The organism is Shinella sp. HZN7 (assembly GCF_001652565.1).
GTDB lineage: Bacteria > Pseudomonadota > Alphaproteobacteria > Rhizobiales > Rhizobiaceae > Shinella > Shinella granuli.
The window spans coordinates 1-57,671 of sequence record NZ_CP015748.1; the positions used below are offsets into that span (position 1 = coordinate 1).

Below are 57,671 nucleotides of genomic sequence, written 5' to 3' on the forward strand. Positions count from 1 at the left end.
CCCAACCTGTTTTCAGAACCGGTAACTCGTTGACATCTATTTGCAAAACGCGGAAAAAAACGGCTGACAAGTGCCTCATTTTCTCCCCCAGACACCGTGGATGAGCTCAACGATTTCCGCGTTAGCGGCATTCAAGCTCTCCATTGCCCTGTCGTAGGTTGCCCGAACAAACTCACCGCGCTCGACCTCATACAATGTCTGCTTCTTTATCGAAGCATCGGAAATCGCAGTGGACTTCAGAACGTGGTTTCTCAGCATTTGCTGTGCGAACATCGACTGCATGAACCCGACCATCTGTGCCTGCGGAATATCCGTGGGCTCAAAGCGGGTGATAAGATACCGGAACCACTGAACACGCATTTCGGCCCCGGCCTCCGCTACCGGCCCCATGATCCCCCCGAGCATCATGAGAAACTGGCTCATCGACATGATGTCCAGCATCTGAGGATGAATGGTGATAAGGATCCCGGTAGAAGCCATGAGGGCGGTAATCGTCAAATAGCCCAACTGAGGAGGGCAATCGATGACGACTACATCGTACTTGTCATCCACCTGCTTCAGAGCGCTGGCGATCCGCATATAGAAAAGTCGGCCATCCTCCCCCTTCTTAGAGGAAATCGCCAGTGGCACGTCATATTCGTATTCCTGCAGAACCAGGTTAGCGGGCACGACATCCAGTCCAGGAATGTTGGTCGGCTGGATGACGTCAGCGATTGACTTCCGCTCGTCGTCAAATCGAAGAGCCTCATAAAGAGAGGCAGTATCATCAAGCTCCGGCTGGATCCCGAAAAGCGAAGTCAGTGATGCCTGCGGGTCAAGGTCGATCGCCAGCACACGATGGCCGGTGAGGGCGAGATATTGCGCAAGGTGCGCGGCAGTGGTCGTCTTGCCGCTTCCGCCCTTGAAGTTGACGACCGATACAACCTGCATCGGCTCTCCTTCCTTCCGCCTAGGCACGTAGTATCTCTTGTCGGACTTCTTGTTGGCCTCGAGATAATCCCGAAGCTCGAGCATCTGGTCAGCCGTATAATATCGGCGTCCACCGATGGACTCGATTTCCGGTCCTTTCCCGTCAGAATGGAGTTGCCTCAGGTGCGTCTGGGTGACACCCATGAAGTCCGCAACTTCAGCAAGCTGAAACTTGCGCAGTCCCTTGCGAGCATCAGGCGGGTACTGCTGGCTGCGCAACATATGCAACGCGCTTGAGATCTTCGCCCCTTGCTCGGCAATCTCAATATCAAATCTGTTGGGCAGCATATTGCTCATTTTGCGAACTATTTCCCGGAGGTCGTCAGTTTCGAAAAAATGGCTCGAACGCCATCATTTGCGAAACTATCCTGCGATTCCGGCATCGTCGCAAGAGATTTAAAGTTAACAAGTAGTTAACGGAACTGCAGGAGTGGCTGACAGAATATCGATTCATCCAAAGACTTCCGCATGTTAGCCCAGCTTTGTCCGCCGGCGCCACTGACAGCGAAATGCAGATCTGCACCTCTTATCAACATCCTAGAACCCGGTTCCCAACCGGCGTTTGAGACGTATAGCGCCGATTCGGTAGAATCACCGGATGCAAATCTGCACATAGTCACACGCAGCACGAGATGATTTTCCTTCGCCTGACCAGTTCATGCGGAGATCACAATGCAGATTCTGAGCGTCTCGGCCGACCACTACGCAAGCAACCACAACTACCTGAACCAGATGCACCGTCTTCGGGCCGCCGTGTTTGGCGACCGCCTGGAATGGGATGTCACGATTACGGACCAGGGAGAGCGGGATCAGTACGATGATCTCCACCCAACCTACATTCTGGCGATCTCAACCGACCAGAAAGTCGTCGGCTGCGCGCGCCTGCTGCCTGCATCTGGCCCGACGATGCTGGAGCAGACATTCGCGCAACTGCTGGAGCGCGGTTCGCTCGACCCCCATGCCGCAATGGTCGAGAGCTCACGCTTCTGCGTCGACACGTCGCTTCAAGCGGGGAGGAGAGGTAGCCTCCATCACGTCACGCTCACCATGTTCGCCGGCATCATCGAATGGTCGATGGCGAACGGTTACAGCGAGATCGTCACCGCGACCGATCTTCGTTTTGAACGGATCCTGAAGCGTGCGGGCTGGCCAATGCACCGCCTCGGCAATCCGGTTGCGATCGGGAACACCGTCGCCGTCGCGGGCAGTCTGCCGGCTGATCGCGCCAGCTTCGAACAGGTCTGCCCGCCAGGATACCGCTCGGCAATCGTGCGCAACGGTTCCGGCCTCTTCAGGAGCGCCGCGTGACCCAACTCCGCTCCCATCCCCGCCTCGTGCGCAAACTCCAGGACGCCCTCGGCGACCAGCTCTGCATCGCACTCGACGACGCGACGGTCGTCGAGATCATGCTCAATCCCGACGGAAAGCTATTCATCGAACGGTTGGGGCACGGCGTCGCCCCGGCCGGCGCCATGAGCGCTGCCACGGCCGAAATCGTCATCGGCAGCGTCGCCCATGCGCTGCAATCGGAAGCAGACGATGAACGGCCGATCATTTCAGGCGAACTACCGATCGGTGGTCACAGGTTCGAGGGGTTGCTGCCGCCCGTGGTATCGGCGCCAGCGTTTACCATCCGGCGGCGAGCATCGCGGCTCATTCCGCTGGACGACTACGTGACATCGAAGGTGATGACCGAAGCGCAGGCCTCGGTTTTGCGAAGCGCGATCGCCTCGCGCATGAACATCGTCATCTCAGGCGGAACCGGGTCGGGAAAGACGACGCTTGCCAATGCCGTTATCGCCGAGATTGTCGCAACAGCCCCCGACGATCGCATGGTCATCCTGGAAGACACCGCCGAGATCCGGTGCTCGGCAGAAAATGCCGTGTCGCTTCACACCACCGACACGGTCGATATGGCCCGGCTGCTGAAAAGCACAATGCGTCTCAGACCCGACCGCATCATCGTCGGCGAGGTCCGGGACGGCGCGGCACTGACGCTGCTCAAGGCCTGGAACACCGGCCATCCCGGAGGCGTCACCACGATCCATTCCAATACGGCGATGTCAGCACTCCGCCGGCTGGAGCAGCTGACGGCGGAAGCGAGCCAGCAGCCGATGCAGGAGGTGATCGGCGAGGCCGTCGATCTGGTCGTTTCCATCGAGCGCACGGGCAAGGGCAGACGGGTACGGGACGTGATCCATGTCGAGGGGTTCAGCAATGCCCGCTACCGGACCGAACACTACGCCCAGATTGATGAGGACAGCCATGCCGCATGAGACAAGGATAAATCTCGCCACCCTAGGCCTCGCCACCATCGCTTTAACCCTCGCAGAACCGGCACTGGCCTCCTCGGGCGGCGGCGGCCTGCCATGGGAGTCGCCGCTGCAGCAGATCCAGCAATCGATCACCGGACCCGTCGCCGGCTTTATTGCCCTGGCAGCCGTTGCCATCGCCGGCGGCATGCTGATCTTCGGTGGCGAACTGAATGATTTCGCGCGGCGGCTTTGCTTCATCGCCCTTGTCGGCGGGGTCCTGCTTGGCTCAACACAGATCGTCGCCTTGTTCGGCGCGACCGGTGCGTCGATCGGGGCGGCCGACACACCGTCAGCGACCGACATCGCTACGCGGCCGCGCGAACCTTCAAGAGAAGGGGAGGGAGCGCATGGCTGAGCCCGGCTCCAACCTTTCCCGCTCGCCTGTACACAGGGCGCTATCGCGTCCGAACCTGCTGATGGGCGCCGACCGCGAGCTGGTGCTGCTGACGGCACTTGCCGCCATCATCCTGATCTTCGTTGTGCTGACCTGGTACGCAGCGCTCTTCGGCCTCGCGATCTGGCTGATCGCTCTCGCGGCACTGCGCATGATGGCAAAGGCCGATCCTTTGATGCGGCGGGTCTATGTCCGCCATATCTCCTACAAGGCGTTCTATCGAGCAACGTCCTCGCCCTGGCGCAAGTTCTGAGGGTTCTCGATGGTTGCCGTCAAGTCATTCCGTCATTCTGGTCCGTCCTTTGCCGATCTGGTGCCCTATGCCGGCCTGGTCGACAATGGCGTGATCCTGCTCAAGGACGGCTCGCTGATGGCCGGCTGGTATTTCGCGGGGCCGGACAGCGAGAGTTCGACCGACGCCGAGCGAAACGAAGTCTCGCGGCAGATCAACGCGATCCTGTCACGGCTCGGCTCCGGCTGGATGATCCAGGTTGAGGCCATCAGGGTTCCGACCGGAGACTATCCGGCCGAGGACGATTGCCACTTCCCCGATCCGGTCACGCGGGCGATCGACGCCGAACGGCGAGCCCATTTCCAGAAGGAGAGGGGGCATTTCGAGAGCCGGCACGCAATGATCCTGACCTGGCGGCCGCCGGAGCCGCGGCGCTCGGGGCTGACGCGCTATGTCTATTCCGATGCGACCAGCCGTTCCGCGACCTATGCCGATAAGGCGCTCGATAGCTTCCTGGCCTCAATCCGCGAGGTCGAACAATATCTCGCCAATGTCGTGTCGGTCCGCCGGATGATGACGCGCGAGACCGAAGAACGCGGCGGCTTCCGGGTCGCTCGCTATGACGAGCTCTTCCAGTTCATCCGCTTTTGCATTACCGGCGAGAACCACCCGGTCCGTCTTCCGGACATCCCGATGTATCTCGACTGGCTGGTGACGGCCGAGTTGCAGCACGGGCTGACACCGCTCGTCGAGAACCGTTTTCTCGGCGTCGTGGCGATCGATGGCCTGCCGGCCGAGAGCTGGCCGGGGATCCTCAACAGCCTCGACCTGATGCCGCTCACCTATCGCTGGTCGTCGCGTTTCGTCTTCCTCGATGCCGAGGAGGCGAGGGCGAAGCTGGAACGCACCCGCAAGAAATGGCAGCAGAAAGTCAGGCCCTTCTTCGATCAGCTCTTCCAGACCCAATCCCGCTCCGTCGATCAGGACGCCATGCAGATGGTGGCGGAGACCGAGGACGCGATCGCCGAAGCGTCATCACAACTCGTTGCCTATGGCTACTACACCCCGGTCATCGTCCTCTTCGACGAGGACCAGTCTCGTTGCCAAGAGAAGTGCGAGGCGATCCGCCGGCTGATCCAGGCGGAAGGTTTCGGCGCACGGATCGAAACGCTGAATGCAACCGACGCCTTTCTCGGCAGCCTGCCGGGTGTTTCCTATGCCAACATCCGCGAGCCGCTGATTAATACCCGCAATCTCGCCGATCTCATCCCTCTCAATAGCGTCTGGTCGGGAAGCCCAACGGCGCCTTGCCCCTTCTATCCGGCTCGCTCGCCGCCGCTGATGCAGGTGGCCAGTGGCTCGACGCCGTTCCGGCTGAACCTGCATGTCGATGATGTCGGGCACACGCTGATCTTCGGGCCGACCGGTTCAGGCAAATCCACCTTGCTGGCACTGATCGCCGCGCAGTTTCGGCGCTACGCCGGCGCGCAGGTCTTTGCCTTCGACAAGGGCAGCTCGATGCTTCCGCTGACGCTGGGGCTCGATGGCGATCACTACCAGATCGGCGGCGATATCGGTCCTTCGGCAGAAGGCGAAGTGAGGGCGCTTGCCTTCTGCCCGCTCGCCGAACTTTCGACTGATGGCGACCGCGCCTGGGCGTCGGAATGGATCGAGACCCTGGTGGCGCTGCAGGGTGTGACCATCACACCAGACTATCGCAACGCCATCTCCCGGCAGATCGGGCTGATGGCGGAATCGCGCGGCCGGTCGCTCTCCGATTTTGTATCCGGCGTCCAGATGCGCGAGATCAAGGACGCGCTGCATCACTGCACCGTCGACGGCCCCATGGGTCAGCTTCTCGATGCCGAAGAGGATGGTCTGGCGCTCGGCGCGTTCCAGTGCTTCGAGATCGAGGAACTGATGAACATGGGCGAGCGCAATCTCGTGCCGGTGCTGACCTACCTGTTCCGTCGCATCGAGAAACGCCTGACCGGCGCACCCAGCCTGATCATCCTCGATGAGGCCTGGCTCATGCTCGGCCATCCCGTCTTCCGCGACAAGATCCGCGAATGGCTGAAGGTTCTGCGCAAGGCCAATTGCGCCGTGGTTCTGGCCACCCAGTCGATCTCGGATGCGGAGCGCTCCGGCCTCATCGATGTGCTGAAGGAGAGTTGCCCGACCAAGATTTGCCTGCCGAATGGAGCTGCCCGCGAGCCCGGCACGCGCGAGTTCTATGAGCGCATCGGCTTCAACGAACGGCAGATCGAGATCGTCGCGAAGGCGCTTCCAAAGCGCGAATACTACGTCGTCTCGCCCGAGGGCCGCAGGCTCTTCGACATGGCGCTCGGTCCCGTCGCGCTCTCGTTTGTCGGCGCGTCCGGCAAAGAAGATCTGAAGCGCATTCGCGCCCTGCATTCCGAATACGGGGCCGGTTGGCCTCTCCACTGGCTCCAGCAAAGGGGGATCGCCCATGCCGAAACACTCTTCCCGACCTCTTGAGACAGCCCGCACCGTGTTCGTCGCGGCGATCGCCCTCTCTGCCACATTGCCACTCCCCGTTCAGGCCGGTGGCGTGACAGGCCAAGCGACCGAATGGACGCAGCTCGCCAACAATGCCGAGCTCGTCTCGCTGGTCGGCAAGTCCGCGGAGCAGGTGAACAATCAGATCACCCAGATCTCCCAGCTTGCAGAGCAGATCCAGAACCAGCTCAACATCTACAACAATCTCCTGCAGAACACCGCCCAGCTCCCGCACCACATCTGGGGGCAGGTCGAAAGCGACCTGAAGAGCCTGCAGAACGTCGTCGCGCAAGGACAGGGCGTCGCCTTCTCGATGGGCAATATCGATGACGTGCTGAAGCAGCGCTTCCAGAGTTTTGCCGGGATGAAGAGCAATCTGCCAGATGGCGCGAGCTTTTCCACGACCTACCAGACCTGGTCCGACACGAACCGCGACACGATCGCCGGAACGCTGAAGGCAGCGAACCTGACCGCCGACCAGTTCTCGAGCGAGGAGAGCACGATGTCGTCGCTGCGCTCGATGTCGGAGTCGTCAGACGGCCAGATGAAGGCGCTGCAGGTCGGACACCAGATCGCCGCCCAACAGGTTGCGCAGATGCAGAAGTTGCGGGGCCTCGTCTCACAGCAGATGACCATGATGGGAACGTGGTTTCAGTCCGAGCAGGCACAGAAGGACTTGGCCCAGGCGCGTCGCGAGCAGTTCTTCAACGGGACCGAGCGTGACATACGCGGGGGCCAGACCATGGAGCCACGCTGGTGAGCCCGCGTCTGATTATCATCCTCGTCTTGGCGGGGCTGGCCGCACTCGGCGCCGGCACCGTCACCTGGAACATGGTCCAACTCCGCCCGGCCCCCGTGTCCGGATCCGGCGCAGCCGCTACGCGAACCACCTCCGATGTGGAACGCCGTGAACATCGGGAAAAATTCTTCAGCAGTGATCCGGATCGCAACGTCCGTGGCGGGCAGGAGATGAAACCGCGATGGTAATCGTTCGTCCTTCCCGGAAGCTGGAGCTTTCGTTCATTTCGATCTGCATCATCCTGCTGGCGACGACACCGGCCCTTGCCCAACAGGGTTCGGTTCTGACCACACTGGAAAATTCCGTCGTCACGGCCGCGAAAGGCTGGGAGACGACTGTGATGAACGCGGCGCGTTCGCTGTTCTGGATCCTCGCCGGCATCGAGATCGGGATTGCCGCGGTATGGCTGGCGATCAACGCCGCCTCGCTCGACAGCTGGTTTACCGAGCTCGTGCGGCGGATCATGTTCATCGGACTCTTCGCCTTCATTCTCGACCAGGGACCGTCCTTCGCGAAGGCCGTTGTCGACAGCCTCTACCAGATCGGCGCCGGAGGTGGCTCGGCATCGCCCGCAAACATCTTCGACGCGGGCCTCCGGGTCGCGACCAAGATGTCCGAACAGGCGAAGTTCGGTTTGTGGGAAGATAATGCGCTGGCGATCGCCGCAGTCTTCGCGATGGTCGTGGTCGTCGTCTCCTTTTCGCTCGTCGCGGCGATCTTCGTCGCCGTGATGGTCGAGATGTATGTCGGCCTGCTCGCAGGCATGATCATGCTCGGTCTTGGCGGCTCGTCCTTCACCAAGGATTTCGCGGTCAAGTATCTGGTCTACGCCTTCTCCGTCGGCATGAAGCTGATGGCTCTGGTGATGATCGCCAAGATCGGATCCGACATCCTGCTCGGACTCGCCGAAGCGCCGACCGCAACATCCGAACAATTCATCACCACACTTGCCATCGCCGGCATCTCGGTCGTGGTCTTCGTGATCGCCATGTATGTCCCGCCGATCCTGCAGGGCGTGGTCCAAGGCGCCTCCATCGCCGGCGGCATGGAAGCAATCCGCCACGGCGGCCAGGCCGCGACCTTTGCAGCCGGCGGGGCGTTCCTCGGCGCAAGTGCTGCAACGAAAGGGGCGCAGACGGCAAGCTCGGCGCGGGCAGGGGCTCTTCGATGGCGGGAGCGGCACTTCGCGGCATGGCGTCCGGTATTGGAAGTGCTGGATGGGCTGCCGGATCGGCAGCAAAGGAGAAGGCGATCGCCTCACCCGGCGCCTATGCCGGATCGCTGCTCGGGCTTGCCAACGCCAAGCTCGACCAGACGCGGCAATCAGGCCGACCAACGCCGCCGCCACCACCCATCAACGAGAACAAGTAGCTGGAGGATGATCACCCATGGCCGGACGCAATCCGCCAGAGAATTCCCCTATCGCCAATCCCTATCTCGCGGCGCGCAACGAGTGGAACGAGCGCTATGGCTCCTATGTGAAGGCGGTCGCGGCCTGGCGCATCGTCGGCGTCACCGGCATAGTGATGGCAGTGATCGGTTTCACTTACGCGCTCTACCAAAGCACGCAGGTGAAACTCGTTCCCTATATCGTCGAGGTCGACAAGCTCGGAACGGCCTCCAATGCCGGCTTCCCGCAGCAGATCGAATATGCCGATCCGCGCGTGGTGCGCGCCACGCTCGGCAGCTTCGTCTCGAATTTCCGGAGCGTGACGCCGGATGCGGTCGTGCAAAAGCAATATATCGACCGGACCTACGGCCTGCTCCGGACCTCGGATCCGGCGACAGAGAAGGTCAATGCCTGGTTCCGTTCCAATTCGCCCTTCGAGAAAGCGAAGACTGCGACGGTGGCGGTCGAGGTCAACAACATCGTCGCTCTGTCGAACCAGTCCTATCAGCTCGACTGGACCGAGTTCGAGCGCGACCGCCGCGGCAAGGAGACGGCCACACGCCGCTTCCGCGGCATCGCAACTGTGACCCTCACACCGCCGCAGGACGAAGGCGTCATCCGTCTCAACCCCATCGGTCTCTATGTCAGAGACTTCGACTGGACTGCACAGCTTTGAAAGGCATGGCCCGAACATGAACATCCGTCTTGAGAACTATTCGGCCATGCTGACTGCCGGCGCCATCATATCAGCGGCGCTGGCGTTCTCCGCCCTTGCACCTCTCGATGCCCTTGCGGCCGATGGCGTCACAGCCAATGAGGCGAAGGGCGTGAGCATCTCCGGCCAGTGGCGCGGATCGCGTGGTCTCGTGACCAAGGGCGCCGACGGCAAGGTGATCTTTCTTTACGGCGAGGTTCAGCCGTCGGTCGTCTGCTCACCTCTGCAAGTCTGCGACATCGAGCTTCAGGGAGGCGAGGTCGTTCGCGACGTACTCGTTGGCGACACTGTGCGCTGGAAGGTCGAACCTGCGACATCAGGTGCGGCGGGTGGCCAGGCGATCCACCTGATCGTCAAACCGTCTGAGCCCGGTCTCGTCACCTCGATGGTGGTGACGACGTCGCGGCGGACCTATCATATCCAGCTCAAGTCGCATTCGAGCCAATATATGGCCCGCGTCGGCTTCGAATATCCGGAAGACGTCTCGGCGAAACTCGATGACATCAATGCCCGTCTCGAGGCGAGTACGATCCCAGGAGCCGGCGTGCCGGCCGAGCAGTTGAACTTCTCCTATTCGGTGTCAGGCAGGGCCGGCTGGCGGCCGACACGGGTCTATTCGGACGGGCAAAAGACCTACATCCAGTTCCCGCGCTCGATCTCCGGCCAGGATGCGCCGGTGCTGTTCGTGACGTCCGGCGGACAGAACCGAATCGTCAACTACCGAATGAAGAACGACATGATGGTGGTCGATTATCACATCGATCGCGCGGTGCTGGTCTCGGGCGTCGGATGGAAACAGGAAAAGGTGACGATCAGAAGGGGAGGGCGATGATGCGACCCTTTGCCGACAATCTCCTCTTGCGCCCCATCCGCGCTATTGCCACAGCCTTCGCCCTCACCATCCTCCTTTCCGGATGCCAGTCGTTGGGGACTGACGGTCTCGTCGCCAGCAACGCGCCGGCGGAAATCTCCGGCCCGGCGGCAAGCGCCATTGCCGGCGATATGGTCAGCCGTCTTGCCGAGCAGATCGGACCCGGCAAGGCAACAGTTGCGCTGAAGGCGGACGCCTCACCCTTCGGGCAGGCGCTCGAAGCAGCACTCAAGGGATGGGGTTACGCCGTCGTCACCGACCAGAAGACGGACGACGGAATGAAGATCATCCCACTCGCCTATGTGATCGTACCCTTCGACGGACAAGTGCTGGCGCGTCTTTCGACTGACAGCGTCGAGCTCGGCCGGGCCTACACCGTAACATCAAGCGGTGCTGCGCCGGCAAGTGCACTCTCGCTGATGCGACGTGGCTGAAGGGAAGCATCATGGTCCAATCCTTGCAACTTGGCGGCGCAGCAAATGCCGAAGCGGAATCTCGCATCAAGCGGATCAACCGCCTGCCGATCATCGTGGTGATCGTTCTGGTCATCGCTTTCCTTGGCGTGATTTTCTATGGGCTCACTTCCCGCGGACTCTACTTTGGCAATGACACCGGCCCAGAGACGAGTTCTGGCAATCCGGCATCGACCTTCGCCGACCAGATCAAGCGTGGTGTGACGGATGGCATCATCGGTGAGCCACAGCAGCAAACCACGTTTCAGCCGACATCTGTCGAGACGAAGCAGGCCGAGGAAAAGTCAAGCAATCCCTTCACGCCGCAACCGGGACAAAACGAGGAACAGCAGCGCGGGCAGGATTTGGAAAACGAGGAGGTCTGGCGTGCACGGCTTGAACGCGAGCAGAGGGAGCAATATCTGCGTGAGCGGCATCGACAACGCATGGCCCGGCTGCAGGCGAATGATGCGGCCTACGACGCACCGCTCGCGATAGATCGCAGCACGCTGGCGGCGCGGACGGACGAGACCACCAGAACAACGACAAACACTTCGCCGTCGACAACCGCCGGCGCCAACTCAGATCTTTACGCCGCCGCGTTGCGGGCTGGTCTCGGCGGGCAGAATGTCGATCCGAACGGGCAGAACTCCAAAGAGGACTTTTTCAACGCCGATCTCAAAGAACTCGGATATCTCCCCAATCGGGTCGTGCCTCAGCAATCACCGTATGAACTCAAGCGCGGTTCGGTCATTCCGGCGACGCTCATATCAGGCATCAATTCGGACCTTCCCGGTCGCATCACAGCCCAGGTAAGTCAGAATGTCTACGATAGCGCTACAGGGCATCGCCTGCTGATCCCGCAAGGAGCGAAGCTCTTCGGGCGCTACGACAGCAAGGTGTCGTTCGGGCAAAGTCGCGTTCTCGTCGTCTGGACCGATATCATCTTCCCTGATGGATCCACGCTACAGATTGGCGGGATGGCGGGCACGGACACGCAAGGGTACGGTGGCTTCCACGACAAGGTGAACAACCATTATTGGAGGACGTTCGGCTCAGCGGCGCTGATCGCGCTGATTGGAACCGGGATCGATGCGTCAATACCCGAAAGTTCGACGCTTGCCACGCAGGATACGGCATCAGATGCGGCAAGGCGGAATTTCGCGGAGAGCTTCGGTCGCCTCGCGGAGCAAACAATCAGTCGCAATTTCAATGTCCAGCCAACACTGAAGATTCGGCCCGGCTACAGGTTCAACGTTCTTGTAGATCAGGACATCATATTCCCAGGGACATACCGAACCTAGACTTCGACGGTCGGCAAGCCGTGCGTGGTCCATGGCCGGAAGTGGAAGGACCGTTCCCTTATGCGAGTTCAGACATTCACGGCGACTATCAAAATGCGCCGCGCCTCGGCAAGCGGCTGGACGCTTTAGCCGACCCGCTCCACGGCCAGCGTCGCCGCTGAAAACGACCTGATTAGCGTCTTCACAAAACCGTTGGGTCGAGCAAAACGTCCCAAACGCTGCGCTCAAGGATCACCTATCGACAATCAGTAAATCAAGAGCCGAAGCGTTCGCTGATTTTAGGGGCGGGCGAACGGGTCGGTGGTTCGAATCCTGTCAAGGCGATCGATGATTTTAGAGTTCCTTACTCATCGACCAAGAGGTGCGCTCGGCGATGAATTCCGCGAACGGTTTGACGTTCATATGGACGCTCGCCTGTTCGAGGCCGGCCAAATAAGTTGACCGATCCTCAACCCTAACCACTGCCCATGGAAAACCACCCGAGGCGAACATGGCATTCATCAGGAAGCGCGCCATCCGTCCGTTGCCGTCAGGATAGGGATGAACATAGCCTATCAACCAATGGCCAAGGACTGCCCTAACCGCCGGCTCGCTTTCCTTCTCCAGTAGATCGAACAGGGTCTCCATTCCATCCGGAACTGCTTCGGAACGCGGTGGTACATGCCATGATCCGCGGAGATATACAGGGTGGTTTCGATAGCCCGCGAGGGCGCTGGGTTTCAGGATACCTGCGGCTACGGAGGGACCGAACAGTTCGCGGTACCAATCCCTATGTTGCTTACGGATAACGGCTCCAGCCGGTGCACCGCGGAGAATCTCCGCAACAGATTCTTTCACGCTCTGAAATGCCTGCCAATAACCGCGTGCTGCCAGGGCGTCCCGGTTTTGCCTATCCTGCTGATCCACATCCGGATCCCACGTACCAGCGCGCACGCGATCAATGAGTTCCGGAGTAACGCTGTACCCTTCGATCGAAAGTGAATGGTATGCGTCGTTCTTGTATATGTCCTCGACCGATTTCATGAAAGCGACGGTGTCCGAGGGAAGTCCGGGTGCAGCAGGAAAAACATCGAGGACCGCCTGACGCTGGCTTTCCCATATAGCATTGAGACGCGCCACAATGGGAGATCCACCGACAGCTAAGGTGGATACTCGCTGGTTTTGATCGAACGGGTCGGTCTCTCTAACGTCGTACATCGCGCCTTTCATCGTTTTCAAGATATCGTCGGCGAACTCGCCTTTTCCTATGCGCCGAAACGCCCCGGCCAGACGGCCTGCCACGGCCGAATGCCCTCCGTCGAGTAATCGACCGAGGACACCCGACACATCGCGCATGGAGTTCAGCACGATCTGGGCTTCGATAGGTGATCTTTTGAAAAACGCTTCAGCAACTTTTACCAGGGCGGCGTCCGCAGTATAGAACCTCAATCCGTTTTTCTCGACAAGATCCTCGCGCGGTGGCATTTGCTTGGTCTTGAGATCGTAGATGGATGTGCCAAAAAGCAGTGATAAATTGTTGCCCATTGCCTTTGGGCTGTTGACAATCACCTGGGGCGGAATCGCAGTTGCTTCTGCGTGGAGTAGCATCGATTGTTCCGGTGACAGATGCCATTCCCGTCCAAAGCGGTCGTTGCAGTAGAGGGAGCAGAACTCCCAGAATGAAGCGTACCAAAGGGTTGTGTCGCCGTCTTGGGACTGGGGTCCCGTTGACATTTGCCATCCGCGGATGACTTCTTGGAGAAATCCGCTCCGTGTAAGGCGCTCTCGGTGTAGTCGGCTGAACTCGTCGGACTTGAATATTCGACGCCCGCCATCCTGCAATGTTTTGAGGGCTTGCAGGGCGTCAGCCAACTTTTCATTTGGTGTAGCCATTTTGGTTCTCACGACCTCGGTGTTCTTGCGCGAACTCACAATGCCGCGTCTCATAAGGCAATGCCTGCATCATTGCACGTTTTTGATGTCGTTTATATGCGCGTTTTGAACGTCGATTCAATACACGTTCAAGGTGATGATTTAATAAACGTTTTTGATGATGAGTCATAACACGTCTTTGGTGTCGTGACTCATCACAGCATTTCGTGTCGAGCTAAGCAGCCTGCATCAAGATGCAAAGGTGAGTTGGTGGTGATTGGATTCTTACGGCAGGATCGAACATCGGCGAGCTATCCGCCGCCGTTGGCGGGCAGATGCTAGGCGGCTTGCCGCAACGGACCCGGTTGGTGCCTATTACGAGGCGCAGCGAAGAGCCGCCCGCAGCCGAGCGCAAGGTAATGTCGGTGAATACTGGCATTGGGCCAAGGTTGCCAGCGAAGTCGCCCGCATCGAACCGCATGCCGAGATGGACTTCGAGGTCGTCAAGGCGATTGCCGATCAGGAAAGCGCCGGTCGCCGCTAAACACCTGCACTGTGCGTGGCGGAAATAATGTCGAGTTGACGCTGTACCTGTGGTGCAGGTGAACGACCCGTGCCGGAAAACCGCCTGGCCCTCCGAAGCAAACCAATCCCGCTCTTCATCGATGGCGTCCTGGACCAGGTCCGGATCTCCGTCGATCAACCCGTTGAGGGTCCGCTAGCAAGCTGCGGCCGCTTGGCTTCGCCTTCGCGGTGATCGCGACCGTCCCCGGTCCTTCGAGGAGCCATCGAGCGGGATCGGCCCGCTCCGGACGGAGGTTTCTCACATGGCACGGGATCTTGCACTCGCTCAACGCCACGCATTCGCACTTGCCCGCACCCTCATGGTGCCGGTCACGCTCTTCAGGTCCGGAAACGAGTTCGGCGTTCTTCCGAGCGACGAACTCGATGACGGCGAGGTCGAGACCATCGCCGAATTCGATCCCTTCGAATACGGGCCGGCTCATTGAGCCGGCCTTCCCCTTTTCAGGTGCCGCTTGCGAGCGGCAGGCGGCAAGGGAAGCTTCGCCGCAGCTGGCACGGCCGCAGGTGCCGAGGTGTAGATCTGCTGGTTGCCAGCCGCGCCCTTGCCTCCTTTGCTCTTCGCGGACCGCCGGAAACGATCCCGCAAACTGCGGGAAATGAAGAATCCGGAAAGAAAGGCGGACGCGAGGGCGCCGGCAGGATAATGGAGAAAAACGAACTTGAAGAAATGCGGGACCGTGTTCCTTGCACAGTCGTGCTTGAGCAGGCCGGCTTTGCGGTCGACGTGAAAGAAAGCACGCGCAAAGCGGTCAAGTATCGACGCGGGGCCGAGATCGTCATCGTCATCCACGAGGGGCGGGGATGGTTCGATCCCCTGTCCGACGCGAAGGGCGACGTCTTCAGCCTTGTCGAGTGCCTCGACCACGTACCCTTCGTCGAGGCTCTGCACCGCATCGCATCATTGGTCGGCTTTGTCTCGAAAGAGCCGGTCTGGACCCCTCCCACTCGCGATTCCACACCGCACGGTTCCATTCCGGAACGATGGGAACAGCGCCGCAAACCGTGGCGGGGATCGATGACGTGGCGCTATCTGCGCGAGGAAAGATATCTGTCGGAGGCCATCATCCGCGGTGCCATCCGTCACAACGTCCTGCGGGAAGGTCCCTACGGCAGCATGTGGGCCGCCCATGTCGATGCCGATGGCGGTGTCACCGGCTGGGAGGAGCGCGGCCCCGAATGGCGTGGATTCTCGACCGGAGGGTCGAAGGTGCTCTTCCGTCTCGGTTCTCTCGATGCTCCGCGTCTGTGCGTCACCGAGGCGGCGATCGACGCCATGAGCCTGGCCGCGTTCGAAGGAATACGAGAGGGAAGCCTCTATCTCAGCACAGGCGGGGGATGGTCGCCGACGACAGAAGCCGCGGTTCGCGTGCTCGCCGCGCGCCCCGGCGCGCAGCTCGTCGCCGCCACGGATGCCAACAGTCAGGGCGAGGCCTTTGCCGGCCGCCTGCGCGATATCGCAGAAGATGCCGGCTGCGACTGGTTCCGCCTGACGCCGCCGGCTGAGGACTGGAACGACGCATTGCAGGAGAGAAAAGGAGAAGAAAAGGAAAGAAGGGTGGGTAGGGGAGGCCTGCCGCATGCCCGCCGGCCGCGTCAAGGGTGAAGCTTCGCCCGGCTGAAGCCGGCCCTTGACCCGACCGGACGGAGAGGCGGCCGCGGGGAGGGGTCAGGAAGGGCTGAAGAGAAGATGGAGTCATCGCAACGATGAGCCGCGCTTCAGCCCGACGAGGCTGAAAGGAGCCCGCTCATGAACCTCTCTCCCATCCGTAAAGTCTATCAGGGCATCGCCGATCGCCGCCAGATGTTCCGCATGTTCGACCGTCATGCGCAGCGCCCGAACCGATGGGAGTGCGACGACAGTGCGCTTTATCGCGGCGAATGGTTCGAGATCGGGGAGGCTTGCCACGATTACATGTTCGAGATCCTGCCGCCCCTCTGGATGCGGGGTGAGATGTTCGCCATGCGCGAATTCCTCACCGGCTCGATCACCAGCATCTTTTTCACGCTGTCGATCGACGGGCGAATCCGGCACTTCCACGGTTATTGCGACCTCGCCGACAAGGGCTCGCCCCAGCGCATGCGCACGGCGATCATCGAGCGTGAATCCCGTCCTGTCCGGGCGATGACGCGCGAGGAGCGTCTGGAGCACATCTGGAGCAGCACGGCTGACGACTATCGCGGCTATGCCGGCGAGCGTTGGCCAGAGGATGATCGTGGCAAGCGCACGGTGATGTTCTTCGCCAGACCAGGCGGCACCACGCTCAAGGTGCTGGAGGATCTGACCGACGCGGAGGTCGCGGCGAAGCTGCCAGTCCATCTGCGTTACCTGCCCGACGCGATCGCAGCGTGAGGGAGAGCGGCATGTTCACCTTCTCCCTCACCGACATCGGCGCTGTGCTCGCCCGCGGTCGGGCCGACGCGGCCGCAAACGGCGGATTTCGCCTTCCGTATCAGGGAATATCCCCTGAAGCCGAGGCCAGAGCCGGCCTGTGGCTGGTCGGTGACGAGAGCGTATATGTTCTCTCGAACGGGCAACTCGCCGAGGGACAGCGTCCGCTCGTCATCTATGCCGAGGAGTGCGATCCGAAGACCAATCCGGATTACTGGCATTACAAGCGACGATATTTCGGGGGCGATGACGGGGTCGAATTCATCGACGCCGTCGAACTCGAAAAGCTCGTCCCGGCTCAGCCCGACGCGACGCATCTGCGGATCGTGATGGACGACACGTCCATATCCATCAGCCTGATCCGCCGCTGACGCGGCGCTTGCCGCACCCTTCCAACAACTTTGCGACCGCCCCGCCCAGAGGCTCATCTCCAGCGGAACGATGGCGCTCGCCCCTTTTCCAAGGAGAGCATTTTCATGCCCAACGATCCTTTTTCACTTGATCCTTCTGGCACCCTCGACATGTTCGGGAACACAGCCCTGTCGTCGGGGGTCGGCCTTGGCGTCACGGCCTTCGGTGATTTTGCGCCCGAGACGGCCCCCGAACCTGCGAATGACGACGATCCCGATCCGACGCCGCCGGCGCCCGCACCGGCGCTGCCGATCGCGCTGCCCCAGAGGTCAGCACCACGCCGGCAGGGCGATCGTGCGAACTTCTACCTCGATGACGGCGAGGATCGCGGCCTTGCTGCGTCGTGGAAAGAGCGCGCGAGATTGAGTGTGGCGGCCATTTTGACCGCGAACGAGATCGAGCGGCACAACATTCCGGTCACGCGCGAGCATCAGCAGCGGTTGATCCGCTTCACCGGCTTCGGCGCCTCCGAACTGGCGAACGGCATGTTCCGCCGTCCGGGCGAGGTGGATTTTCGGGAGGGCTGGGACGATCTCGGCTCGTCGCTCGAAAGTGCGGTCTCGGAGAGCGACTATTCCAGCCTGTCGCGTTGCACGCAGTATGCGCATTTCACGCCGGAGTTCATCATCCGGGCGATCTGGTCAGGATTGCAGCGCATGGGCTGGCGCGGTGGTCGCGTGCTGGAACCCGGCATCGGCACGGGCCTGTTTCCAGCGCTGATGCCGAAGGCGTATCGCGACAGCAGCTATGTCACCGGCGTCGAGCTCGATCCGGTGACAGTGCGGATCGTCAAGCTCCTGCAGCCGAAGGCCCGGATCATCGAAGGGGATTTCGCGCGCACCGATCTCTCGCCGATCTACGATCTCGCCATTGGCAATCCACCGTTTTCCGATCGTACCGTGCGTTCGGACCGGCAATATCGGTCACTTGGTCTCAGACTGCACGACTACTTCATCGCGAGGTCCATTGATCTGCTGAAACCCGGCGCCTTCGCGGCCTTCGTCACCAGTTCCGGCACGATGGACAAGGCGGATGCGACAGCCCGCGAGCATATCGCCAGATCGGCCGACCTGATCGCGGCCATTCGTCTGCCCGAAGGCAGCTTCCGCCGCGATGCCGGCACGGACGCCGTCGTTGACATCCTGTTCTTCCGCAAGCGCAAGGCTGGAGAAGCTGAGGGCGACCAGACCTGGCTCGACGTGGATGAAGTCCGCCCTGCAACAGAAGACGAAGGCGCTATCCGCGTCAATCGCTGGTTTGCGAAGCATCCGGATTTCGTGCTCGGTGACCACGCGCTGACGGCCGGTCCGTTCGGCGAGACCTATACGTGCCGTGGTCGCGCTGGCGTCGATCTCGAAGCGGCGCTGAATGCCGCCATTTCTCTCCTCCCGGAAGATCGTTACGACGGCGAGTCGACCGAAATCGACATCGACCTGGAGGACGAGCTTGGCGAGATCGTCGATCTCCGCCCCAGGGACGAGAAGGTCCGCGAGGGCAGCTTCTTCATCGACGCCAGGCACGGCCTGATGCAGATGGTCGACGGCTCTCCGGTCGAGATCAAGGTCCGCAAGGGCCGCTCCGCGGAAGGCATTCCGGAAAAGCATGTCCGTATCATCCGAAAGCTGATCCCGGTCCGGGATGCCGTGCGGGAGGTGCTGAAGGCCCAGGAACAGGACCACCCGTGGAAGGATCTTCAGGTGCGCCTGCGTATCGCCTGGTCCTCGTTCGTCCGTGATTTCGGCCCGATCAATCACACCACGGTTTCGATCTCGGAGGATACCGAGACTGGCGAGGTGCGGGAGACCCATCGGCAGCCGAACCTTCAGCCCTTCCGTGACGATCCCGATTGCTGGTTGGTCGCCTCCATCGAGGATTATGATCTCGAAACCGATACCGCCCGTCCCGGTCCGATCTTCTCCGAAAGGGTGATCTCACCTCCCGCGGCCCCGGTGATCACGTCCGCGGCGGATGCGCTCGCCGTGGTGCTCAACGAGTGCGGCCGCGTCGATATCGACCATATCGCCGAACTCCTGCACCGCGACTCCGAGGCGGTGATTGCCGAACTCGGTGATGCCATCTTCCGCGATCCGACCGACAGTTCGTGGCAGACCTCGGACGCCTATCTCTCCGGTCCGGTCCGCACCAAGCTTGCGGCGGCGGAGGCTGCCGCTGCGCTTGATCCCGTCTTCCAGCGTAATGTCGTGGCACTCAGGCAAGTCCAGCCCGCCGATCTGCGTCCGTCGGATATTACCGCTCGGCTCGGGGCGCCCTGGATTCCGGCCTCCGACGTTGTGACCTTCGTCAAGGAAACGATGGGTGCCGAGATCAGGATCCACCATATGCCCGAGCTTGGTTCATGGACGGTCGAGGCTCGTCAGCTTGGTTACAGCGCCGCCGGCACATCGGAATGGGGGACCAGCCGCCGCCATGCCGGCGAACTATTGGCGGATGCGCTGAACAGCCGCGTGCCGCAGATATTCGACACCTTGAAGGACGCCGATGGAGAGCGGCGGGTGCTGAATGTCGTCGACACGGAAGCCGCCCGTGACAAACTTCAGCGGATGAAGGAGGCGTTCCAGAATTGGGTCTGGTCAGACCCGGATCGCACCGACCGGTTGGCGCGGGTCTATAATGACCGCTTCAACAACATCGCGCCGCGCAAATTCGACGGCTCCCATCTGAATTTACCCGGCGCCTCTGGCGCCTTCGTTCTTTATGGGCATCAGAAACGCGGCATCTGGCGGATCATCTCCTCCGGCTCCACCTATCTCGCCCATGCCGTGGGTGCCGGCAAGACGATGACCATGGCAGCCGCCATCATGGAGCAGCGGAGGTTGGGCCTGATCGCCAAGGCGATGCTGGTCGTTCCCGGCCACTGCCTCGCACAGGCGGCACGCGAGTTCCTGGCGCTCTATCCCTCGGCGAACATCCTCGTCGCCGATGAGACCAACTTCACCAAAGACAAGCGTCAACGTTTCCTGTCGCGGGCTGCGACGGCTGTCTGGGATGCGATCATCATCACGCACTCCGCGTTCAGGTTCATCGGCGTGCCATCCGCCTTCGAACAACAGATGATCCACGACGAGCTGCAGCTCTACGAGGACCTGCTGACCAAAGTTGATGACGAGGACCGGGTCTCCCGCAAGCGGCTCGAGCGGCTGAAAGAGGCCTTGCAGGAGCGGCTGGAATCTCTCTCCACCCGCAAGGACGATCTTCTGACCATCTCTGAAATCGGCGTCGACCAGATCGTCGTCGACGAGGCGCAGGAGTTCCGAAAACTCAGCTTCGCAACCAATATGTCGACGCTGAAGGGCATCGATCCAAACGGTTCGCAGAAGGCCTGGGACCTCTATGTGAAATCCCGTTACATCGAGACGAAGAATCCGGGCCGGCCGCTCGTGCTTGCCTCCGGCACCCCGATCACCAACACGCTCGGCGAGATGTTTTCGATCCAGCGCCTGCTCGGCTACGAGGCCTTGCGTGAGCGCGGGCTTCACGAGTTCGACGCCTGGGCGAGCAATTTCGGGGATGAACGCACCGAACTGGAGCTTCAGCCATCCGGCAAATACAAGCCGGTCAGCCGCTTCGCCAGTTTCGTCAACGTCCCCGAACTGATTGCTATGTTTCGGGCCTTCGCCGACGTGGTGATGCCGGAGGATCTTAAAGCGCACGTCAGGGTGCCGGAGATCGCGACGGGCAAGCGGCAAATCCTGACCGCCGCGCCAACGCCTGCCTTCAAAGCCTACCAGCAGATCCTCGAAACCCGCATCAAGGCGATCGAGATGCGCGAGGGGCCGGCGCAACCCGGTGACGACATCCTGCTGTCCGTTATCACTGATGGCCGCCATGCCGCGATCGATCTGCGCCTGGTCATGCCGGCAATAGATGACGAGCCGGAGAACAAGCTCAATCTGCTGGTCCGTAACGCTTTCCGTATCTGGAGGGAAACTTCGGAGAACAGCTATCGCCGCCCGGACGGCAAAGTCTACGAGCTGCCCGGTGCGGCGCAGATGATCTTCTCCGATCTCGGGACGATCAATGTCGAGAAGAGCCGCGGCTTCTCAGCCTACCGCTGGATCCGCGACGAGCTCATCCGCATGGGCGTGCCGCCGTCAGAAATCGCCTTCATGCAGGATTACAAGAAGACCGAAGCGAAGCAGCGCCTGTTCGGCGACGTCCGCGCCGGCAAGGTCCGCTTCCTGATCGGCAGTTCCGAAACGATGGGCACCGGCGTCAACGCCCAGCTTCGCCTGAAGGCCCTGCACCATCTCGACGTGCCGTGGCTTCCGTCACAGATCGAGCAGCGGGAGGGCCGCATCGTGCGTCAGGGCAACCAGCACGACGAGGTCGATATCTATGCTTACGCCACGCAGGGAAGCCTCGACGCGACGATGTGGCAGCAGAACGAGCGCAAAGCGCGCTTCATAGCAGCGGCACTCTCCGGCGATACCTCGATTCGCAGGCTGGAGGACCTGAACGAAGGCCAGGCCAACCAGTTCGCCATGGCCAAGGCTATTGCCAGTGGCGATGAGCGCCTGATGCAGAAAGCGGGCCTGGAAGCCGATATTGCCCGACTTGAGCGCCTGCGCGCCGCTCATGACGACGATCTCTTTGCTGTTCGCCGGCAGCTCCGCGATGCCGAGCGCGAGATCGAGACGGCAACCCGCCGTATCGGCGAAATCGGCCAGGACATCGAACGGCTGGTTCCGACCTCCGGCGACACCTTCACCATGACCGTGATGGGCAAGCCATACACGGAGCGGAAGGATGCCGGTCGGGCGTTGATGAAGGAGATCCTCACCGTCGTCCAGTTCCAGCAGGAGGGTGAAGTCCGTCTCGCCCGCATCGGCGGCTTCGATCTCGTCTATGAAGGCGAGCGCTTCGGCCGGGGTGACAACTACCACTATCAGACCCTGCTCCAGCGCACCGGCGGGACCCAAGAGATCGATCTGCCGGTGACCGTCACGCCGCTTGGTGCCATCTCCCGCCTCGAGCATGCACTCAGCGGGTTCGAAGAGGAGCGGGAACGTTATCGCCTGAGGTTGGCTGAGTACCAGCGGCGGCTTTCCTCCTACCAGTCGCGTCAGGGTGGCACCTTTGCCTTTGCCGACGAACTGGCTGAGAAGCGCCAGAAGCTGCGTGAGGTCGAGGAGGTGCTCGCCAAATCCGCTTGCGATGATGACGAAAAGCAAGGTATCGCGGCTTAATCCGCTCACTGGCGTCCTCGACCAGGTCGCCTATGTGTCGTTTTCGAGATACAGCCGGTAGCGCGTCGCCTTGCGCTCGCCGGTGCGCAGCAATGCGCCCTTGTCGACCAAGTCGGCAAGGTCGCGGGTTACGGTCGAAGGCGGAGCGCCGGTGATCGTGGCGTAGTTGCCGGCGCTCAAGCCTCCAGCGAAACCTTCGGGACCTTCGGCCAGCATGCGAAGAAGGACTTTCTCCTGTCGTTCATTCAGTGCACCACGCAGCCTGTCCATGAACCGCGTCTTTTCGATCAGGAAGCGGACCAGTTCGTCCGCGGATTTCTGGGCTTCGAGCGCCCGGTCCGCGAACCACGAGAGCCAGTCATCGATAACAAGTGTGGAACTAGCCGCCTCCAGCATCGCGTAATAGTCCTTGCGGTGTCGCAGCAGCGATTTCGACAAGGCACTGAAGGTTGGCGTCGAAATTGCCCGTGCAAGCGCGCTTTCGGCGATCGCTCGGCCGATACGGCCATTCCCGTCCTCGAAAGGATGGATGCTCTCGAACCACAGATGGGCGATGCCGGCACGGGTGAGAGCGGCAAGCGGGTCGGGTCCTTCGGGAGAGGTCTGTTCAAGCCATTCCAGAAGCCTGCCCATCTCGGCCGCCAGGCGATTGGATGGAGGTGCTTCGAAGTGCACGCGCTGGCGGCCGAATGCGCCTGAGACGATCTGCATCGGTTCGTCATGGCCGCGATAGCTGCCGATATCGGCGATGTCGCGGCGGCCGTTCATGACCATTCGGTGCCATTCGAACAGCCGCTCCTCGGTGATGGGGTCAAGCGGGTGTCGATAGAGGTCCGCCATCATCTCGGCAATGCCAGCTTCGGCCGGCCTGCTGCGGAAAGCTGCAGCGGACATTCCGAGTTGCCGCCGAAGGGACGTTTGCACACTGTCGCGATCAAGGACTTCACCCTCGATTGCCGATGTGCTCAAAGCATCGGAGCTGAGCAGCTCGATCACGACCTCCTCACGGTCGTCTTTCCCCAGATGGCGTATGGTGCCGACGGCGATAGCCGCATTCTCGACGAATGCCTGCTCCCTGACCCGCAGCAGCTCCGGGTTCCATTCGAAATCCGGCCACTCCGCCAGTTCCCAATTCCATGCCATAAGCGATAAATCCCATATTTATCGCCCATAATGCCGCATTAAAGTGGGCGATAAAAGCGATTTGTTTAACTCATCGCCATAGGGCGGTTAAACGGGGCAGGGGCAAAGGAAAGAAGAAAAGGGAAAACCGGTCGCAGACCGGTCGACCCGTCGCCGCTTGCGCTCAACCGCCCCCTCCTCACCCCTGCCGGTCGTTCTCGCAAGGCTTTGCCCCGCTCGCCCATACCGGCAGGGCCGCTCGGGCGCAGTTGCGCCAGTCTGCCCGCCCTGCGGTCCGGGAGATGTCTTCGGAAAGAACTGAAGGCGGACAAGAGCGGGCAGCACCGCTCCGAAACCCCGGAAGGAGCAAATCCCATGCAGATCCTCAAACTCGATCCCCGTGCGCTGAAGGACAATCCCGACGATGCGCGCCGGTCCAAATCGTCGCCGCAGGCTGACGCACTGCTTCTGGCGACGGTGAAGGCGGTCGGCATCATCCAGCCCCCGGTCGTGTCACCGCAGACGGATGGCGGGAACGGCTATATCATTCAGGCCGGCCACCGCCGCGTCCGGCAGGCAATCGCCGCCGGCCTCGAGGAAATCGAGGTGATCGTCCGCGAGGCGGCCAACGATAACGGCGCCATGCGCTCGATGGTCGAGAACATCGCGAGAGAACCTCTCAACGGGGTGGACCAGTGGCGCGGCATAGAACGGCTCGTTGCGCTGGGCTGGACGGAGGAAGGGATCGGCGTTGCGCTCGCCCTGCCGGTTCGCCAGATCAGGAAACTCAGGCTACTCGCCAACGTGCTGCCGGCCATGCTCGACCACATGGCGCTCGGCGACATGCCCAACGAGCAGCAGCTCCGCACCGTCGCCGCGGCGTCGCTCGACGAACAGAAAGAGGTGTGGAAGGCGCACAAGCCGAAGAAGAACGAGCGGGCGGACTGGTACAATATCTCCCGTGCGCTCTCGAAAACCCGCATGTATGCGAAGGATGCGAGCTTCGGTGACGACCTCGCCGCGGCTTACGGCATCGGGTGGGTCGAGGACCTGTTTTCGCCGGCTGACGAAGACACGCGCTATACCACCAACGTCGAGGCTTTTCTTGGCGCCCAACAGGAATGGATGACCAGCAACCTTCCGAAGAAGGGTGCGATCGTCGAGGTCAACAACTGGGGTCAGCCGGAACTGCCGAAGAAGGCGGAACGCGTCTACGGCAAGCCGTCGAAGTCCGATCATGTAGCCATGTATCTCGACCGTGACGGCAAGGTGCAGTCGGTTGCTTTCCGGATGCCGGAGGACAGACAAGCGAAAGGCAAATCCGGCGTCTCCACGACAGGCGGGCAGGGCGATGTCCATGACGGCAGGATCATCGACACGCCGAAGCCGCGCCCCGACGTCACGCAGAAGGGCCATGACATGATCGGCGATTTCCGCACCGACGCGCTTCACGAGGCGCTCGGCCGCGCGCCGATCGAGGACGACATGCTGATGGCGTTGCTGGTTCTCTCACTTGCCGGCCAGAACGTCCGCGTCGACTCCGGCGCCAACGACACCGTGTTCGGACCGAAGCGTTTCCGGCGCCATGCCGCACGTCTGTTTTCCCAGGACGGAAAGCTCGCCTTCGATACGGAGACGGTGCGCGTCGCCGCCCGCTCCATGTTGATCGACGTCCTGTCGTGCAGGCGCGGCATGTCGAACAGCGGTGTCGTTTCCCGCATCGCCGGTGAAGCCATCGGCGCCGACGGGTATCTCACGAACATGGGCTCGGAAGATTTCCTGTTGTGCCTGTCGCGGCAGGCACTGGAAGCGGCGGCGAAGGAGGCCAATGTGCTCCCCCGCCAGAAGGTGCGGGAAACCCGTGCGGCCCTGGTCGACCACTTCAAGGAAGGTCATTTCGTTCATTCGTCGGCGCTTTTCGCGCCCGATCCGAATGATGTCGCCGATCTGATCAAGCATGCCGACACCCTCGACGACGAGGAAGCCCAGGTTGACGCCGCAGAGGATGGCCTCGACGCGCCCGTTGAGGGCGCCGCGGTCGATACGGAGACGGGTGGAGATACTGGTGAAGGCGCTCCGGGCGGTGGCCGCCCCGCCGCTGAAGGTGACGGTCTCGGTCCGTTCGAAGGCGGGGACGATCTGCCCGACACCTTCGACGATGCTCCGGCGACAACCGATCCCGACGATGAGCAGGCCGCCTATCGCGTCGCGGCGGAATAGCCGCACGCCCCACTTTCCTTCCGAATGATGTTCCGCCGCCGGTGATCTCCAGCGGCGGCGGTTTCGTTTTCGCAACCCCTCGAAACTCAGGGAGAACTTGCATGTCAGCGCATATCGCATTTATGGCACCCATCGGCTCCTTCATCGCCTGGTCGGATGGCACGCCGCAGCCACCCGAACGCCATCGCAGGAAGCTGTCTGCATGGCAGAGCAATAACAGCAGCGGCCGGTTGATCCGCAAGCAGGACGAACGAGCCGCCGGCAACATCATCCTGCCAGCTAATTTTACGCTTCATGAGGCCGACCACGGCGCTGGTGGCGTCATCGCCATCCGCGTCCACCGCAGCTTTTCGCTGGAAACAAGTCTGACGTTCACGATCGTCGAACGGCCTGCCATCGGCAGTTGCCGGGTCTTCGACCGCGCCGGCGACAATGCCGAGCTCGTCCATCTCGCAGCGAACCGCCAAGTCGCAGAGGAATGGCTGTCCCGACATGGTTATCCTCATGCCGTGCTGGAGGTCGTCACTGCGGATGAGGTCGCAGCCGCCGTCGTGGAAGGGAGGGCGGCAGCATGAACACCAGCCCTGTCATGACCGAAGCCAATGATACCTCCCGATATCCGGAGGTCTCTTTTGGGCGATCCGCCGACGGGTTTCCGGTCGCCCGCTTGCACGACACGGCGTTCGCGATGTTGCCTAGCCGTGAAGGCCGGCACTATCTTGCCACTGGCTGGAAGATCGCCCGGCCGTTCGCCGAGTGGCGGCGATCCGACTTCTACGGTCATTCCGGCGAACTCGCCGACGAGGCGGCGTTTCGTGCACGCGTGATCGAGAACGCCGAACATCAACGCGAACGGCAGGCACTTGGCCGCTGCGAGATCTTCACCCGTGTCCATACGCCCTGGGGAATGTCGCAGCGCACGATCGTCTATGCGGAGGGCGTCGAGTGCCATTCCACCGCCGGGCACGGCGGCTTCAAGCTCTCGGCTGAGCGCAACCGAAAGGTTCACCCGCTGCTGCGGTCGAAAGACGGCTTCTATGAGGAGGACTCCGCTTGGGCGATCGTCGCGATCACCTTCCCCTTCCTGTTCACCGCGTTCGAACGCCGCTGCGCGGAACGGTCGATCAAGGATTGGTGGCCCGACGCCTGGGAAACCATCTTCGGCACGACCCTGGCGCCCGGTGAATCTCATGTGAAGGACCGTCGCGCTTTCGAGGCGGCCCATGCCGGTGACTGGATCGTCATCTCCGCCCTTCGCTCTGATCATCATCCCGGCATGACCGAAGTGATCGCCACGCGCGGCGGGAAGCGGGAGCACAATACCGGGGAACGACGTTTTCTCGTGCCGTCTGCCGAATACGAACCGGGCCGTTTCGGCTTCGTCATCGATGTCGATCGTCATCGGTCCTATGACGGGCCGTCGAGCTTTGTCGTCTGGCAGGGGAGGGAGACATCATGACCCGGTCCCCGGAACGTCAGGCGTTGCTTTTCCGGATGGAAGAGGCCCGCCGCCAGACTCAACGCCAGCTCGACATGATCGACCGGCAGATTACCGCCAAGATGACGGCTCTCGTCCCGTCGCTCGGGCGGCGCCGAAGCGGATACCGGCGGGGTAAACCGCCCGCGCCGGAAGCCTTCCTCGCCCGCTATCGCTCCAGTCTGGCGGCGATCACCGCGGAACGGCAGCCGGAGATCGATGCTCTTGCCCGCAAGCTCGCGCGCCAGGAGGCGGCCATCGCCGCTTTCCAGGCGCGACCGGAATTCAATGCTTCCGCCCGGGGCCCGGAACGAGAATGTCGTCATCACCGTCGTGAGAGGAGCGCGCCATGAGGCGCGTTGACGCCGAGCCGCTTCCACCTCTGACCGAGGAAGAGGTGAATGCCCTTCAGGATTATGCCGCCAGACACGGCCGCTCGTGGAAGCGCATCCTGAACCACGCCTGGATGGGCGAAGCGCCCCATGACGATGTCGGGATATTACGCCGACTTCGCAACACGCACGGCCCCACCTGGCTTGATCGTTACCGCTTGCCCAAACGGTAGCGCACCCCGTCAACGCTTGCGCACGAATTCCGTGCGCAGGACCAGCCCCTTGATCGCGTCGTGGCGGCAATCGATCTCTTCCGGATTATCGGTGAGCCGGATCGACCTGATGACGGTGCCCTGCTTCAGCGTCTGGCCGGCGCCCTTGACCTTCAGGTCCTTGATCAGCACGACGGAGTCGCCGTCGGCGAGAACATTGCCGGAGGCATCGCGGACTTCGGCTGCCTTCGCCTTCTCCGCGGCAAGTTCGGAGGCCGGCCGCCATTCCCCGGTTGCTTCGTCATAGACGTAATCGTCGTTGCTCTGGTCGCTCATCTGTTGTGCCCCTTCCGTAGGAGACCTTGCAACGGCCCCGCATGTCAGGAGCGCATCTATCGCGGAAAGCCGCCGAGAGCAAACCGCCGCCGCTTTCCCATCGAGAGCGCCTCGCAGACCAGCGGACATCAGGAGGGCGGCAAAGCATTCCGAACCTGGTGATCGAAGCTCTTCCGGCAGATGGGAACTGGTTTGGCGCGCGCCTTGCCTGATTTCCTCTTCGGCTCTGGCATCCGATGTCTATCCCTTTGCCGATCTGCCCTTCGCTTTCGTTGCGGTCTGAACCGGCTGCCGGTCGTTTCAAGGCCGCTGTCGCGCCGCGGGGCGGCCGGTCATGCCGCTTGTCGCAGAGCAGGAACGCGGGCCTCGCAGGTCTCAAAGACCCGCTTGCCCGCGCACCGGCTCCGCTCGATCTGGCCTGACCGGACCCTGAAACGCCCGGCTTGCGCCGGCTCCTCTTGACCGCACCGAAGGGCAGATCGGCCAAGGGGGCCGAACCGCTTCGGGGAAACCGGAAGGAAACCACCATGACAAAGTCCGCAACCCAGTCCCGCCAATCCGCCCGAGTCGTCCAGCTCCGCAAGGGCGCCACCATCGAAATGGTCCGCCTCACATGCCCCGATGAAGCGCAGGCGCTCCGGATCGCCGAGAGCTTCGGGACCGCCATTCTCGACAGCGACGGCATCCGCGACATGCACGAGCGCCTGATCATCGAAACCGCCACAGGACTCTCCGAGGGCTTAAGCGAACGGGCGATGCAGATCCATCTGCAGCGCATCGTTGGAGCGTATGTCGGATCCGCTCATGGCGCGGGCCAGTTCTACTCCCGCGCCGTCAGCGAGGCGCGTGACGCCACCGCCAAGGGAGCCGCCGACGCCCGCGACGAGGATCTTGACGGTCCAGTCGGCTATGACAGCGCCGCCCAGCGCAAGCGCGAGTTCGCCGCCGACATGGGGATCCAGGCCCACGCGCTCAGGACGGCCGCCGAAGGTGCCGTCTCCGCTTACGAGCAGATCGTTGGCGAAGCATGGAAGCCCTTCGACCGGCCGGTTGATAATCCGGGCCAGTCCCTCGACCGCAAGGCGGCTGCCGCGCAGATGTCGGCCTTCGATTGAGGCCGACCTGGTGGAGCTTCGGCTCCGCCTTCATCGTATCCAGGAAGAAGCCGTCTCCTCACGGGGGGCGGCTTTTCGTGTTTCGACGTCGCGGCGAAGTCGCATCAGGAGAGGTGAGAGAGAAAGAAATCGGGGCGAGAGACAGGCGCCATCGCGGCCCGTCCCTTCTGTCGGTCCTGCAGGAGCCGACGGCAGGCGCAACGGCTACGCCGTCCTTCTCTTCGTTCCGGCCGGTCCGGTGCGCATGCCGCCTCACCGCTCCTGCCATCGGCCCTCCGCGACGGGGCCGCGATGGGCGCGGCCTCACACGGAGGTCAGAAGAATGAGCAGGAAATCAGAAAGTCCGAGGATTGACATCTATGCGCGGATCACGGAGCGCATTGTCGCCGATCTGGAGAAGGGCGTGCGCCCGTGGGTGCAGCCCTGGAGTGCCGGCAACATGTCCGGCCGGATCACCCGGCCGCTGCGCCATAACGGCCAGCCATATACGGGGCTGAATGTCCTCCTGCTCTGGTCCGAGAGTATCGCCAGCGGGTTCATGTCGGCGACTTGGATGACGCTGCGCCAGGCGAACGAACTTGGCGCCCATGTTCGCAAGGGCGAGAGCGGCGCGACCGTCGTCTACGCCAGCCGCTTCACGAAGACCGAGAAGGATGCCGACGGCGGTGAAGTCGAGCGCGACATACCGTTCCTCAAGGCGTACACGGTGTTCAATTGTGATCAAATCGAGGGGCTTCCGGATCACTACTATCACCGCCCGGAACCGGGCGCAGAGCCGCTCGGGCGCATCGAGTACGCGGACCGCTTCTTCGCCAACACGGGCGCGGTGATCCGGCATGGTGGGTCACAGGCCTTCTATCAGCCATCCAGCGATAGCATTCAGATGCCGGGTTTCGAGACGTTCCGGGATGCCGAGAGTTATTACGCCGTCCTCGGACATGAGGTCACCCACTGGGTCGGCGCAAGCCACCGGCTGAATCGGGATTTGAGCCGCTACCATAAGGATCGCACGGATCGCGCGCGCGAAGAGCTTTGTGCCGACATAGGGGCATGTTTCCTCTGCGCCGATCTCGGGATCGTCCCGGAACTGGAGCCGCTGCCGGATCACGCGAGCTATGTGGCCTCGTGGTTGAAGCTGCTCGACGGTGACCGCCGGGCAATCTTCCAGGCGGCCGCACATGCGCAACGCGCTGTCGCCTATCTTCATGACCTCCAGCCGAATGCGGAGACCGGGCGGCAGGCCGCCTGATGCTTTCCGCCTCGGAGATCGACGGGGAGGGCGAGACGCCTTCCCCGTCGGCCGCGCGACCTTCGTGTCACCCGTTGGAGAAACCTTGCAGATATGGGCGAGGCGATCTACATTACTTCCTGAATTTATCTACATGGAGTGACCCATGCCGATCAACGTCAACAATCCTGAAGCGGACGCGCTCACGCGCAAGTTCGCGCATATGGCTGGCGTCAGCATTACTGATGCGATCGTGATTGCCATGAAAGAGGCGATCGAACGCCGCCGTCACGAGGAGACGCCGCTGCAAACCGCTGCCCGGCTCCGCGAACAACATGGCGTCAAACTCGATGCCGCTGCGAGACAGCCGCTTCCGCACGAAGCCTACGACGAACTGTGGGAAAGCTGATGTTCGTCGATGCCTGCGCCATCATAGCGCTCCTCTCCGACGAGCCGGAAGCGGAGCGTGTCTCCAATGCGATCGCGTCCGCGAAGGTCGCCTTCACATCCCCGGTTGCCGTGCTTGAAGCGGTGCTCGGCCTTGCCCGCTCCGACAAGTTCGGCCTCGCCGTGGCGGAGGTAGAACCGATCGTCATCGAGTTCCTCGATGAGCGCGGAATCGAAATCCGCGATCTCCCGCCTGCGGACGCGACGACCCGGATCGCTCTTTCCGCCGCGCATCGCTATCGCGCGGGCCGCCGGGGCCTCAATCTCGGTGACTGCCTGCATTATGCATGCGCCAAATATTATAACGTACCCATTCTGGCGACGGCAGATGAGTTCAGACAGACAGACGTCGACACCGTACCCTGACGCGGCCGGCCATGATGGCTGGTTTCGGGCGAAGGTGCAGGAGGCCTTGGAAGATTCCCGGGCCGACACTCCCGACGAGAGGGCCGAAGCTCATTTCGCCGAGCGACGTCTAACGGCGCGGTGCAGTGTCGGCGATCGTCACGTGTAGGCCCTTCTGATCGGGCGGGCGAAGTCGGCAGGCACGCGGAACGAGCCCCGCCGCGCGACGGCGGATCTGGTGTGGTCGATATAGGCATGCCGCGAGCCTGTTGGTTTCGAAGCGCTCCCATTCCTTCCTCTCGACCGCCCTCCAGGGAGGTGCCGTGAAACCCGGGTTGCCCGCTTGTCCGAGGATACGCGCGCGATGGAAGAGCCGCCATAAGATCGGCGCCGACCAGCGCATTCGTCATGGACATGATGCGGATGGGGCGTCGGTGAGGGATCGACGGACACGGCGAGCCGTGCGGACGGGAGCCATCGTGAGAGAGCGGTGCCATCACCGCGGTCGCCGTCGGGGATCGCCGATGAACTCCGGGCCATGATCGGTGTTCCTTGCTCGATTGAAGCGGGCCACACCCACGCAGACCTCGATGGATCTGGTGTGACCGAAGGACGACTTCGTCTCGATCGCCATCCCGCAACGGCCGTCCGCAACTTTCTTCCCCTGCGAACTGCGTTCGCATTCCTCGCGGTAACCAAGAAAGCCGCTCCCGGCCGTCCTCCACTCACGTTCCGGCCCCCCGGGGTGCGGCGTCGATCGCCATCGGTCCTTACACCGCCATCGAGGCCGCGGTGGGCGCGGCTCGAGCAAACCGGAAAGGATCACGACAATGGCAGTCATCGGCGAATTCACCACCAACGGCAACAACTCGATTATCGGCAACGTCCGCACGCTCACGGTCAGCATGAAGGCCCGCCTGAACCCCATCGAGCGCGTCTCGCGCGACGCCCCGGACTTCCGCATCACCGCCGGCAACGGCGTCGAGGTCGGCGCGGGCTGGAAGGCGGTCTCCAACGACGGCGAGGAATATATCTCGGTCAAGCTGGACGACCCGAGCTTCAACGCCCCGATCACCGCGGCGCTTTGGCCGAGCGAGAAGGAAGGGGAATACGCCCTCATCTGGAACCGCCCGAAGCGGGAAGCCTGATCCGAACCCGAGGAGCTCCGCCGGCAGGCGGGGCTCTCCCTCTCCCGGATGAGGAAGCCGGTCGCGGGCCTCGAACCCGCTTCCGGCTTTTCGGTGCCATACGGAGAGCTGGGGGTCTGCTCAGTTCGTCCGAGAATGCCATGGCGGACCGACGGCGTCCAGCACGAGCGGTACCCCCATGTGTGGACGGCCCGTGGAATGCAAGACTTTTGTTTGTGAGCGACCAATTAGGTTCAGTCATGTGTCCGGCCTATAATCGTGGCATCAACGCCACTGGCCCTGATGAGATCCGCAGACGGAGAGCCAATCAAATTGTCGCGCTCGAGGCGCTGGGGGAACCCCGGCTTTCCTCCGTCCCCGGTCTAACCGGTTCGCCATCAAACTAAGTCCTCCACTCCTCCATCCGGCCACACGCGGGCCGAACAGATCTTTTCAGGCGGTGGCAAAACGATAGTTTTCCCTCCGCCTGAGTATTGCCCATGCAATGCGCGCGGTCTTGTTTGCGATCGCTACCGAGACCAGCTTGGCGGGCTTGCGATCTAACAAGCGAGCGATCCAGGGAAATGACGCAGCGTCAAGACGGGCTCTGCGCACGACGGCGGTGGCGCCGACTACCAACAATCGTCGGATTGTGCGATCGCCTTGTTTGCTGATCCGGCCAAGCCTCTCTTTCCCACCGCTACTGTTTTGTCGTGGGGTCAATCCAAGCCAAGCTGCGAACTGACGGCCAGATTTGAACTCGGTGGCGTCGCCGACCGAAGCAGCGATCGCCGCTGCCGTTAGGAAACCGACGCCGGGAATGGTCATCAAACGCCGGGCAGCCGCTTCGTTGCGGCACCACCGCAGTATAATGCGATCGAGTTCAGCAATCTTGTGGGTCAGTTCCTCCAATTGTTTCCTTATGTGTTCGAACGGTTGCCAGGAGGGCTCTGGTAGGAATTCCTGGGCAGCGCTGAGCGCTTCAATTGCCGCTCTCAAGCCTAATCTTCCTTGCGACGTAACAATCCCGAATTCCGCAAGATGCCCACGCAAGGCGTTGATAAGAGCGGTCCGCTGCCGCACCAGCAGATCCCGTGTCTTATGCTGCATCAGGAGTGCCTGACGCTCACAGCTCTTCACGGGAACGAAACGCATCGTAGGACGGGTCACTGCTTCGCAAATCGCCTCGGCATCCGCTGCATCATTCTTGCCGCGCTTGACGTAGGGCTTAACATACGCTGGCGGCATCAGCTTGACCTCGAAGCCCAGGCGGCCGAGTTCACGAGCCCAATAGTGTGACGTCGAACATGCCTCCATGCCGACAAGGCAGCGTGGCAGGTGCTCGAAGAATTGCAGAAGCTGATTCCGGCGGAGCTGGCGGCGGATAATGATGTCGCCGGCTTCGTCGACAGCATGTAGCTGGAAAACATTCTTGGCCAGATCGAGGCCGATAACACTTATCTTCTCAAAAGCCATGACGTGGTTCCTTGTCCGAATTGTGCGGGCTGAGAATAGCACCTTTGCGCTGAGGTCTCGGAGGGCCGTCCACATCATCAAAATGCTGGCGCATTTCGGCTCCCCCGCTCGCCGCCTCCGGCGGTCGCGTTCCGCGCTCCTGGACTCCTCCGCTCCGCCATGACGCGCGACGTCGTCTTTCACAAACGTCAAGGAGACGACGATGACGATTTCTCTCGAAATGCAAATCGAGGAACTGAAAGCTGAACTCAGGGCCGTTCTGGACGCGAGCGAGCGCCGCCAGATCGCGGTGGAGCTGGAACAGGCCCAGGCCGAGCTTGCCGCCGTTGAGGCCGAACAGGACGGCCGCATCAGCGGGGAGCCTCCTTTCTAGGAGCCTTCCATAGGGGTGCCGATCTCAGCAGCCCACTCGCCTCACCCGTTCAGTGCGTCCTTGACCGCCTTGCCCGGCGTGAACGTCAGCTTCTTCGAAGCGGCGATCTTGATCGTTGCACCGGTTGCGGGATTGCGGCCCTCGCGTTCCGGCGTGTCTTTGATCTTGAACTTGCCGAAGGATGGGATGGATGTTTCCGCGCCGCTCTTTGCTGCCTCGGCGATCTGGCTAAACACGCTTTCGACGATGGCCTTGGCCTGTGCCTTGGTCAGGTTCTGCTCGGATGCAATCTTGTCGGCGATTTCATTGGTGGTGGTCATGAAGGACAGTCTCCTCTGCTTGTGGATGTCCTTCAGCTATGACGATGAAGGTGTGGCGCCGATAGAGGTCCGAATGCTGGAAGTGTTGCCAGATGCGAGAAAACCACAGGAAACAGCAGGCTCGGGATGTTGAAGGTGTGTCATTCGGCGCAGCGAACGTTGCGATAACCCCGCTTTCGTTTCGTACGTTCGAGGCGCGACAGCGCTGTATCCGCATCTTCTTGAGAGTCGAAGGTTTCCATCATCGTCTGACCGTTAGATCCGATCCGGCCCCAGTTGCGGATGACGGAGGCGCCACCAAACAGGGTCGGCTGGATCGCGAGCATATAGAAGCGCCGCATATTCTGTGTAGCGTCGATACGGTGAAGATGAACCAGGCGTGTTTCCTCGTTTTGCATGCCCGGATTCTCGCGTCTTTGCGAGCCCGCGTCCAACGACTTCCATGAATCGGTGCGGTGTGATCGATTCATCTCGCTGATGGTTTTCCCTTCCGGAGGAAGAGGGGCGTGGGCGAGGCGGCTTTGCCGCACGGCTCTATGCGCTGGAGCGCACCGAACCCGCCAAGCGGTTTCGTCCCATGCGGGTTGCGATCCTCTCGCGGACCGGCTTTCCGCCGGCATCAGACAAAGCTCGTTCGAGCGCGGCTCTCATCCACCTCTCTCTTCTTCGCGATGGAACCTGTTCTGCCCGACACAGGCCTTCATGTCGTCGCGCCGGAACCAGATGGCGCGACCGCATCTGAGCGGCGGATTGCCTGATGTGAAGACGATCTGTTCGTCGCTGCGCATGCGCAGGACCTCGTGCGGCATAATCAGTGGCCGGCGGCTGAGCTGCTTCGATCGCGAGCGCGACGATCCCTTCATCCCCATCGAGCGATTTGTCTGGTCGACCTCGACCGTGGTGTCGCCGCAGCGCTTCGAAATATAATCCGCCGTGTCCGGATCGTTGATCGCCGCGAACGAGATCCACGACGCGGACTCGAACCATTTGCTGGTCGCGTCACGGCCGCCGTAGGCTTCGCGCATCTGGCCGATCGACTGGAAAATCATGGTGAGCGTGATGCCATATTTCCGGCCGGCGTCGCGCGCGGTTTCGAGGATGCGCAGATAGCCGAGGCGGGCGACCTCGTCGAGCAGGAAGAGCGTGCGTCCCTTGACCTTGCCATTGCTATTGTAGATCGCGTTCAGCAGCGAGCCGATGACGACGCGCGCCAGACCAGGATGTGCCTCCAGCACCTTGAGATCGAGCGCGATGAACAGGTCCGCTTCGCCTCCGGCGAGATCATCGGTCGAGAAACTGTCGCCCGACACGAGCGCCGCATAGTTCGGATAGGAGAGCCAGTGTGTTTCCTTCACCGCATTGGCGTAGACGCCGGAAAATGTCTCCGGTGTCATGTTGACGAACACGGCAACGTTCTCCTTCACGAACTCGGATTCCGACTGCTCGTAGATCCGCGTCAGGCGCTCGCGCAGCTTCGGCTCCGGCTCGGAAAGATTGGCCCTGACTCGGCGCAGCGTCTGGTCCTTCTCGTCCGTGTGGCCGGAAAGGCAGACGTCGGCGATCAGCGCCGTCAAGAGCTGCATGGCGGATGCCCGGAAGAAGTCGTCGCGGGCCGACGCGGTGCGCGCATTGTCGGTCATGATCCAGGTCGCGACCGCGACAATATCCTCTTCCTTCGTGTTGCCGTGACGGCCGATCCAGTCGAGCGCGTTGAAACCGATCGCGGGCGTGGCGGGATCGAGCACGATCACGTTGCGTCCAGCCTTGCGCCGGTGATCGACAACCATCGGCGCAACCTCGCTCGACGGGTCGAGCACGACGAGGCCGCCGCCCCATTTGAGCGCGGTCGGGATCGTCACGGATGTCGTCTTGAAGCCGCCCGAGCCGGCGAAGACGATACCGTGCGACGAACCGAACGAGCCGTCGAAGCACAAAAGTGGAGACTTGCCGCCGGCGCCCCAGCTCCGCGCCTCATCGGCCCGGAACGGCATGGCCGCTACGCTGTCCTTGTCGACACGGTAGCGTTCACCGATCACGATGCCGCCGGCATCGGGAAACAGCCTGGCGGCGTCAGCCATCTTCATCCAGTCGGCCTCGCCGTGCACGGCCCGCTTCCCCGCGATCCGCCGCGGCGTTGCTTTCGCGAAGGCGCCGTTCCCCCTGATCGCGACGCGCAGTGCGAAAATCCCTGTGAAGACGGCCGCGCATGCGCCAAGCATCGCCGATGGATCAGTGTAGGCGAACACCGACTGGCCGTGAGGCACCCGATCGACGAGAGCGTGCAGCCGCCACCCCTCGCGTGCGATCGCTGCGATGCAGACGACGGAAGCACCAGCCAATACGTTCAAACCGGCAGTCTTGATGTTGGCCGCGCCCGCCGTCGCGAACAGGGCAATCACGCCGATCGCGGCCGCGGCCGCGTAGGGCAGGGCGAGACCGATCCGCCCGAGCATCAGTTTCGCCTGAGGCGATGCTCCGAACTCCGAGAGCCAGGTCTCAATGCCCAGCATTGCCAACATGGTGGTGATCATCAATGCCGCGGGCAGGGTCGCAAGAAGGAGCCTATTCACCGTCATGACCAAACGACTCCGCACCGATTGCGGTCAGGCGCGAGCGCTCCGTTTCGTCACCGCGGATACGCCCGGCAGCATCGATCAGCAGCCCCAGCAGCAGCGCCCGTTTTTCGTAGCGCAGGCCGGCCTTCACAATCAGGCCGCCCAGCTCGATTTTTTCGCGCGTGTCCTTCTTACGGGCATCGGTCGATGTCGTTCGCCGCATCCGCTCAAGCCTCGCCAGAGCCGCCCGCATCCGCGCCAGACGCGACCGCCGTGGACGTGTCGCCGCCGGTCCTGCCGTCGCCGGCATTCTTCTTTCCGGTCGTCTGTCCCTTGCCTCCGCGAAACCGTCCGGCGATGTCCTCGAACGCCGCCTGAAGTGCGGCTTCCTCGATCTCGATCTCGCCGAGACCGGCCTTCAGCGCGATTCTGCCGATGCGCTCGGCCTCGCGTGTTTCTGCTGCTTTGAGCTGCTCCTGGAGCCTGGCGATTTCTTCCCTGATCTTCGATGACGGTTTCTTCATGCCGGTGGCACTCCCTGGCTGTCTTGGCGTTGCATGCGCGACGCCAAAACTCCTCCGGATGCCCTTGGAAGGAAATGTGCAGATTTGCACGTCGGCAAGGCCTACACTTTGGAGGATGATCCCGGCCGTTCCGAAGGAGCGGTTCCAAGGGCGCAATTATACGTCGCTGACGCGACGCCTTGCGTTGGGCTCTGAATGGCCTGGCCAGCTCCGACGAACGAGGTTCGAACCAGGAGCTTTTGTCGCCGTGGCCATTGCCCACTTCTCCGTCAGCATCGTCAGCCGCGGCGACGGCCGCAGCGCCGTGCTGTCGGCGGCCTACCGGCACTGCGCCAGGATGGAATACGAGCGCGAGGCCCGCACGATCGACTACACCCGCAAACAGGGGCTCCTGCACGAGGAGTTTGTCTTGCCCGTCGACGCCCCGAAATGGGCGCGGATGCTGTTAGCCGATCGCTCGATTCCGGGAGCCTCCGAAGCCTTCTGGAACAAGGTCGAGGCCTTCGAGAAGCGCTCCGATGCGCAACTCGCCAAGGACCTGACCATCGCGCTGCCACTGGAACTGACGCCCGAGCAGAACATCGCGCTCATACGGGATTTCGTGGAGAAACATATCCTCGCCAAGGGCATGGTCGCGGACTGGGTCTATCATGACAACCCCGGTAATCCGCATATCCACCTGATGACGACATTGCGGCCGCTCACCGAGGACGGATTTGGCGCGAAGAAGATGCCGGTTCTCGGCGAAGACGGGCAACCGTTGCGCAACAAGGCGGGAAAGATCGTCTACGAGCTCTGGGCCGGCGGGACGGATGACTTCAGTGCTTTTCGTGACGCCTGGTTCGAGCGTCTCAACCATCACCTGGCGCTGAACGGGATCTCGCTGCGCGTCGACGGCCGCTCCTACGAGAAGCAGGGCATCGATCTTGAGCCGACCATCCATCTCGGCGTCGGGGCAAAGGCCATCGAGCGCAAGGCGGAGAGGCAAGGCGTCCGGGCGGAGCTGGCACGGATCGAGCTGAACGAGAAACGCCGCAGCGAAAATACCCGCCGTATTCTGCGCAATCCCGCGATCGTGCTCGACCTGATCACGCGGGAGAAAAGCGTCTTCGACAGCCGGGATGTCGCGAAGGTTTTGAACCGGTATGTCGACGATCCGGCCGTGTTCCAGCAGCTTCTGGCTCGGATCATACAGAGCCCGGAGGTGCTGCGTCTCCAGCGCGACACAATCGACTTCGCGACCGGCGAAAGAGTGCCGGCCCGTTACACGACGCGCGAGCTGATTCGGCTCGAGGCGGAGATGGCGCGTCGATCGAGCTGGCTCGCGGCAAGCGCGTCGCATGGCGTCTCTGACAAGGTGCTGGAGGCCACCTTCGCCCGTCATTCGCGTCTGTCGGAAGAACAGCGGACTGCCATCGAGCATGTTGCGGGTTCCGCGCGCATCGCGGCCGTGGTCGGCCGCGCAGGTGCTGGCAAGACCACCATGATGAAGGCGGCCCGTGAGGCGTGGGAACTCGCCGGATATCGCGTGGTCGGTGGTGCCCTTGCCGGCAAGGCGGCCGAGGGACTGGAGAAGGAGGCGGGCATCGTCTCCCGCACACTCGCCTCCTGGGAGCTGCGGTGGCAACAGGGGCGTGACACGCTCGATGCCAGGACCGTTTTCGTCATGGACGAGGCCGGCATGGTCGCCTCGAAACAGATGGCGGGATTCGTCGAAGCCGTCGTCAGGGCGGGGCGAAGATCGTGCTCGTCGGCGATCCCGAGCAACTGCAGCCGATCGAGGCGGGTGCTGCCTTCCGCGCCATCGTCGATCGCATCGGTTACGCCGAGCTCGAGACGATCTACCGCCAGCGCGAGGAGTGGATGCGGCATGCCTCGCTCGATCTCGCGCGCGGCAACATCGAACAGGGGTTGCTGGCCTATCGCACTCGCGGTCATGTCGTTGGAGAAAACCTGAAATCGGAAGCCGTCGAGAGCCTCATCTCGGCCTGGAACCACGACTACGATCCCGCCAGGTCGATGCTGATGCTGGCGCATCTGCGCCGCGACGTCCGCATGCTGAACATGATGGCGCGCGCAAAGCTGGTCGAGCGCGGTATCGTCGGAGAGGGACACGTCTTCAGGACCGCCGACGGCACCCGCCAGTTCGACGCCGGCGACCAGATCGTTTTCCTGAAGAACGAGGGTTCGCTCGACGTCAAGAACGGGATGATCGGCCGTGTGATCGAGGCCGCGCCCAACCGCATCGTCGCGGTGGTGGGCGAGGGCGATCAGCGCCGGCAGGTGAGGGTCGAGCAGCGGTTCTACAACAATCTCGACCACGGTTATGCCACCACGATCCACAAGAGCCAGGGCGCCACCGTCGATAGGGTGAAGGTACTGGCTTCCCTTTCTCTGGATCGCCACCTGACCTATGTCGCGATGACGCGCCATCGAGAGGACCTTCAGGTCTATTTCGGTCGCCGCTCCTTCGAGATGAACGGCGGGCTGGCCAAGATCCTATCGCGGCGAAACGCCAAGGAGACGACGCTCGACTACGAGCGCGGTACGCTCTACCGCGAGGCGCTCGCCTTCGCCGAAAACCGAGGGCTGCGCATCTTGCAGGTGGCGCGAACATTGCTGCGCGACCGGCTCGACTGGACGCTGCGCCAGAAAAGCAAGCTCACCGATCTCGCGAGCCGCCTTCGCGCTCTCGGCGAACGGCTCGGCTTGCGGCAATCCCCGCCAACCCAATCAGCTAAGGAGTCGAAACCCATGGTCGCCGGCATAACTCGGTTCGAGAATTCCGTTGCGGACGCGGTCGGGCAAAAGCTCGACGTTGATCCCGCATTGAAGAGGCACTGGGAGGAGGTTTCGATCCGGTTCCGCTATGTGTTCGCCGATCCCGAAACTGCCTTCCGGGCGATGAACTTTGACGCCGTGCTGGCGGATAAGGACATGGCGCGACAGGCGCTTCAGAAGCTTGAGGCCGAGCCGGCGTCGATCGGTCCTCTCAGGGGCAAGACCGGCATTCTCGCCAGCAAGGCGGAGCGCGAGGCGCGCCGTATCGCCGAGATCAATGTGCCGGCGCTCAGGCGTGACCTCGAACGCTATCTGCAGATGCGCGAGAGCGCGGTGCAACGGCATGAAGCCGAAGAGAACACGCTGCGCCAGCGTGTCTCGATCGACATACCGGCGCTGTCTCCGGCCGCGCGCGCCGTGCTGGAGCGCGTACGCGACGCGATCGACAGGAACGATCTGCCGGCCGCACTTGCATATGCGCTGAGCAATCGCGAGACGAAGCTGGAGATTGACGAGTTCAACAAGGCTGTGGCCCAACGGTTTGGCGAACGCACCCTGCTGACCAATGCCGCACGTGAGCCATCGGGCAAACTCTTCGACAAGCTCTCCGAGGGAATGCAGCCACAGGAGAAGGAACGCCTGAAGGAAGCTTGGCCAGTCATGCGCACGGCCCAGCAGCTCGCCGCCCATGAGCGTACGACCGAGACCCTGCGGCAGGTCGAGGAATTGCGTCTCGCGCAACGCCAGAGCCCGGTTGTGAAGCAATGAGGCGACGCGGTGCGATCATGCTGTTGAGCACGTCGCTGGTTGCTATCGCGGGCCTCGTCACGGCTGCGGTCGTCGGTGGCTATCGACTGAACCTGACGCCGAGCGAGCCGCTCGGGCTCTGGCGCATCGAGAAACTCAATCGTCCGCTCGAGGCCGGAGATCTCGTCTTCATCTGCCCGCCCCGACCGCAATATTCGAGGAGGCACGACGGCGAGGGTATCTCCGACGAGGCTTGTGCGCCGGTGGGTTCGCGCCGCTGATCAAGATGATCGCAGCACTTCCCGGACAGCATGTCGAAATCACGGATCACGTCGTGATCGACGGCGGTTCCCTTGCCGCATCTGTCGTCCGGAAGACGGACGGGGAGGACAGGACGATCACGCCATATCCTGGTGGCATCGTGCCATCAGGACATCTCTATCTCTACTCTTCTTTTGCGAGCTCCTATGACTCCCGATACTTCGGGTCGGTCCCCGACAGCGGCCTTCTCGGCCTTGCCCGGCCGGTCATCACCTTCGATCCGTGATCATATTTCGGATCGTTGGCGATCCGCCTTGCTCATCGTCGCATCCGTCGCTTGCAGCTCACTCGGCTGGAGCGGCAATGTGCTCGCCCTTCCGGTTGCGATGCTCTTCCCGGCGCTGTGGGCGATGTCGCCATCGCGCAGGGTCGCGGCGCTCGTGTCAGCCTGCTATTTTCTGGCCGCCTCGCGCGGTTTGCCTCAGGGAGTTGCAAACTTCTATTCATCCGATCTTTGGCCGGGCCTTCTGCTGTGGATGGCGGCCTCGGCCTCCTTCGTCGCCGTGCATGCGGCGGCGTGGACAAGGCGACCGGGAAAGGGAAGGGCGGTGCGTTATCTGGCGGCAGCGGTGCTGACGGGGCTACCGCCCTTCGGCATCACCGGATGGGCGCATCCGCTGACCGCAGCCGGCGTACTGTTTCCCGGATGGGGATGGTGGGGCCTAGCTGCGGCTGCGGCCGGCTTGCTCGTCATGGTGACGAGATTTTGGTCGGCTGCCGCCATTGGCCTCGCAGGCTTCTGGCTCTGGTCCACTGCCACGTGGACAGGGCCGAATCTACCGGAAGGATGGATGGGCGTAGACCTTGAATTGGGACGAAGCCTTGGCCGGGACGGGTCGCTCGAGCATCACCGTGGCCTGATCGCCACAGCGCGCATATCCGCAAGTAAGGGCGCGCAAGTTGTCGTTTTTCCGGAGAGCGCGCTCGGCTTCTGGACGCCGACGGTCGCTCGCCTTTGGCGGGAGGGGTTGAACGGGCTCGACCTCACGGTCGTCGCCGGCGCAGCCGTCATCGATGCGCAAGGCTACGACAACGTCATAGTGGCGGTTGGTTCCGGCGCCGCTGGCATCCTCTACAAGGAGCGCATGCCGGTTCCGGTTTCCATGTGGCAGCCATGGTTGCGATGGACAGGGCAGGGCGGCGGCGCCAAGGCGCACCTGTTCGCGAACCCGGTCGTGGAGGTTGGGACAACGAGGATTGCGCCGCTCATCTGCTACGAGCAACTCATCCTCTGGCCGGTCCTGCAGTCGATGCTGCATTCCCCTGGCGTCATCGTCGCAACGGGTAACGGCTGGTGGACCGAAGGCACCTCGATCGTTGCTATCCAGAAGGCGAGCGTGACCGCCTGGGCTAAGCTCTTCGACCTGCCCGTCGTCATGGCCTTCAACACATAATGGAGATCGCCAGATGGTCGATGCTGCCCTCATCAAGCAATGCGCCGATCCGGGCTTAAAGCCCGCGATTGTCGAACAGTTCATCGAGCGGGCGGGGTCGCAGGAACCACTCGCGATCACGGTTCGATCCGGGAACCGCATTGTTCTGGTGCCGAAGCCCGCCACGTCCGGCGAGGCGATGGAACTGATCCGCCAGCATGTCGGCCGCAACATCGTGCGTGTCGGCGTCACCCAATATCCGGCGGGTCTTGGCATCATGGAGGCCGGAGCGCTGAAACCGGACCTGGTCGATCCTTGTGAAAATCTCCGCATGGGCTCGGCGCTCTTCGCCAAGGTCTACCGGATCGTCATGAAATGGTATGGCGACCCGACGGCGAAGGAAGTGCTGCCACAGGTATTCGATGATGCGATCATCGCCTGGCAGACGGGGTATTTCGAGGGAATGGCCGTATTCCGCGCGCCGGACCCTGGTGAGGTGAAGGCCCCTGAACCTGGTGGGGACGAGTCCACGATCGACGCGTCCGCAGATTCTGCCGGGGAGGAAGTGAGCGATCCTGTCACGAACGGAGCCCGGAGCGACGATCCCAACAAGGCGGGTATTCGTGTAGATCTCTCGGGGATCGGTGCCAAATGACATTGATGCTCGCGAAGGTCACTATGCCACTTACGTGATCATGTGCATGTTTGCACTGGCGAATTCAGCGTCCGCCCTCTATAAGGGCGGGCAGGGCAGTACGCGCTGCCTCGGGGTGTGGAAACCTCTACTCGGTGGTTGGTGTCGGCCGTTTCGACATCAGAATCCTCTGGCCATTTGGCCGGTCTCTAGCCGCGCGGGTGTCAATCTATTCCATCAGTTCTGCTACATCGCTGATTTTGCGGGTATTTCCTTTCGCACGCTGCTTGTCGAAGGACGCACGTGACCATTGCCGGATCTCTCCGCCATGGCAAAAATCAGGTCTGTTGTCCTGCTCGCAAGATCATCAGTCTCTCCGTAGTCACGCTGCTTTCTTCCGATTGCGGCGGCTACATTATGATGTTCAATGAGAACAAACAGGTGGGACCAATAGGGGCCACGGCTTCAGCGTTGTCCGGAAAGATCCCGGCCAACCAGCCACCCGACCAAACGTCGCTCACCCGTCTGCCGTCTTGCTGCAAGACCCCCGGCTTCAGAACTCACCGGGGTTTCGGTCAAACAGGCGCCGAAGCAACCCGTCCGGATTTCGAGGCGACGACGATAAGCTCCTGCTTCAGCTTGATACGCTCCTGAGCGCTCAAATTCTTTGGTCGGAAACGATCGTTGTTCACCCATATCTTGTGCATGATCATCGCCAGCTTTCGAGCTACTGCGATGCGAGCTTTCGAGAAGCCGATGCGCTTTGCCAACCGCACGCCCCAGGCCTTCAGACTGTTCCATTCCAGGGTGCCGGAAAGCAGGACGGTTGCGGCGATCACCAGAACACGACGGGTTGCCGGATCGCCGCGACGGGAGATCGCACCCATGAAGTTTGTTTCGCCTGATTGGAATTGACGTGGCGTCAACCCAAAGTACGCAGCCACGTCCGAGGATTTCTGGAAGCGCTGGGGATTATCAACTGCCGCATAGAAGGAAAGAGCTGTGACCGGCCCAATTCCAGGAATGTCCATGAACCGTTTGACCATCTCGATGCTATGGGCAATCGCGTGGATTTTCTCGGTCAACGGAGCGATGGCTTCGACGGCTTCCATGTAGAGGTTGAGTGATGGCAGCACATATGATCTCACATGGACGCCGTTCTTCTCGGCCTCGGCTAGGCCTTCGAGGGTCCGCTTGTAGAAAGTGTCGGCCGTAACGTTCCCACGCTCGATGAGCACGCCGAACGGCTTGAGAACACCGGCAATATGGTTTTCCAGACCGACTTTCTGGCTGACCAGGTGGTCGCGCATCGCCAGCAAAACTCGTGTCTCTTGCGAAGCCTGGGAGCGGATGCTGACAACCTTCAGGAAATCCTCCCCTCCCATACGAACGAGCTGCGCCAGACCGCGGGCATCGTTTTTGTCGGTCTTGTTGCGATAAGTGGCCAGGAACCGGTGAGCCTGAAATGTTTCCATGCAGATGACATCAAAGCCGAATTTCACGAGGCCACTGTAGAGCCAACTGCTCATATTGCCGGCCTCGAGGCCAATCTTCAGCGTCTTATCCTCCGCGACGCGGTTGACCAACCAGCCTCGGATATCCTCCGGCCGGGAATTACATTTGCCCTCGCAGAACTTCTTGCCATCGGCATCGATGACGCAGACTGATGTCGTCCTCTGCGACACATCGAGCCCAACGAAATAATCGTATGATCTATTCATGTTCTCTCTTCCGTTTGATGAGCCTACGTGAGAGATGATAAAGCCTTCTCGGCCGGGTGAGGCGGTTAGCGCGGCTACACCATAGGGGCCTGTGACGTATGTCCAGGTGCCTCGGTACTAAAGGTCGCAGGACTGTCCGAGTACAGTTTCCAACCCCCGGCTTGGGATCAGGGATTAACGTTTGCGGGGGCGCACCGCGGACAAGCCGGAGATTGGATCGAATGACACCGGACGCGCCGACATCGGAAGACAAACTGGAAATGCGTCCCGTGTACGGGCTGACGCAGGGTCTGCCCAAGTCTGACCTGGAGAGCTTGACGGTCGATGCTATCAGGACCCATCGGCGTCTGGTCGATACTGCAGATCGGCTGTTCCAGGCACTGCCCGACACCTACAAATCCGGTAAGGAGGCGGGCGGCGCGCAGCACCTCACTTACATCCAGTCCTGCATGGAGATGCATGCGCAGATGTATGTGGTGAACACGCTGGTCACCATTCTTGGTCATATTCCGAAAGTGTCGGTGAACTGAGGCTCAGATCAGTTTTCGGCGGATAGCGACGGCGGTCAGGTGGGTCAGGGTGTGCACGTCGAAACGTTTCTTTGTTTCGGCGATCTTGACGCGCACGCTGTTGTACTTGACGCCCTCGAGGTCCGCCGCTTCCTCCATCGTTTTGCCGACAGCGATCCAGCTGAGATAGGCGGCCCCTTTGGGATCGAGACCAATCGGCTCTTCGACACTTGGGGTCGGATCAGCGAGATTGATGCGGGCATGAAGTTGCGCGACCGCGGATGCAGCTTCGACAGGGTCCATCTCGCGGTCCATGTCGATTGCCGGCTTCTCCGAGGCAAGCGTGAACATCGCCATGGAACCGTGTGCGGCCTTGATGGGCACCGTGATGACGGAGCGAATTCCGAAATCGGCTGCATGCGCAAAGAACAAGCGTTCCGCTTTGGTTAGCCGTGGACTCTCCTGTTTACCGCTCCAGGTGAAGGCTCGTTTCAGGGACTTGGCGCGTCGAATGACTGGGTCGACCGCAAGATAGCCTCGCGCGAAGTAGTCGGATTGAAACTCACGACGATAGTTCGAGATTGCGAGTGAGCGTCCTGGCTTGATGTTCAGATAGGCATAGCCTATAAAACCGATCTGTTCGGTAAAGTTTGCTAGCGCGTCCTTCAATATGCTTTCATCGCCAGGAATGGCGGCGAGGTCGGTCAGCTTGTCCAGCCAGTGTCGCATTTAAAATTCCTTGTGGATCATCAGTTAGAACAGATCATGTGATCCCTTTATATGTAGGCATTCTTTAATGCAACCTTTGATTGCATAAGCGTAATTATGGAACAACACCTTGTAATCCTGCTCGGCAGCCTCACGATAAACACATATGCCCAAGCCTTCCTCCTGCTTTGCTCATGTTGGGTGAAAACGCGACGGAGATAAATTCGACCTAAATCATCAAAGCCTCCGGCGATTGGCGATGCAGTCCATTCAAAATCCTTATTTCCTGGCTCTTTGCGTCGCTTGAAGCCAAATGTCTCGCAGCGCTGCTGCACTCAAGCTTGGGCTTGTGGTTCGACCTTAAGGTTCCCTTAAGCCACACGCGGATTATGACGATGCGGGCATTTTCGGTGCTCTGATCGGATCGAGCTTCGGCAAGATGATAGACGGGCAAAACTGCTCGTTCTGTTCGCCGTGCTGATGCTTGTGGTCGGCGTGCTGATGTTCCGCAAGCGCGGCGCTGTCGGAAACCCGGGCGCCCAGTGTTCGCGCGAAAACATTCACAAGGTCGCGGGCTTTGGTGGCCTCACGGGCATCTTCTCCGGCTTCTTTGGCATTGGTGGGGGCTTCCTGATCGTGCCGGGATTGATCGCCTCCACCGGCATGCCGATCCTCTATGCAATCGGATCGTCGCTTGTGGCCGTGACGGCCTTTGGACTGACGACGGCGCTCAACTATGCGCTGTCGGGCTATGTCGATTTGCTGCTTGCCGCAATTTTTATCGGCGGCGGTGTCATTGGCGGCCTGGTCGGCGCCTATTCCGCCAAACGGTTGTCGGCCCGCAAGGGTATGCTCAACACCCTCTTCGCGACGCTCATTTTTGTGGTTGCTGCTTACATGCTGTACCGCAGCGCAGGCCAATTTTTACCTGCGTGAACCAGATACGCTGCATTTCCATTCAGGCGCAGCTGGTCTGGTTCGCATACAGCGGCGCGCCTTTCTAAACGGCCCAGTCGGGCGCAATCCTTACAGGAGATAATCTCATGAGTATTCATATTGGCGACGTAGGACCGAATTTTACGGCTGACACCACGACCGGAACGCTCGATTTTCACGAATGGGTTGGTGGTGACTGGGTATTCTTCTTCAGCCATCCCGGCGACTTCACGCCGGTCTGCACGACTGAGATAGGTCGCACCGCGCAGCTCGCCGAGAGTCCGACTCTAAGGCTCTACTGCTTGTTCCGCGCTTTTAGGCCGCTTAGCTTCAAATACATTGAGATATCATTGGGATCGTCCTAAAAGGTCATGCATTTGTTCGAACCGTCGCTTTTCTTCACCTTCGTTGCTTTCTGGCGAGTAGCAGGTGCGGGAAACGCAAAAACGCGAGAGCTCGTATGGTGGTTGCGCCGATTTGAATTCGCATTCGAAAACATCTGACATCTCGTCTTTTGGCGTGTCAGGCCTTCGAGAATAAGACATCCGAACACCTGGCGGGATTAGCGCCGGAAAAGATTGGGCCACCCCGACGTTCAGCTTCTCGGTCAAAAAGAAATTTTTGGCAACAGTCTTGCACGCATCTTCGATTGGTTGAGATTGAGCAAAAGCAGGCGTTGCAAGAAATAGAAACAAAAAAGAACAGTTTCTCAACTTTACCTCCTATGATATTGCATCACAAAAACTCGCCGTTTCATTTCGGGGTCGTACGTTTTCACGTCGGCAGATTTTCATAAAGTGAACAGCTTAGATGCCCCCGGCTTGGGACTTCGTGTCATTTTTCTCAAGCTTGGCAACGGCTGGCTTTCAACGATGATCTTAGCGTTATGGAGCCTTTGGAAGTTGACTTGGGTGGCGCCCGAACACCTGAGAACTCACGCTCTTCAAGCATCAAGCACAGACGGTTTCAACGGAACGCGATATTTTGCATGGCCGATAAATGGCCTAACGCCGCAAATTAGGGCGATAGGATAAGCAGATTCTTTTCGCAAATCTAATCGAAACTAAAACTGTTTACGCAAGCCGATCGTGACCGCTTTGCTCCGGAAATCTGTGGAGGACCGAGTACCATCACGCGCTGTTAATTCGAAGTCGTCCGCTCCGGTGAAACGGTAGCCGATATCGAGTGTCGTATTTTCAAGTAGCGAAGTATTCGAAAACATCCCGATCTCCTGCAACTTGATCCCGACGCCAGCGTCGAGATGGTAAGCGAAATTCGTGTCGTTGTCGTCCATCAGAGTAGCGACCCCCGCTACGCCTTGCTTGCGGAGTTCAAGGTTCATAAAGCCCGCACCACCTCCAACGTACGGGGTAACAGCGCTCATAAGTCCGCTGCTCGCCAACGGAACGTCGATATATCCGTTTACGTATCCCTGCAGTGTGCGGATGTCTCCAAACGAATCGATGCCACCGACCGCGCCGACACCGGAAACAGTGTGTGTGTCGACCGACGAAGTACCATAGCCCAACTCAAGTTCAAGGCGCGGCGAAACATAGCCTATCGCACCAAAATCATAGCCAACGCGAAAAGCGCTGTAGAAGCCCGCGTCATAATCGGTTGAAATTGACGTTCCACCGGAACCAAAACTTGTGTCATCCAAGAAATTGACCGAGCTCAATGAGCCAAAATAGAAGCCCGAAGTTTCCGCTGCCACCAATGGCTGCTCGCTTGGCAGAAGGTCCGCTGACATCACCGGAGTTGCGAGCGCGCCCGAGATGGTGCCCAGAAGTACCAATTTCTGAAATATATACATGGGAATTTTCCTTCCATATGAGGGCGACACTTAAGGTGCGGCGCTATCCGAGCGATCTTTGAGGGCGTTGGATTCAATTCTATCTTCTCTTACGATAAGACCGATATATCCTCCTGGCGAGCTTCGTAAAGGTACCAAAAAGTATATTTTATGCACCGATGCCAATCCGCCACACTCCGAGTTGCCAAAAATTAGACTTAGACGCGGCATCCTCCAGATCACCTCCTCTTCCCCGATCTTGCTAGGAGGCGATACGCATCGTGCGTTGATAGGTTTCGTTTGTTATCGACGGCCACAGTTGTGGAGAGCTGAACCTGCATTAGCGCTCCTCATATACCAGCAGGCAACCGGAGCATTTGTTCCAAAATTCCCCGGTGGTCGTCAGCGCGGTTCACGACCTTCGCAACAGCACCATTCTTCACCTCGATCTGAGATTCATTGAGCCTTACCAGGAGGGGCATCAACATGCGCAGTAGAGCAAACAGGAAAGCCGTGCCGGCGTGATCGCCACCGCACCGCCCTCCACATTTGGCCAGATAAACCGACCGCGCTCCTATTTTCGTGAACAGGCAGGCGCCTTGGCCATCATGCCAGATCATTTTATCAGATCAGCGCGGCGGCCCCGGACGCAACAGATGAACTCCCAGCGGGATGCTTCAAAATTCCCTGCACCCGAAGTGCCAAGGAAGGAAAGCCGCACCGCATGTCAGTATTCCGGTCGACGGGCAAACTTTGACATCCCTTCCCATCGGAAACGGGTTCATCGCAGCGTTTCCAGACCACGCATGATCCGAAGCAATGAGTCCACATCGACATCCTGGCCGACGATCACACACCGGCCGTTCACACCACCACCTCCATGCGACCCCCGTCGGTGATGGGCGGTGGCACGGCCACAGCCGCCGCGGGCGGCGTGGTCGCAACAACCGGCTCGGCAACGATGATCGCCGGAACAAACTCGTTCGTCGAGCGGTGGACAAGCCGTCCTTACCGCGCGCCCTGCGCCAGGCATTCAACTGCCAGCGCGTGATCCCGTGACGCTGCGCGGTCGCGGTGACCTGCCGAGGAGCGGAGAGGCTCTCTGCGACAATCGCAAGCTTCGCTTCGTCACTGAACTGGCGGCGGCGACCGCTGTCTACAACCTCCAGGCGGCTGACCCGTTCACGGTCTCTGAGAATATTCAAGGCTGCGACACTGTCTATATTGACGTCGATATAGCCAGTACTCTTCCATAATGCACATCCGAACAAGGCGGCCCTGCTCGGATGCGCAGTCTCCGTCAGCCTAAGTTATCAGTTCAAGCGGGCAAAGCATTCCACTTACTTCATATCCGGTGGCCAATGCGAGATTATTTGACGTTTTCGTGCGCACGATAAAAACCACTGCAACCGTGTAAAAACAGACGGACGAGTTGCTCGGGCGGCTCAGTTGGCGCAGGTTTGCCCACGATATTATGGTGGATTGCCCTCAGTGCCACTAGTCCGAGGAACTGGTCCGAAAGGAATGTTAGTTCCTCTATTACCGCGCCGGTAAAATGCGCCTCCAGGAGGGTTCTTACAACCTTTTTACCGGGTTGCCACGCAGCTTCCTCCATGACGGAACGGAGCTCGGGAAACCTGCGCCCGTCCTGGACGATGAGGCGATGGAGCTGGTACATCTCTTCGCTGGATGCATAGGACCGAATAATCGCTGTGATGAGACATAGTTGCTGCTCCAATGAAGCCGCCGGATCGATGGAAATGCGGATTTGTTCAAGACGCTCTTCGACGAAAGACTGCACAAACGAGGAGAACAGGGCAAGTTTCGAGGGGAAGCTGAGATAAAGCGTGCGTTTGGAGCAGCCGGCCTTCTGTGCCACCTCCGACATATTAGCCTGCTCATAACCCGCACGGAGAAAGACCTCAGACGCTGCCGCAAGAATTCTCGGCGCAATCGTCCCAACTTCCGATTTCGGCGGGCGTCCTCGTCTGGATTTCTTGCTCTCCGCTATAACCACTCAGGTTCATACCTATCGACTGAATTTTAATACAGGCTCGTGCTGATCGACGTATTCGAAAAAAAAGAAACCCGCCAGTTTACTTTTCCAGAGCCCCTATTTAAATGTCTGAATTAGAGTCTCTAGGCTAGGCCGTCTATCACCAGTGCAGTGCATAACATGAGTTCCCAATGAGCGTGGTGACATTGATCAAAAACAAGCCAACGTTCAAGTCTGCACTTTCGATAGCGGCATCGCTTGTTATGCTGCTGACGCTTGCGGCTTGCGGTACCCGTCCCAGCTCTGCTGTTTTGCAGACGGTTGCAGTCGCTGGGCCTGCTGGGCGAACTGTAACGGTCTACGTCACAACAACCCGCTCACCCGAGCCTGAAGGGCTTGGTTACAGCGGCGGGAAAGCGCGTAAAACGCGGTATTTGGAATACAAAATATCGATTCCGCAAAACCACAAGCCTGGCAGGATCGAATATCCCGACATAGAACCAGATCCGCAAAACAGCTTCGTCGTTGTTGGGATGCGGGAGATTGAGCGTCAGCCATTTCTCGCCGGGATTGCCGCAAACAGGCACAAAGATGTTGGAGTCTTTGTGCACGGCTTCAATTACTCCTTCCAGGAATCGCTTTTTCGCCTGGCTCAAATGTCAGCCGATGCTCAATTTGATGGAGTTCCTATACTATTTTCTTGGCCATCAAGTGCGACCGTTACCGGCTATATAGCCGACAAGGAGGCTGCAGCATATTCGCGGGATGCTCTTACATTGTTGCTCTCTGACTTGGCAAGCAAACGTTTTCCAAACACGACTGTGTTTGGCCACAGCATGGGCGGCTGGCTAACAGTAGAGTCGCTTCGGCAGCTTAAACTATCGGACCAGAAAGATGTTCTAGACCGTCTCACGGTTATTTTAGCTGCGCCAGACATTGATATAGATGTCTTTCGAAAAAATATCGAAACGATCGGGACTCTGCGGACGCCGATGACTATTCTCGTCTCGAGCGATGACCGAGCGTTGCAAATTTCCAGGCTGCTGTCGGGTGACGACCGCGTTGGCTCGCTCGACGTAAGGGATCCGGCAGTCGCTGCGGCTGCCCGCGAATTCAAAATTGCAATAGTCGATATTTCCGAACTACCGTCCAGCGACGGGATAAATCATAGCCGTTTCGTGAATCTGGCGTCGAATTATGGTCAGTTGGCCGCCAACGGACAACCTTCCGGCTTGAGGCGCGCTGGCGCCTTCGTCTTCGACGCCGTCGGCACCACTGTGTCGACCCCGTTTGCTCTTGTCTCCAACGCAATATCAGGGAATCGCTGATTCGGAATGGATTCCTCGGATGAAACCATGATGCCTCTGGAAGTGGGTTTCATCTGCGCGGCCGGTCAGTTCGAAGGCGATAATGTCTCCCGAACGATCCAAATTGCCGTGGATTTGGGTTGTGAAACCGCCGCGTGTCGTCCCACCGCCTGGCCTTTTTGCGCCCTTTTGCTCCGGCCGCCGAGACTCGCGCGAACAATGGTCGAATCGAACATCTGAATCAGGTGCGCCCATGGGCGCCAAGGTTTCAAAAAAGGCCTCGACACGCCGGCCTTGCTCAGCGGATCGAAGCGCTCCCCGACCGAGTTCCATTTGCTCTGATCGACGGGATGCTGGTGGATTGGGCATATCGATCCGATGGGCCTGCAAGGTCCTGAGGTTCGACACCTCGACATACCACTACAAGTCCCGCCGCACCGGACAGGCCCCACTCGAAAGACGCATAAAGGAATATGTGAGACACGCGTGCGGTATGGCTACCGCCGTGCGCATGGTCACTTGCGCCGCGATGGATGGAAGATCAACGATCAACATGAAGATGCGGCGGTTTCGGCTTTTCATCGACCGCTGCTGCTTATACGTGGCTGACAGCCCCAAAAAACTGCAAATTTTGCTGCAAATAAATTCGTCTGAATGCCGAAGTGCTGACGTCGCTTTTGTGCACTTCAAGCGGTCGATCCATACTGCGATGCAGACACTTTCTGGAGAGAGTTCCGGCCTGTATCAGTGCTTCTTAAGGGCAGATACTGATTACATTTTACCTAGAGACATTTATCAGCGGACGCGAAGCCCATTGTGACAATCTGGAATAATCGATGCGCTGACCCTGGCGGAGCACTCTCGACGAGTACCAGATATGCAATCTAGTAGACCCTATCAACGGCCAGTGAAGACTGCAGCAGCATGCTTCCTGATTTCGTTTAATCTTCTGCAGGCAGACACAACCTCGCCTTGAAACTTAATGCTAGTCATGCTAGCCGTTGGAAGTTCAATTAGCATACTAACGATTGGCGCACAATGAACCCATCAACTGTCACGGCAGAGTTTTTGGAATCGCTGACGAAGGCGAGTCAAAAAATTCGCACGGCATTCAACCAGCAAGTCTCTGCACATGGGCTGACCTATCCGCGCGCACGGACATTGTTCTACCTTGCAAAGAAGCAAAATATTACCCAGAGCGAGCTCGCCAGCGTTCTTGAGCTAGAACAGGCGACAATGGTTCGCCTCCTCGACCGGATGGCGGAAAACGGCCTTATTAAACGCCAGGCAGATGTAAAGGACCGCCGCACTAACCTTATTGTGCTGACGCCTCATGGTGAGGAGCAGGCCGCCCTCGTAGAATCCATAGCGGCGGACCTACGCAGTCAGATATTTGCCAATATAGACCCCTTTGAGCTGCGATGCAGTATTGCGCTCCTGGAAAGGATTTGTGTTTCGGCATGGAATAAGGACCCCGCAAATGGGGTGATCGGCGTCCAAACGGGACCCCCATCTGCGATGGGGTTACAACAGCCTCCGGTTTCATTGGAGGCTTTTTATTTGGATGCTTGTTGTGGAGACAATTCTGAAGATACGTCGGCTTTCCCGTGTGCAGGGCAAGACGATCAAGGCGATCTGCCGGGAGTTGGGTGTATCGCGGAAAGTGGTGCGGAAGGTTCTGCGCAGCGATGAGACGGAGTTCAAGTACGAGCGGACCCGTCAACCTCAGCCGAAGCTCGGCCCCTGGCGCGATCAGCTCGATGGAATGCTGCTCGCCAATGCGGCCAAATCCTCTCGCGAACGGCTGACACTGATCCGGCTGTTCGAGGACTTGCGCGACCTCGGCTACGAGGGCGGTTACGACACCGTCCGGCGTTACGCCCGAACCTGGGCGAAGGAACGCGGCTCGGTTACGGCGGAAGCCTACGTGCCGCTCTATTATGCGCCGGGCGAGGCTTACCAGTTTGACTGGAGCCACGAGATCGTCGTGCTGAACGGCGTGACGACGACGGTAAAGGTGGCGCATGTCCGGCTCTGCCACAGCCGGATGATGTATGTGAGAGCCTATCCGCGCGAGACGCAGGAGATGGTCTTCGATGCCCATGACCGGGCATTTGCGTTCTTCGGCGGGGCCTGCACGCGCGGCATCTACGATAACATGAAGACGGCGGTGGAGACGGTCTTCGTCGGCAGGGAACGACAATACAATCGCCGCTTCCTGCAGATGTGTAGCCATTACCTGATCGAGCCGGTGGCCTGCACGCCGGCGTCGGGGTGGGAGAAGGGCCAGGTCGAGAACCAGGTCAACCTGGTGCGGGAACGCTTCTTCACGCCACGGCTGCGCTTCAAGTCCTACGATGAACTGAATGGCTGGTTGCTGGACAAGTGCATCAGCTATGCCCGCGCCCATAAGCATGTCGATCAAACGGAGCGCACGATCTGGGAGGTGTTCGATGGGGAACGGCCGCACCTGGTCGGCTATCCCGGCAAGTTCGACGGCTTCCACGCGGTGCAGGCCTCGATCGGCAAGACCTGCCTCGTGCGTTTCGACAACAACAAATACTCGGTGCTATCCACGGCAGTCGGCCGCCCGGCCGAGATACATGCCTATGCAGATCGCATCGTCATCCGGCAGGATGGCGTGGAGATCGGCCAACACGATCGCTGCTTCGGCCGTGGCGAGACGATCTATAATCCCTGGCATTACGTGCCGGTCCTGACCCGCAAGCCGGGAGCACTGCGCAACGGTGCGCCATTCCACGACTGGGTTTTGCCCGCCGCCATGGAGAAGGTGCGCCGCCGGCTGAAGTCCATGCATGACGGCGACCGGCAGATGGTGTCGATCCTCGAATGTGTGGGCCTGGACGGGCTCCCCGCCGTCGAAGCGGCCTGCCAGGAGGCGCTCGATCAGGGCGTGTTCTCGGCTGCCGTCATCATCAACATCCTGGCCCGCAAGCGTGATCCGCAGCCGGCCGCCATCCTTTCCATTCCCGATGCGCTTCGCCTGACCCACGAGCCTCTGGCCGATTGCGCGCGTTACGACAGCCTCAGGAGGGCAAGCTGATATGGAACGATCCCAAATCCTCGACATGATGGGCACGCTGAAGCTGTTCGGCATGCGCAGCGCTTATGACGAGATCATGGCCTCCGGCATCAAGCGGCAGCACGAACCGCCGCGCATCGTGGGTGACCTGCTACAGTCGGAGATCGCCGAGAAGCAAGCACGCTCCATCAAATACCAGATCACCGTCGCCAAGCTGCCGCTGGCCAAGGACATCGACGACTTCGACTTCACCGACACGCCGGTCAACGAAGGGCTCGTGCGCCAGCTTGCGACAGGAGCCTTCCTCGCCGAGCAGCACAATATCGTTCTGGTCGGCGGAACCGGCACGGGGAAGTCCCACTTGTCCATCGCCCTTGCTCGTGCTCTGATCCGCAACGGAGCACGCGGTCGCTTCTTCAACGTCGTCGACCTCGTCAATCGGCTTGAGACGGAGGCACGTAGCGGAAAGCAGGGGCGGCTGGCCGACTTCATCACCAGGCTCGACTTCGTCATCATGGACGAACTCGGCTACCTCCCATTCGCTCAGGCCGGCGGCCAGCTCCTCTTCCATCTGATCAGCAGGCTCTACGAGCGGACCTCGATCATCGTCACGACAAACCTGGCGTTCGGCGAGTGGCCCGCCGTATTCGGCGACGCCAAAATGACCGCCGCTCTGCTCGACAGACTAACCCACCATTGCGAGATCGTGGAAACCGGGAACGAATCCTGGCGCTTCAAAAACCGCTCTCAAAGCTAAAGCCGAAAAGACAAACAACCCGCGCCCGCAGGCCCCTGCGCTAAATGGAGAGCTCCGGGCCTACGCGCGCTGACCCGATGCAACCAGAGGCAGGGGTCCCTTTTGGGAGCCGATAGGGGGTCCCGTTTCGATGCCGATTGACAGCCTTGGCCTATAGGGGTCAGGACAAGAGCAGTTCGAAATCCTGCGCTAAGCTCGAACGGAGCATGAACATCACGCGGCTCGGAGAATCTGTCCGGGAACACGCAATGGCCTGAAGCCCTCTGGCATCTGCTGCTCGGTGTCCCACGAATAGATGCCGGTGAGGTTTATGTGTTCCCAACTGAGCGGCGAGATGTGCTTGAGCAATTCGTCAGGGACATGACGACCTTGTTGCCGCAGGTGGGCAACGGCGCGGCTGAGATAGACGGTGTTCCAGTAGACAATTGCGCTGACGACGAGATTGAGGCCGGATGCCCGGAATGCCTGGCTGTCATAGGAGCGGTCGCGGATTTCGCCGCGCTCATGGAAGAAGACGGCGCGCTTGAGCTTGTGGGCAGCTTCGCCCTTGTTGAGCCCGGCCTGACACCGCTTGCGCAATGCCGGACTGGAATACCATTCGATCATGAACAGCGTGCGCTCGATGCGGCCGATCTCGCGCAGCGCCCTGGCCAGATCATTGGATTTCGATGAGGCGGATAGCGTTTTGAGGATCGCCGACGGAGCGACGGTGCGCGTTGTGATAGAGGCAGCCAGGCGCAGAAGCTCATCCCAATGTTCAAGGATTAGCGCAGTGTTGATCGGCGCGCCGATGTGGTTGGCCAGCGCCGGGTAGGCGTCGCCCTTCTCGAAGGTGTGGAACTTCCGGTCCTTGATGTTGCGCAGCCGGGGCGCGAATCGTTTGCCGATCAGGGCGAACAGCGCAAAGACATGATCGCTGGCGCCGCCGGTATCGGTGAACAGTTCTTCGATCTCGAGGATCGTGTCGTGGTCGAACAGGCCGTCGAGCACATAGACGGCCTCGCTCTCGGTCGGGCTGATCGGCAGGATGCTGAAGTAGCCGTATTGATCGGAGAGGCCGCTGTAGAATTTCGTGCCGGGCTCGCTGCCATAGTGCAGATTGATGTCGCCGCGCCTGGCGGCCCGATCACTGGCGCGAAAGAACTGCCCGTCGGACGATGCCGTTGTTCCGTCACCCCAGAGCAACGAATGGGGATGACGCGTATGGGCATCGGTCACGCAAGCCTGCGCGGCTCGGTATGTTTCGGAGCGGGCATGGAAGCTGCGCATCCAGCCGATCTGATGAGCGCTGATCCCCTTCGACGCTCCCGCCATTCGCTTCGGGCCGAGATTCGTACCATCGGCGAGCACGCCGGCCAGCATGGCGGAGATGTTCTGCGGCGCATCTGAAGTGCGGACATGCGTGAACTGATCAGCGAAAGCCGTCCAGTCAT

At 60.6% G+C, this 57,671-nt stretch carries 49 protein-coding genes and 8 pseudogenes (1 of these 57 running past the window's edge); 41 read left to right on the forward strand and 16 right to left on the reverse strand.

What is annotated here, in order from left to right; genetic code table 11:
* Positions 1-75: 75 nt before the first annotated feature.
* Positions 76-1,266, reverse strand: a complete 1,191-nt coding sequence (gene repA / locus shn_RS34465; protein WP_064334921.1) for a plasmid partitioning protein RepA — start codon at positions 1,264-1,266, stop codon at positions 76-78.
* Positions 1,267-1,641: 375 nt separating this feature from the next.
* On the opposite strand from repA, the gene traI reads away from it, so the two are divergent.
* The 12 genes and pseudogenes from traI (at position 1,642) to trbI (ending at position 11,961) form a co-directional block, all read left to right on the forward strand.
* Positions 1,642-2,277 (forward strand): acyl-homoserine-lactone synthase TraI, encoded by a 636-nt coding sequence (gene traI / locus shn_RS34470; RefSeq protein ID WP_064334922.1) that lies wholly within the window; start codon positions 1,642-1,644, stop codon positions 2,275-2,277.
* Entirely contained in the window at positions 2,274-3,245 is a 972-nt protein-coding gene (trbB, locus tag shn_RS34475; protein ID WP_064334923.1) for a P-type conjugative transfer ATPase TrbB, read from the forward strand. The genes traI and trbB overlap by 4 nt, the downstream gene beginning before the upstream one ends.
* A complete protein-coding gene (trbC, locus tag shn_RS34480) occupies positions 3,235-3,639 on the forward strand; it encodes a conjugal transfer pilin TrbC (protein WP_064334924.1) in 405 nt (134 codons plus the stop codon). The genes trbB and trbC overlap by 11 nt, the downstream gene beginning before the upstream one ends.
* On the forward strand, positions 3,632-3,931 hold the full coding sequence (locus shn_RS34485) for a conjugal transfer protein TrbD (protein WP_064334925.1): 300 nt from the start codon (positions 3,632-3,634) through the stop codon (positions 3,929-3,931). Before trbC ends, shn_RS34485 begins: the two co-directional genes overlap by 8 nt.
* Positions 3,932-3,940: 9 nt before the next feature.
* Positions 3,941-6,409: a conjugal transfer protein TrbE gene (locus tag shn_RS34490; protein WP_064334926.1), complete on the forward strand. Its 2,469-nt coding sequence runs from the start codon at positions 3,941-3,943 to the stop codon at positions 6,407-6,409.
* Entirely contained in the window at positions 6,381-7,190 is an 810-nt protein-coding gene (gene trbJ / locus shn_RS34495) for a P-type conjugative transfer protein TrbJ (RefSeq protein WP_064334927.1), read from the forward strand. Before shn_RS34490 ends, trbJ begins: the two co-directional genes overlap by 29 nt.
* Positions 7,187-7,417 (forward strand): entry exclusion protein TrbK, encoded by a 231-nt coding sequence (trbK, locus tag shn_RS35620; RefSeq protein ID WP_084438769.1) that lies wholly within the window; start codon positions 7,187-7,189, stop codon positions 7,415-7,417. The genes trbJ and trbK overlap by 4 nt, the downstream gene beginning before the upstream one ends.
* A pseudogene (trbL, locus tag shn_RS35625) lies at positions 7,411-8,600 on the forward strand (P-type conjugative transfer protein TrbL). The gene trbK and the pseudogene trbL overlap by 7 nt, the downstream one beginning before the upstream one ends.
* A gap of 17 nt (positions 8,601-8,617) precedes the next feature.
* A complete protein-coding gene (locus shn_RS34510) occupies positions 8,618-9,295 on the forward strand; it encodes a conjugal transfer protein TrbF (RefSeq protein WP_064334930.1) in 678 nt (225 codons plus the stop codon).
* Between the two features lie 46 nt (positions 9,296-9,341).
* Complete coding sequence (trbG, locus tag shn_RS34515; RefSeq protein ID WP_245337577.1) at positions 9,342-10,166, forward strand: P-type conjugative transfer protein TrbG; 825 nt, start codon at positions 9,342-9,344, stop codon at positions 10,164-10,166.
* Positions 10,166-10,639 (forward strand): conjugal transfer protein TrbH, encoded by a 474-nt coding sequence (gene trbH, locus shn_RS34520; RefSeq protein WP_064334968.1) that lies wholly within the window; start codon positions 10,166-10,168, stop codon positions 10,637-10,639. Before trbG ends, trbH begins: the two co-directional genes overlap by 1 nt.
* A gap of 11 nt (positions 10,640-10,650) precedes the next feature.
* A complete protein-coding gene (trbI, locus tag shn_RS34525; RefSeq protein WP_064334932.1) occupies positions 10,651-11,961 on the forward strand; it encodes an IncP-type conjugal transfer protein TrbI in 1,311 nt (436 codons plus the stop codon).
* Between the two features lie 333 nt (positions 11,962-12,294).
* Here trbI and shn_RS34530 read toward each other — a convergent pair whose 3' ends face one another.
* Positions 12,295-13,833, reverse strand: a complete 1,539-nt coding sequence (locus tag shn_RS34530; RefSeq protein ID WP_064334933.1) for a Fic family protein — start codon at positions 13,831-13,833, stop codon at positions 12,295-12,297.
* Between the two features lie 256 nt (positions 13,834-14,089).
* Here shn_RS34530 and shn_RS35630 point away from each other — a divergent pair, with 256 nt between their 5' ends.
* The 6 genes from shn_RS35630 (at position 14,090) to shn_RS34555 (ending at position 22,404) form a co-directional block, all read left to right on the forward strand.
* The gene (locus shn_RS35630) at positions 14,090-14,356 is read left to right on the forward strand and encodes a hypothetical protein (protein WP_245337580.1); all 267 of its coding nucleotides are present in this window, start codon (positions 14,090-14,092) and stop codon (positions 14,354-14,356) included.
* A gap of 283 nt (positions 14,357-14,639) precedes the next feature.
* Positions 14,640-14,822 (forward strand): hypothetical protein, encoded by a 183-nt coding sequence (locus tag shn_RS34535; protein WP_064334934.1) that lies wholly within the window; start codon positions 14,640-14,642, stop codon positions 14,820-14,822.
* A gap of 218 nt (positions 14,823-15,040) precedes the next feature.
* The gene (locus tag shn_RS34540; protein WP_064334935.1) at positions 15,041-16,000 is read left to right on the forward strand and encodes a DUF3991 and toprim domain-containing protein; all 960 of its coding nucleotides are present in this window, start codon (positions 15,041-15,043) and stop codon (positions 15,998-16,000) included.
* A 144-nt stretch (positions 16,001-16,144) separates the two neighbouring features.
* Positions 16,145-16,747, forward strand: coding sequence for a DUF1419 domain-containing protein (locus tag shn_RS34545; protein WP_064334936.1), 603 nt, complete (start codon positions 16,145-16,147; stop codon positions 16,745-16,747).
* Positions 16,748-16,758: 11 nt separating this feature from the next.
* A complete protein-coding gene (locus tag shn_RS34550; protein ID WP_064334937.1) occupies positions 16,759-17,157 on the forward strand; it encodes a DUF3085 domain-containing protein in 399 nt (132 codons plus the stop codon).
* Between the two features lie 105 nt (positions 17,158-17,262).
* Entirely contained in the window at positions 17,263-22,404 is a 5,142-nt protein-coding gene (locus shn_RS34555; RefSeq protein ID WP_064334938.1) for a DEAD/DEAH box helicase family protein, read from the forward strand.
* A 30-nt stretch (positions 22,405-22,434) separates the two neighbouring features.
* Here the strand turns inward: shn_RS34555 and shn_RS34560 are convergent, their stop codons facing one another.
* Positions 22,435-23,547: a Fic family protein gene (locus shn_RS34560; RefSeq protein WP_064334939.1), complete on the reverse strand. Its 1,113-nt coding sequence runs from the start codon at positions 23,545-23,547 to the stop codon at positions 22,435-22,437.
* A gap of 354 nt (positions 23,548-23,901) precedes the next feature.
* Between shn_RS34560 and shn_RS34565 the strand changes: the two genes are divergently transcribed.
* The 5 genes from shn_RS34565 (at position 23,902) to shn_RS35640 (ending at position 27,788) form a co-directional block, all read left to right on the forward strand.
* Positions 23,902-25,746 carry a ParB N-terminal domain-containing protein gene (locus shn_RS34565; RefSeq protein WP_064334940.1) on the forward strand — a complete coding sequence of 615 codons (1,845 nt, stop codon included), beginning with the start codon at positions 23,902-23,904 and terminating at the stop codon, positions 25,744-25,746.
* Between the two features lie 101 nt (positions 25,747-25,847).
* Entirely contained in the window at positions 25,848-26,321 is a 474-nt protein-coding gene (locus shn_RS34570; protein ID WP_064334941.1) for a hypothetical protein, read from the forward strand.
* Entirely contained in the window at positions 26,318-27,205 is an 888-nt protein-coding gene (locus shn_RS34575; protein ID WP_064334942.1) for a hypothetical protein, read from the forward strand. The genes shn_RS34570 and shn_RS34575 overlap by 4 nt, the downstream gene beginning before the upstream one ends.
* Positions 27,202-27,576 carry a hypothetical protein gene (locus shn_RS34580; RefSeq protein ID WP_064334943.1) on the forward strand — a complete coding sequence of 125 codons (375 nt, stop codon included), beginning with the start codon at positions 27,202-27,204 and terminating at the stop codon, positions 27,574-27,576. The genes shn_RS34575 and shn_RS34580 overlap by 4 nt, the downstream gene beginning before the upstream one ends.
* Complete coding sequence (locus tag shn_RS35640; protein WP_084438770.1) at positions 27,573-27,788, forward strand: hypothetical protein; 216 nt, start codon at positions 27,573-27,575, stop codon at positions 27,786-27,788. The genes shn_RS34580 and shn_RS35640 overlap by 4 nt, the downstream gene beginning before the upstream one ends.
* A 9-nt stretch (positions 27,789-27,797) precedes the next feature.
* Here the strand turns inward: shn_RS35640 and shn_RS34585 are convergent, their stop codons facing one another.
* Positions 27,798-28,103, reverse strand: coding sequence for an alkylphosphonate utilization protein (locus shn_RS34585; protein ID WP_064334944.1), 306 nt, complete (start codon positions 28,101-28,103; stop codon positions 27,798-27,800).
* Between the two features lie 527 nt (positions 28,104-28,630).
* On the opposite strand from shn_RS34585, the gene shn_RS34590 reads away from it, so the two are divergent.
* The 5 genes from shn_RS34590 to shn_RS34610 all read left to right on the forward strand — a co-directional run bounded on the left by shn_RS34590 (position 28,631) and on the right by shn_RS34610 (position 32,386).
* Positions 28,631-29,218 carry a hypothetical protein gene (locus shn_RS34590; RefSeq protein ID WP_064334945.1) on the forward strand — a complete coding sequence of 196 codons (588 nt, stop codon included), beginning with the start codon at positions 28,631-28,633 and terminating at the stop codon, positions 29,216-29,218.
* A gap of 322 nt (positions 29,219-29,540) precedes the next feature.
* Positions 29,541-30,467, forward strand: a complete 927-nt coding sequence (locus shn_RS34595; RefSeq protein WP_064334946.1) for an ArdC family protein — start codon at positions 29,541-29,543, stop codon at positions 30,465-30,467.
* Between the two features lie 145 nt (positions 30,468-30,612).
* The gene (locus shn_RS34600; RefSeq protein WP_064334947.1) at positions 30,613-30,855 is read left to right on the forward strand and encodes a type II toxin-antitoxin system VapB family antitoxin; all 243 of its coding nucleotides are present in this window, start codon (positions 30,613-30,615) and stop codon (positions 30,853-30,855) included.
* A complete protein-coding gene (locus shn_RS34605) occupies positions 30,855-31,259 on the forward strand; it encodes a type II toxin-antitoxin system VapC family toxin (protein WP_064334948.1) in 405 nt (134 codons plus the stop codon). Before shn_RS34600 ends, shn_RS34605 begins: the two co-directional genes overlap by 1 nt.
* An 809-nt stretch (positions 31,260-32,068) precedes the next feature.
* A complete protein-coding gene (locus shn_RS34610; RefSeq protein WP_064334949.1) occupies positions 32,069-32,386 on the forward strand; it encodes a DUF736 domain-containing protein in 318 nt (105 codons plus the stop codon).
* Between the two features lie 432 nt (positions 32,387-32,818).
* Here the strand turns inward: shn_RS34610 and shn_RS34615 are convergent, their stop codons facing one another.
* On the reverse strand, positions 32,819-33,841 hold the full coding sequence (locus shn_RS34615) for an IS110 family transposase (protein WP_024270287.1): 1,023 nt from the start codon (positions 33,839-33,841) through the stop codon (positions 32,819-32,821).
* A 202-nt stretch (positions 33,842-34,043) separates the two neighbouring features.
* On the opposite strand from shn_RS34615, the gene shn_RS36745 reads away from it, so the two are divergent.
* On the forward strand, positions 34,044-34,214 hold the full coding sequence (locus shn_RS36745) for a hypothetical protein (RefSeq protein ID WP_168169028.1): 171 nt from the start codon (positions 34,044-34,046) through the stop codon (positions 34,212-34,214).
* A gap of 41 nt (positions 34,215-34,255) precedes the next feature.
* On the opposite strand, the gene shn_RS34620 is transcribed toward shn_RS36745, so the two are convergent.
* The 5 genes from shn_RS34620 to traC form a co-directional block, all read right to left on the reverse strand.
* Complete coding sequence (locus tag shn_RS34620; protein ID WP_064334950.1) at positions 34,256-34,534, reverse strand: HU family DNA-binding protein; 279 nt, start codon at positions 34,532-34,534, stop codon at positions 34,256-34,258.
* Between the two features lie 140 nt (positions 34,535-34,674).
* Positions 34,675-34,932, reverse strand: a complete 258-nt coding sequence (locus shn_RS34625; RefSeq protein ID WP_064334951.1) for a WGR domain-containing protein — start codon at positions 34,930-34,932, stop codon at positions 34,675-34,677.
* 249 nt (positions 34,933-35,181) lie between these two features.
* Entirely contained in the window at positions 35,182-37,110 is a 1,929-nt protein-coding gene (gene traG, locus shn_RS34630) for a Ti-type conjugative transfer system protein TraG (RefSeq protein ID WP_064334952.1), read from the reverse strand.
* Positions 37,097-37,312 (reverse strand): type IV conjugative transfer system coupling protein TraD, encoded by a 216-nt coding sequence (gene traD / locus shn_RS34635; RefSeq protein ID WP_064334953.1) that lies wholly within the window; start codon positions 37,310-37,312, stop codon positions 37,097-37,099. The genes traG and traD overlap by 14 nt, the downstream gene beginning before the upstream one ends.
* Before the next feature lie 4 nt (positions 37,313-37,316).
* Positions 37,317-37,613, reverse strand: a complete 297-nt coding sequence (gene traC, locus shn_RS34640; RefSeq protein ID WP_064334954.1) for a conjugal transfer protein TraC — start codon at positions 37,611-37,613, stop codon at positions 37,317-37,319.
* Between the two features lie 247 nt (positions 37,614-37,860).
* Between traC and traA the strand changes: the two are divergent.
* From traA to shn_RS34660, 4 genes and pseudogenes are all read left to right on the forward strand, one after another.
* Positions 37,861-41,162: pseudogene (gene traA / locus shn_RS34645) on the forward strand (Ti-type conjugative transfer relaxase TraA).
* Between the two features lie 17 nt (positions 41,163-41,179).
* A pseudogene (gene traF, locus shn_RS34650) lies at positions 41,180-41,688 on the forward strand (conjugative transfer signal peptidase TraF).
* The gene (locus tag shn_RS34655) at positions 41,609-42,856 is read left to right on the forward strand and encodes a conjugal transfer protein TraB (RefSeq protein WP_084438771.1); all 1,248 of its coding nucleotides are present in this window, start codon (positions 41,609-41,611) and stop codon (positions 42,854-42,856) included. Before traF ends, shn_RS34655 begins: the two are co-directional and overlap by 80 nt.
* Before the next feature lie 13 nt (positions 42,857-42,869).
* Positions 42,870-43,490 (forward strand): TraH family protein, encoded by a 621-nt coding sequence (locus shn_RS34660; protein WP_064334956.1) that lies wholly within the window; start codon positions 42,870-42,872, stop codon positions 43,488-43,490.
* 554 nt (positions 43,491-44,044) lie between these two features.
* Here shn_RS34660 and shn_RS34665 read toward each other — a convergent pair.
* Positions 44,045-45,190, reverse strand: a complete 1,146-nt coding sequence (locus shn_RS34665; protein WP_064334957.1) for an IS110 family transposase — start codon at positions 45,188-45,190, stop codon at positions 44,045-44,047.
* A gap of 221 nt (positions 45,191-45,411) precedes the next feature.
* Here shn_RS34665 and shn_RS34670 point away from each other — a divergent pair, with 221 nt between their 5' ends.
* Positions 45,412-45,720, forward strand: coding sequence for a transcriptional repressor TraM (locus shn_RS34670; RefSeq protein ID WP_064334958.1), 309 nt, complete (start codon positions 45,412-45,414; stop codon positions 45,718-45,720).
* Positions 45,721-45,723: 3 nt separating this feature from the next.
* Here the strand turns inward: shn_RS34670 and traR are convergent, their stop codons facing one another.
* Positions 45,724-46,428, reverse strand: a complete 705-nt coding sequence (gene traR, locus shn_RS34675; RefSeq protein WP_064334959.1) for a transcriptional regulator TraR — start codon at positions 46,426-46,428, stop codon at positions 45,724-45,726.
* Positions 46,429-46,795: 367 nt separating this feature from the next.
* Between traR and shn_RS34680 the strand changes: the two are divergent.
* Together shn_RS34680 and shn_RS34685 are read left to right on the forward strand one after the other, a co-directional pair.
* Positions 46,796-47,343, forward strand: a pseudogene (locus tag shn_RS34680) (sulfite exporter TauE/SafE family protein); the annotation flags it as partial.
* Positions 47,344-47,450: 107 nt separating this feature from the next.
* Positions 47,451-47,621: pseudogene (locus tag shn_RS34685) on the forward strand (redoxin domain-containing protein); the annotation flags it as partial.
* Positions 47,622-48,406: 785 nt separating this feature from the next.
* Here shn_RS34685 and shn_RS34690 read toward each other — a convergent pair.
* The 3 genes and pseudogenes from shn_RS34690 to shn_RS34700 form a co-directional block, all read right to left on the reverse strand.
* Positions 48,407-49,156 carry an outer membrane protein gene (locus tag shn_RS34690; protein WP_064334961.1) on the reverse strand — a complete coding sequence of 250 codons (750 nt, stop codon included), beginning with the start codon at positions 49,154-49,156 and terminating at the stop codon, positions 48,407-48,409.
* A 760-nt stretch (positions 49,157-49,916) separates the two neighbouring features.
* Positions 49,917-50,340 (reverse strand): annotated as a pseudogene (locus shn_RS35650) (transposase).
* A 164-nt stretch (positions 50,341-50,504) separates the two neighbouring features.
* The gene (locus shn_RS34700) at positions 50,505-51,152 is read right to left on the reverse strand and encodes a TetR/AcrR family transcriptional regulator (protein ID WP_084438773.1); all 648 of its coding nucleotides are present in this window, start codon (positions 51,150-51,152) and stop codon (positions 50,505-50,507) included.
* A 170-nt stretch (positions 51,153-51,322) separates the two neighbouring features.
* Between shn_RS34700 and shn_RS34705 the strand changes: the two genes are divergently transcribed.
* The 5 genes and pseudogenes from shn_RS34705 to istB all read left to right on the forward strand — a co-directional run bounded on the left by shn_RS34705 (position 51,323) and on the right by istB (position 56,238).
* Complete coding sequence (locus shn_RS34705; protein ID WP_064334964.1) at positions 51,323-52,459, forward strand: alpha/beta hydrolase; 1,137 nt, start codon at positions 51,323-51,325, stop codon at positions 52,457-52,459.
* Between the two features lie 326 nt (positions 52,460-52,785).
* Positions 52,786-52,984, forward strand: a pseudogene (locus shn_RS37370) (IS3 family transposase); the annotation flags it as partial.
* Between the two features lie 492 nt (positions 52,985-53,476).
* Positions 53,477-54,130 carry a MarR family winged helix-turn-helix transcriptional regulator gene (locus tag shn_RS37375; RefSeq protein ID WP_084438774.1) on the forward strand — a complete coding sequence of 218 codons (654 nt, stop codon included), beginning with the start codon at positions 53,477-53,479 and terminating at the stop codon, positions 54,128-54,130.
* A pseudogene (istA, locus tag shn_RS34710) lies at positions 54,012-55,571 on the forward strand (IS21 family transposase). Before shn_RS37375 ends, istA begins: the two are co-directional and overlap by 119 nt.
* Positions 55,504-56,238 carry an IS21-like element helper ATPase IstB gene (gene istB, locus shn_RS34715; RefSeq protein ID WP_003501246.1) on the forward strand — a complete coding sequence of 245 codons (735 nt, stop codon included), beginning with the start codon at positions 55,504-55,506 and terminating at the stop codon, positions 56,236-56,238. The pseudogene istA and the gene istB overlap by 68 nt, the downstream one beginning before the upstream one ends.
* Positions 56,239-56,451: 213 nt before the next feature.
* Here istB and shn_RS34720 read toward each other — a convergent pair whose 3' ends face one another.
* A protein-coding gene (locus shn_RS34720; RefSeq protein ID WP_064334459.1) for a Tn3 family transposase crosses the window boundary here: on the reverse strand, positions 56,452-57,671 show its final stretch. Its footprint extends 1,756 nt past the window's final position; only the last 1,220 of its 2,976 coding nucleotides appear in the window; its start codon lies off the right edge, out of view; it ends in the stop codon at positions 56,452-56,454.

Coding starts and splice junctions, on each gene's coding strand:
- traC (WP_064334954.1), bottom strand. CDS start 37,613: ATGAAGAAACCGTCATCGAAGATCAGGGAAGAAATCGCCAGGCTCCAG.
- shn_RS34490 (WP_064334926.1), top strand. CDS start 3,941: ATGGTTGCCGTCAAGTCATTCCGTCATTCTGGTCCGTCCTTTGCCGAT.
- shn_RS34510 (WP_064334930.1), top strand. CDS start 8,618: ATGGCCGGACGCAATCCGCCAGAGAATTCCCCTATCGCCAATCCCTAT.
- shn_RS34530 (WP_064334933.1), bottom strand. CDS start 13,833: ATGGCTACACCAAATGAAAAGTTGGCTGACGCCCTGCAAGCCCTCAAA.
- shn_RS34595 (WP_064334946.1), top strand. CDS start 29,541: ATGAGCAGGAAATCAGAAAGTCCGAGGATTGACATCTATGCGCGGATC.
- shn_RS34605 (WP_064334948.1), top strand. CDS start 30,855: ATGTTCGTCGATGCCTGCGCCATCATAGCGCTCCTCTCCGACGAGCCG.
- shn_RS34555 (WP_064334938.1), top strand. CDS start 17,263: ATGCCCAACGATCCTTTTTCACTTGATCCTTCTGGCACCCTCGACATG.
- shn_RS34665 (WP_064334957.1), bottom strand. CDS start 45,190: ATGAATAGATCATACGATTATTTCGTTGGGCTCGATGTGTCGCAGAGG.
- shn_RS34610 (WP_064334949.1), top strand. CDS start 32,069: ATGGCAGTCATCGGCGAATTCACCACCAACGGCAACAACTCGATTATC.
- shn_RS37375 (WP_084438774.1), top strand. CDS start 53,477: ATGAACCCATCAACTGTCACGGCAGAGTTTTTGGAATCGCTGACGAAG.
- shn_RS34560 (WP_064334939.1), bottom strand. CDS start 23,547: ATGGCATGGAATTGGGAACTGGCGGAGTGGCCGGATTTCGAATGGAAC.
- traG (WP_064334952.1), bottom strand. CDS start 37,110: ATGACGGTGAATAGGCTCCTTCTTGCGACCCTGCCCGCGGCATTGATG.
- shn_RS34485 (WP_064334925.1), top strand. CDS start 3,632: ATGGCTGAGCCCGGCTCCAACCTTTCCCGCTCGCCTGTACACAGGGCG.
- shn_RS34600 (WP_064334947.1), top strand. CDS start 30,613: ATGCCGATCAACGTCAACAATCCTGAAGCGGACGCGCTCACGCGCAAG.
- shn_RS34625 (WP_064334951.1), bottom strand. CDS start 34,932: ATGCAAAACGAGGAAACACGCCTGGTTCATCTTCACCGTATCGACGCT.
- istB (WP_003501246.1), top strand. CDS start 55,504: ATGGAACGATCCCAAATCCTCGACATGATGGGCACGCTGAAGCTGTTC.
- traD (WP_064334953.1), bottom strand. CDS start 37,312: ATGCGGCGAACGACATCGACCGATGCCCGTAAGAAGGACACGCGCGAA.
- shn_RS34620 (WP_064334950.1), bottom strand. CDS start 34,534: ATGACCACCACCAATGAAATCGCCGACAAGATTGCATCCGAGCAGAAC.
- trbG (WP_245337577.1), top strand. CDS start 9,342: ATGCTGACTGCCGGCGCCATCATATCAGCGGCGCTGGCGTTCTCCGCC.
- trbJ (WP_064334927.1), top strand. CDS start 6,381: ATGCCGAAACACTCTTCCCGACCTCTTGAGACAGCCCGCACCGTGTTC.
- shn_RS34670 (WP_064334958.1), top strand. CDS start 45,412: ATGACACCGGACGCGCCGACATCGGAAGACAAACTGGAAATGCGTCCC.
- traR (WP_064334959.1), bottom strand. CDS start 46,428: ATGCGACACTGGCTGGACAAGCTGACCGACCTCGCCGCCATTCCTGGC.
- shn_RS34535 (WP_064334934.1), top strand. CDS start 14,640: ATGGCACGGGATCTTGCACTCGCTCAACGCCACGCATTCGCACTTGCC.
- shn_RS34705 (WP_064334964.1), top strand. CDS start 51,323: ATGAGCGTGGTGACATTGATCAAAAACAAGCCAACGTTCAAGTCTGCA.
- shn_RS34690 (WP_064334961.1), bottom strand. CDS start 49,156: ATGTATATATTTCAGAAATTGGTACTTCTGGGCACCATCTCGGGCGCG.
- shn_RS34615 (WP_024270287.1), bottom strand. CDS start 33,841: ATGGCTTTTGAGAAGATAAGTGTTATCGGCCTCGATCTGGCCAAGAAT.
- repA (WP_064334921.1), bottom strand. CDS start 1,266: ATGAGCAATATGCTGCCCAACAGATTTGATATTGAGATTGCCGAGCAA.
- shn_RS34550 (WP_064334937.1), top strand. CDS start 16,759: ATGTTCACCTTCTCCCTCACCGACATCGGCGCTGTGCTCGCCCGCGGT.
- shn_RS34655 (WP_084438771.1), top strand. CDS start 41,609: ATGACTCCCGATACTTCGGGTCGGTCCCCGACAGCGGCCTTCTCGGCC.
- shn_RS35640 (WP_084438770.1), top strand. CDS start 27,573: ATGAGGCGCGTTGACGCCGAGCCGCTTCCACCTCTGACCGAGGAAGAG.
- shn_RS34580 (WP_064334943.1), top strand. CDS start 27,202: ATGACCCGGTCCCCGGAACGTCAGGCGTTGCTTTTCCGGATGGAAGAG.
- shn_RS34660 (WP_064334956.1), top strand. CDS start 42,870: ATGGTCGATGCTGCCCTCATCAAGCAATGCGCCGATCCGGGCTTAAAG.
- shn_RS34570 (WP_064334941.1), top strand. CDS start 25,848: ATGTCAGCGCATATCGCATTTATGGCACCCATCGGCTCCTTCATCGCC.
- shn_RS34590 (WP_064334945.1), top strand. CDS start 28,631: ATGACAAAGTCCGCAACCCAGTCCCGCCAATCCGCCCGAGTCGTCCAG.
- shn_RS34540 (WP_064334935.1), top strand. CDS start 15,041: ATGGAGAAAAACGAACTTGAAGAAATGCGGGACCGTGTTCCTTGCACA.
- trbC (WP_064334924.1), top strand. CDS start 3,235: ATGCCGCATGAGACAAGGATAAATCTCGCCACCCTAGGCCTCGCCACC.
- shn_RS34585 (WP_064334944.1), bottom strand. CDS start 28,103: ATGAGCGACCAGAGCAACGACGATTACGTCTATGACGAAGCAACCGGG.
- trbH (WP_064334968.1), top strand. CDS start 10,166: ATGCGACCCTTTGCCGACAATCTCCTCTTGCGCCCCATCCGCGCTATT.
- trbI (WP_064334932.1), top strand. CDS start 10,651: ATGGTCCAATCCTTGCAACTTGGCGGCGCAGCAAATGCCGAAGCGGAA.
- shn_RS36745 (WP_168169028.1), top strand. CDS start 34,044: ATGACGATTTCTCTCGAAATGCAAATCGAGGAACTGAAAGCTGAACTC.
- traI (WP_064334922.1), top strand. CDS start 1,642: ATGCAGATTCTGAGCGTCTCGGCCGACCACTACGCAAGCAACCACAAC.
- shn_RS34575 (WP_064334942.1), top strand. CDS start 26,318: ATGAACACCAGCCCTGTCATGACCGAAGCCAATGATACCTCCCGATAT.
- shn_RS34545 (WP_064334936.1), top strand. CDS start 16,145: ATGAACCTCTCTCCCATCCGTAAAGTCTATCAGGGCATCGCCGATCGC.
- shn_RS34565 (WP_064334940.1), top strand. CDS start 23,902: ATGCAGATCCTCAAACTCGATCCCCGTGCGCTGAAGGACAATCCCGAC.